Origin of the sequence: Propioniciclava flava (genome assembly GCF_004126535.1) — a bacterium.
GTDB lineage: Bacteria > Actinomycetota > Actinomycetes > Propionibacteriales > Propionibacteriaceae > Propioniciclava > Propioniciclava flava.
Window position 1 is genome coordinate 170,582 of record NZ_PPCV01000004.1, and the last position, 57,671, is coordinate 228,252.

The following is a 57,671-nucleotide window of genomic DNA, read 5'->3' on the forward strand; positions in this document are numbered from 1 at the left end:
CCTGCTGCACCTGACGCAGCGGCGCGTGATCTCGACCAGCTTCGTCCGCATCACCCTGGCGGGGGAGGACCTAGGCCGGTGCAGTGACGTCCTGCTCGACCAGCGCGTGAAACTGCTCCTGGGCAGCCCTGCCAGCCTCACCGACCTGGGGGCCAGCGTCGAAGAGTGGTACCCCGCCTGGCAGAACCTCCCCGATGAGTGTCGCCCTGCGATGCGCACCTACACCCTGGTCGCGGTGCGGCCCGGCCCCGGGGAGGCGGGAGAGGTCGATATCGACGTGGCAGTCCACCCCGTCGAGGGCCTCGCGCCGGGCATGGACTTCGCGCTGCACGCCCCCTTAGGGACACCCGCCGGGCTCGTGGCGGCCGAGGTCGGACGCGACGGCTACCGGGACGTCGGCGTCGCCTGGCACCCCGGCCCCGCGACCGAGGTGCTCCTCGCGGGCGACGAGACCGCGCTGCCCGCCATCGCCAACATCGCCGCCACCTTGGACGCGGGCATCCGCGGCCGGATCGTGCTGGAGGTACCGCACGAGGACGACGTGCGTCCCCTGGTCGCGCCCGAGGGCGTCGCCGTGTCCTGGCGCGTCCGGGAGCGCGGTGAACGAGCCGTCGGGCTCTTTGGAGGCCGCGAGGAGACCAACGTGAGCGACGACGGTGACCTGCTGTGGGACGAGGCCCGCGGCGGGGAGGGCTGGTACGGCTGGATCGCCGGGGAGGCCGGATGGGTGCGCGAACTGCGCGCCGAAGCCAAGACGGCCGGTATCCCACGCGCCCAGATCTCCTTTATGGGTTACTGGAAGCGCGGCGCGGTCGGCGGCTGAGGAGGCCCGAGCGACGAGGAGTCGCAGGGCTACGCCGCAGCCGTCCACCGCGCTGCAGTGCCGGGGCGTCAGTAACCCTTGATCGTCACGGTCGTGCCCTGGGGGACGACCGTGCCCTCACCCGGATCGACGGAGAACACCCGATACCCGCCGTCGCGGTCGATGGGGTCCATCCCATTGACCAGCGGCTGGAATCCCGGGGTGAGGCCGGCCTTGCGGATCTGTGCTTCCGCGTCGTCGCGCTTCATGCCGCGCAGACCGTTGGGCACCGTCACCATGACGGGCCCCTTCGACACGACGAGCGTGAGGGTGTCGCCGCGGTGGAGATCACCCGAGGCGGGATCCTGAGACACGATCGACCCCTTGGGGATCGAGTCGTGGTTGGCTTCGCTCGTCGCCAGGGTGATCTTGTTGGTCTGAGCCCACGCCTGGGCGTCGCTGAGCTTCTTCCCCGTGAAGTCGACCATGTCGACGGGGGCCGGGCCGTCGGACACGACCAAGGCGATCGGGGTGGCCCGCTTGGCCTGCGTGTCGGGCTTCGTGTCCTGGGAGATCACGATGTTCGCACCCACGGTGTCGCTGTGGACCCGCGAGACGTCACCCACGGTCAGGGAGGTTCCCTCGATCTGTGCGGTGGCATCGTCGAGGCTCTTGCCGACCACGTTGGGAACGGCGAAGCGCTCAGGGCCTCGCGACACCCACGCGGTCACCACGGCGTCGCGCAGCATGCGCTGCCCTGCCGCAGGATCGGTGCGGATCACCTGGCCGGAGGGGACGTCTTCGGAGAACTCCCGCTCGAACACGACCGACACCTGGGCATCGTGGGCTGCGCTTTGCGCGTCGGTCTGGGTCATCCGCACCAGCGTGGGGGCACTCGTGTAGCGGCCCTCGAAGAGATACCAGCCCCCCCACGTCAGGCCCGCCACGAGAGCCAAAGCCGCGATCAGCGCCGTGATCCTCGCCCAGCGAGGACGCGGGCCGCGCGGCTGATCCTTGACGGCGGGCAGCGTGGAAGTGTGGGGCGAGTCCGCGGAGTAGGGCGAGGGGCCGTTGCGGTAGAACGGCGCACCATCGGAGGACACGTCGAACACGGGCGAGACCGGCGTCACGGGGGTGAACTGACGCTCGGCGCCCATGCGCGGGATCCCCGAGGTCGTGGCCGGGGACGCCGACCCCTGCGTTTGGCGGACCAGGGCCGTCAACTCGGGATCATCGAGCACCCCCCGGGCCATGGCGTCACGAACGGCCCGCACATGGCTCAGGAGCACGCCCGCATCTGCCGGACGATTCTCGCGCTCCCGGTTAGCGGCGGTCGTGACGAGGGCGTCCAGGTAGGGCGGAATGCCGCCACGGCCATCGCGCCACGTCGTGGAGACCTCCAGCGAGGGCGCGGTGATCTGGTTGTGAACGTGGCTGTAGGCCACCTGGATCGGTGTGTCGCCGGTGTGCGGCTTGCGTCCGGTCAAGAGTTCATACAAGACGATCCCGAGGGAGTACACGTCGGAGCGTGCGTCAGCGCGTCCCTTCGTGACCAGTTCGGGAGCGATGTAGCTCACCGTGCCGATGACCAGGCCGTTGGTCGAGGCCGACGTGTGGGCTGTGACGGCGCGAGCCAGGCCGAAGTCGGCCACCTTCACCTGGCCGCGGTCAGAAATCAGCACGTTCTCGGGCTTGATGTCGCGGTGGATCAGTCCGGCTGCGTGCGCGGCGGCGAGTGCGGCCGCCACGGGTTCGATCAGGTCGAGCGCGCGCCGCGGGTCCATGGGGGCCTCACGGGTGATGAGTTGGCGCAAGGTGAAGCCCTGCACGTACTCCATCACGATGTAGGGCCGCCCGTTGTCGGTGCCCTGATCGAAGACGGCGACGACGTTCGGGTGCGAGAGGTGAGCGGCGGCGCGAGCCTCAGCATCGAAACGGGACGTGAATTCGGCAGTGTCGCTCAAGCCCTCGTTCATGACCTTGATGGCGACCGTCCGCGACAGCCTGATGTCGTGCGCGACGTAGACCGTGGCCATGCCCCCGCGGGCAAGCTTCTTAACGACCTGATACCGGTCGTCAATCACGTGGCCAACAAGGCCACCGCTGCGTTCAGTCGTCAACACATCTCTCCGCGGCATGGTCGGGGAAGAGGGAAGGCATGCCGGGCCTGACCACGAGTGTAGGCAAGCCAGCCGAAGGGTCGGGCGCGACCCGCCGCAAGTGTGGCAGGCTGGCCGCGTGACCGCGCTCCTGGGAATCGCCACCCGCTTGAAGCTGGCTCGCCTGATCCAGATCGTCCCCGCTGGTTCCCCGCGCGTGCGCCCGCTGGCCGCGGCCGGATTCTCCGGTGGCGCCGACATCGTGATGCTGGACGAAACCCGTTCTCCCGCCCGCGCCGAGGCGTCCACGCTCGCGGCCGTGGGAGCCGTCGCCCGGGAGACCCAGGGGCTGACCGGTCACCTCGGCCTCCCTCAGCGATTCGCGGGGAGCTATGCCGACGTCGTGTGCTTACCTCCCGAGGCCGACGACGCCGCACGCGTGCGTTCGGTGGTCGGCCCGTGGGTGCAGATCGGACGGCGCTGCCTGAGTACGGAGGCCATCGACGCGGCGCTCGCCGATCCCGAGATCGGCTTCCTCCTGGTCGGCCCGGGGCGTGACCTGCTGCTGCACGCCAGCGCCGTGGCGCCGCCCAGCGACCCGGCCTCGCGCCCCTGGTTCGCCGTCGGCGGGGTAACGCACACCAGCCTGGATGCCGTCCTGCGCACGGGGGCGCGTCGCGTCGCCGTGGGTGGGGCCATCGTCGAGGCGTCCGACCCGGAGGCGGCTGCCCACGCGTTCAAGGAGCGGCTGCGGCAGGCCTGGCAGGACGACCCGGCCATGGAGGCCGTCACGATGGCGGCGTTCAACCCGGGCGCCGGGCTGACCTTGGCTCCGGAGGCCGACCCGTCGACGACGGAGTTGCGCCCGTGACTTCTGCGTCTCCCGCAGGCCTGGGACGCGCCGCCACGCTCATGGCGTCCGGCTCCATGGTGTCTCGGGTCCTGGGGATCGTCCGCAACGCCATGCTGGGTCTGTGTATCGGCGGCATGGGGGCCGTCTCGGACGCTTTCCAGACCGCCAACACCCTCCCCAACACCATCTTCATGCTGCTGCAGTCAGGCGTCCTGACGGCGGTTCTCATGCCCCAGTTGACCCGCGCGCTGCGCCGTGAAGCGGACGGCAAGGCCATGACGGACGCGCTACTTAGCGCCATCGTCGCGCTGGTCGGGGTGGTCACCGTGCTGGCTGTGCTGTTCGCCGATCCCCTGGTGGCCCTGATGGGATTGCGGGGGACGGCCCACGGCCTCGGCGTCGCCTTCGCCTACTGGTGCCTTCCGCAGATCTTCTTCTACGGGATCTACGCGGTGCTCAGCCAGGTCCTCAACGTGCGCGACCGGTTCGGTTTGGTCATGTGGACCCCGGCGCTCGCCAACGTCGTCCAGATTGCGGGGATGGCAGTCTTTCTGGGCTTGTTCGCCCGAGGTCTGCCACCCGAGGAATGGTCGCCGCTGATGGTGGCGGTGCTCGCGGGTAGCGCCACGCTCGGCATCGTCGCTCAGGCGTTGCCCCTGGTGTTCGCCTTGCCGAAGGCGGGGTACCGCTGGCGTCCGACGTGGCGCCTGCGCGGCTACGGGTTCCGCACCGCAGGCAAGGTCGCCGGCTGGATGGGGATGGCCGTGGTGATCGCCCAGGTGGGCGGCGTCGCGACGCTGGCAGCCATCAACCTCGTGTCGGAACGGGCCCGCGTCGCCGGCGACATCGTGGCGGGGCAGTTCGTCTACACGCAGGCCTTCACGATCTTCATGGTTCCCCACGGGGTCATCACGGTCTCGATCCTGACCGCGTTGCTGCCGCGGATGACCCGGGCGGTGCAAGAGGGGAACGTGGGGGCGCTGCGCGGCGATCTCGAACGAGGGCTCACGGTGCCGCTGGTGGCCATGGTGCCCATCACGGCCGCCCTGGTGGCGCTCGCGCTGCCCGCTAGCCGCATTCTCAATCCTGGCCTTGATCTGGCCTCGGTGGAGGCAATCGCCACCGCGTTCGCGCTGATGAGCGTCGGGCTGGTCGCCTACGCGATGGTGGGGCTGCAGCAGCGCTATTCCACTGCCCGGGAGGACGGTCGTACGTACTTCGTCTTCCAAATCGTGGTGACGGTGATCCAACTCTTGGTGGCGGCGGGGATCCAGTTCTTGCCTCCGGCCTGGGGCGTCACCGTGGTGGCCCTGGGGCAGACGGTGAGCAACGGGGTCGCCGCGCTGGTTTTCCTGGTGGTGGCGCAACGCCAGACCGGGGGGCTTCCGCTGCGTCGTCTCGGTGGGCTGGCGGCCCGTCTTGTGGGGGCGGCGGTGCCAGCCGGGGGCGCGGCCTATGCCCTGGTGCAGGTCGTGGCGGGCTGGCTTGGTTGGGGGGTTTTCGGCGCGCTGGTCGCACTCGCGGTGGGCGCGGCGGCGTTCGTGGCGGTCTTCCTCGGTCTGGCCTGGGTCTTGCGCATCGACCACGTGACCACGATGGTGGGAGCGGGAGCGCGCAGACTGCGCCGATCCTGAATCCCGGGGCGTCATTTCCGGATGGCTCTGTCCAACGTTGAACAGGTCCACTAGCGTTGGTTCCCAACCGCAATGACGAGGAGGCTGGCGCGTGATCGAGCACCAAGGCGAGGGAGTCGACCTGCGGGCGAAGGTGGCAGACGCGATCGCCGCGTCCCTGGCGCGCGAGGACCCGGACTACCCGCTGTTCCACCTCGCGCCGCCGGTCGGGCGACTCAACGACCCCAACGGTCTCGTGCTGCGGGAGGGGCGTTATCACGCCTTTTACCAGTTCTCGCCCTTCCATCCGCAGCGACAGGTCTTTTGGGGTCACGCCAGTTCGGCCGATCTCACCACCTGGCAGCCTCACCCGGTCGCCGTGCTGCCCGATGCGTGGTACGACCGCAACGGCGTCTACTCCGGCAGCGCGCTCCCGTTGGAGGACGCGGTCGAGTTCTACTACACGGGCAACGTCCGCAACGAGCAGGACGAGCGCGAGAGTTATCAATGCCTGGTCAGCAGCCCCGATCTGGTGACGTTCGATAAATCCTCAGCCAACCCGCTGCTCGGCGATGTGCCCGGCTATACCGCGCACATCCGCGACCCCCAGGTCGTCAAAGAATCCGATGGCACCTACCGCATGTGCGTGGGGGCGCAACGCGACGACGAGACCGGCTGCGTGTTGATCTTCCGGTCGAAGGATCGCCGCACCTGGACTCTGGCCGGTGAGCTCACCTTCCCTGACGCCGAGGGGCGCTTCGACGCGTTCGGCTTCATGTGGGAGTGTCCCAGCCTGATCCGTGTCCCCGACGGCGACGGCGTCCGCGTGCACGATGTGCTGATCGTGAGCCCGCAGGGCATCCCGGCTCAACCCGAGGGGTTCGCCAACATCTTCGCCTGCGGGTACGTGGTCGGCCAGTTGGAAGGGACCGCGCTGCGTGTTGCGACGGAGTTCGTAGAACTCGACCGCGGCTTCGAGTTCTACGCCCCGCAGGTCTTCGCGGGCACCCCGCAGGGCGAAGCGCCGTTGATGATGGCGTGGCTGGGGAACGCGTCCGAGGATGAGCAGCCCTCGATGGAACACGGGTGGGTGCATGCCCTCTCGGTCGCGCGAGAACTCGTCGTGGTCGATGGCCGCCTGCGTCAACGCCCTCGGCTGGAGCTGAGTGGCGCCCGCGAGGTGGCTGCGGACGTGCCTGGGCTCCTGGATCGCGCGGAGGTTCCCGTGGCGGGCCTGGCGGGGTCGCGGGCGTTTCGGCTGACGCTCCAGGTGGAGGCGGAGACCGGTGGTTCGTGGCGGGTGCGCCTGGGCGACGCCGAGCGACACGTGGATCTGGAGTTCGCCGACGGCTGTCTCACGGTGGACCGACGCTCCACCCGGTATCCGCATCGCGAGCGCCGGGTGGTGCGCCTTCCCGCGGTGGCCGGCGTGCTGGACGTGGAGGTGGTGCACGACCGTTCCGTAACCGAGATCTTCGTGGCCGACGGCGCGCTCGCGTTCAGCCTGCGTAGCTATCTGGACGGCGCCTCGGGGGTGTCGATGGCGAGCGAAGGGCGGCTGCGCATCGCCTCCGTGCTGGCGCATCGGTTCGACTAGATGTGATGTCCAGGGACGTTGTTGCGTGAATCGCGCATGATCTGCTGACGGGCGAAGGCCTCCCGTTGCGAGAGTGGAGCTGTCTAGAAACCGCTCGCGCATCAACAGGAGGCCTTCATGTCCCACGCTAACGCTGTTCTCACTCCGCGTGCTCGTCTGCGGCTGGCCAAGCTCATTGTCGAGGAGCGTTGGCCGGTCGCTGTCGCGGCGAAGATGTTCATGACGTCGCCTCCCACCGCCCGCAAGTGGGCGGCCCGGTTCCGGGCTGAAGGGCCGGCGGGCATGGTCGATCGGTCCAGCCGCCCGCGCTCGATGCCGACCAAGACACCGCCGGCGGTGGTGAAACGGATCGTAAAAGCTCGATGGCGCCGCCGACTCGGGCCGGTGCAGATCGCCGGCGAGTTGGGCATTCCCGCCTCGACCGTGCACGCCGTGCTGGTGCGCGCACGAATCAACCGACTCAGCCGCATTGATCGGGTCACCGGTGAACCGATCCGCCGCTACGAGCACGACCATCCTGGATCCCTGATCCATGTCGACGTCACGAAGTTCGGCAACATCCCTGACGGCGGAGGGCACAAGTTCCTCAGCCGTCAGCAGAGCAAAGCCAACGCGCAGGCGCAGGCACGCCGGACTGGTGAACGCGGACGCGAATACCGGCCTCGTATCGGTACCGCGTTTTTGCACACCGTCATCGATGACCACTCCCGCGTCGCCTATGCCGAGATCTGTTCGGACGAGAAGGCCGCCACCGCTATCGGCGTGCTCGAACGCGCTGTCGCCTGGTTCGCCGATCGCGGCGTCGCCGTCGAGCGGGTGCTCTCTGACAACGGGTCCGCTTACCGCTCCCATGCCTGGCGGGAGGCATGCGTTGGACTCGGGATCGTGCACAAGCGAACCCGCCCCTACCGGCCGCAGACGAATGGGAAGATCGAGCGTTTCCACCGCACCCTCGCCGATGGCTGGGCCTACGCCCGCTTCTATACCTCAGAGAGCGAACGCCGCAACGCGCTGCCCGGCTGGCTGCACTTCTACAATCATCACAGGCACCACTCCGCGATCGGAGCCCCACCCGTCAACAGACTCAACAACCTGCCTGGACATCACAACTAGAAGACTCATCGGACGATTGCTCTTGCGCGAGCAGGGGTGCATCGCCGACGATATGTTCAACGATTGACATAGAGGTGACGCGCAGCAACGCAGCGGCACGCGCCTCGTTTCCCGAGAGGGCCACAGATGGATCATCCCCAGGTCGCGGCCAGGGTTCTGGCCGCCGTTGGCGGTCCCGACAACATCATCGCGGCAGCACACTGCGCCACCCGACTGCGCCTGGTCCTGGCCGACCAGGAAAGCGTCGATCAGGCCGCGCTCGACAATGACCCCGACGTCAAGGGCACGTTCTTGGCTGGGGGGATGTACCAGATCATCATCGGCCCCGGAGACGTGGATCTGGTCTACCAAGACATGATCGCCAACGGCGGCGTCCGCGAGGTCAGCAAGGACGAGGCCAAGCAGGTGGCCGCGCAGAAGGACAACGTGGTCGTCCGCCTCATCAAGACCATCGCCGACATCTTCGTCCCGGTCCTCCCCGCCTTGATCGCGGGCGGCCTCATGATGGCGATCAACAACGTCCTCACCGCCCAAGGCCTGTTCGGGCCCCAATCGGTCATCGAGATGGTGCCGGCGCTGGCCGACTACGCCTCGCTGATCAACATGATCTCGGCGGCGGCCTTCGCGTTCCTGCCGGTGCTGATCGGGTTCTCCGCCGTCAAGCGCTTCGGCGGCAACGTCTACCTGGGTGCCGCCATGGGTGCGGCGATGGTCAGCCCGAGCCTGGTGAACGCCTACAGCTACGCGGCCATGGTCGAAGCGGGGAAGGCCATCCCGTCGTGGCACCTGTTCGGCCTCACGGTCGAACAAGTCGGCTATCAGGCCCAGGTCATTCCCGTGCTGGCCGTCTCCTGGCTGCTGGCCTTCATCGAGAAGCGGCTCCATAGGATCCTCAAGGGCACCGCGGACTTCCTGCTCACCCCGCTGTTCACCCTTCTGATCACCGGTATTGCCGCGTTCGTCGTCGTGGGCCCCATCACGCGCCTGCTCGCCAACGGCATCACGTTCGGGCTGACCTGGCTCTACGACACGGCAGGCCCCCTCGGCGGCCTCATCTTCGGCGTGCTCTACTAGCCGATCGTCGTCACCGGTCTGCACCAGTCCTTCCCGGCCGTCGAACTGCCGCTGATCGCCGCGGGTGGCTCCTTCATCTTCGCGATCGCCTCGATGGCCAATGTCGCCCAGGGTGCAGCCACCCTCGCGGTCTTCCTGCGCGCCAAGGATCCCAAGCTGAAGGGCATCTCGGGCGCCTCGGCGGCGTCCGCGCTGTTCGGGATCACCGAACCGGCCATCTTCGGCGTCAACCTGCGCCTGCGCTGGCCCTTCTTCCTCGGCATCGCTGCCGCCGGGGTGGGTGGCGCGCTGGTCGCCTTGTTCAACGTGCGTGCGATCTCGTTGGGTGCTGCGGGGCTGGTCGGGTTCGTGTCGATTCGTCCCCAAGACATCCCGATGTTCTGGCTGTCCCAGGGCATTACCTTCGCCCTGGCCTTCGTCTCGGTGTTCGTGTACGCCTCGACCCGCGGTCGTGCATCGCTGGCGGGAGCCGCAGTGGAGGCCTCCGAAGCCGCTCAGGCTGCGGCAGCCGGGCCCGCCGCCGCGCCCGCCTCTCCGGTGGACGTGGCCGACGCCCCCGAGGCGCCGACACCCGCGCCGCTGCCCGAAGGCGCAGCGGAGGACTACTACGTGACCTCGCCGGTGCACGGACGCGCGATTGCGCTCGCCGACGTCGAGGATGCGACCTTCGCTTCGGGGATGCTCGGGCCCGGTGTGGCGCTGATCCCCGACCATGGGCCGGTCGTCTCGCCGGTCGACGGCACCGTGATCGTCGCCTTCCCCACCGGGCACGCCTACGCGCTGCGCTCGGCCAGCGGTGTCGAACTCCTCATCCACATCGGCATGGACACCGTGAAGTTGGGCGGAGAGCACTTCACCCCGCGGGTGAAGAAGGGGCAGCAGGTGCGCCGCGGTGACGTCTTGGCCGACGTCGATTGGGCAGCCGTGGCGGCGGCAGGCTACGACCTGACCACTCCCGTCGTCGTCAGCAACGCCAAGAAACTCGGTGGTGTCGAAGTCGAGGCCCTCGGTGCCGTCTCTGCCGAAGCACCCCTGTTGCGTGCCCATCCCCGGGAGGAAGCGCTGGCCTGAGGGTCACCGCGCGAGGGGCGCACCGCCAGGGCCACAAGCTCAGGCGGTGCGCCCTTCGACGACCGTGACCGGAAGGGCGATCGCGGGTACCGGCGTCGGCTCGGCGCCGGGCTCTTGACCGATCTGCTCGACCAGCAACCTCACGGCGGTGGAGCACATGTCGGCGATTGGCTGTGCGATGGTGGTCAATCCGGGAAGGATGCGGCGCATGGTGGCCGTGCCGTCGAAGCCCACCACGCGCACGTCTCCAGGCACATCGCGCCGGTGACGATGCGCCCACTCCAGGGCCGTCGCCGCGAGAAGATCGTCGGTGCAAAAGACGGCGTCCATCGTCGCTGAGACCGAATCCAGGGCTGCCATGATCGCCGTGGTCCGCTCCGGCTCAGGAAGGTTGAAGTCGACGGCCACCACCAGGGGTTCGATCGCGGCCTCGGCCAGGACCCCCCGATAGCCCCGCTCGCGCAGGTTGCGCTCGTGCGAGCGCGACGTGAGCAGCACCGGACGCCGTGCTCCATGGTCCAGCAGGAGTTGGGTCGCCAACCGGCCACCCTCCTCATTGTCTGCGCGGACGTTCGGAATGTGCGGGGCGAGTTCCCGGTCGATCGTCACCACGGGACGCCGCAGGGTCGCATACTCGGCCAACTGGTCGTTGTGAGCGCCGGAGATGATGCCGTCCACCCGATGCCCCACCAGGGAGCGCAGCAGGTCACGTTCGCGGTCCGCGCGGCCGTAGCTGTTGCACAGCAAGGGGCGCAATCCGTGCTGGGCGAGCGCGTCCTCGATGTGGACCGCGACCTCGCCGAAGAACGGGATCGCGACCGAGGGCACGATCAGCCCGACGGTGCCGGTGCGGTGGCTCAGCAGTGACCGCGCGACCTCGTTGGGCTGATAGCCCACCTCGTCGATGGCGGCCATCACCCGGGCCCGTGTTGCCTCGCTGAGGTAACCGCGGTTGTTGAGGACACGCGACACGGTCGCTACTGAAACGCCGGCCCGAGCGGCGACATCCCCGAGGCGGGGCTCCTTGTTTGCGGCCATCGTCATGCCTAGAAGTTGCGGCGGACGGCGAGGCGGGCCAACGCTTGGAGGCCGTCTCGCCCGAGGTCGGACAGGGGCGCGGTTTGCAGGATCGTCTCGGCCGCATCGAACTCGCGTCGAATCTCGGCCTCCACGGCCTCGCGGGCGCCACTGGCCGAGATGATCTCGCGGGCCCGCTCCACCTGGGTTGTCGTCAGGCCAGGGTCGCCGAACAGGCTCGCGAGTTCGGCGGCCTCCGCCTCACCGGAACGGGTGAAGGCCTCGGCCGCGAGGAGGGTGAGCTTGCCTTCGCGCACGTCCTCGCCCGACTCCTTGCCGGTGAGAGCCTCATCGCCATAGACGCCCAGGATGTCGTCGCGGTACTGGAAGGCCCGGCCCAGCGGTTGCCCCGCAGCGCTGAGCGCCTCCATCAGGTCGGGGGTGCTCCCGGCGATCGCCGCGCCGACCAGCATCGGGCGGCGCACGGAATAGGAGGCCGACTTCCAGGTGACGACGGTGCGGATCATCTCCACCAGGCGCTCGCGCCCGGCAGGCGTCCGACTGATGGCGTAGGGGTCCTGTGACTGGGCCACCACGTCGAGATACTGCCCGGCCGTGACTTCGGTACGGACCGCCTCCACATGCGGGTAGGCGCGCTCCAGGGCCGACGCGGACAGACCGCTGCGCCGGAACATCTCCTCCGACCAGACCAAGAGAAGGTCACCCAGCAGGATCGCCCCGGCCCGCCCAAAGGATGCCGCGTTCCCGCGACGCGCTTCGCGACGATGATCCGCCTCGAACTGGCGATGCGCGGCGGGAACGCCGCGGCGCTCGTCGGAGGCGTCCATCACGTCGTCGTGCATCAAAGCGGAGACGTGCAAGACATCAAGGGCTGCGGCAGCCCTGATCACCGCGTCGGGGAGATCTGCCTTCCCGGTGACCGCGACCCAGGCCCAGGCGGCGAACGCCGGACGCAACCGTTTGCCGCCTGCGGTGAAGACGCGGGCGCGGTCCAGGAGCGGTGCTGTGGCTGGATCCAAGCCGTCCAGAATCGTGCCCTGCTCATCGAGGAAGTCGGTGATCGACGCCCCGATGCGGGCGCGGAACTCGTCGGAGACAGGGTGCTTCGAAGACAGCGTGACCACGTTGCGAGCCTACCCAAGCCGGGATCGAGCGGGTCAACTAGGGTGACCCCATGCCAGCCCAGACCATCGCCGAGCGCCTGGCGGTGGCGGACCGGCCCACCTTCAGCTTCGAGTACTTCCCGCCCGCCGACGACGCGGCAACCCAGCAACTGATCGGGACGGTCGATGCGCTGAGCCCGCTGCGCCCCGACTGGGTCTCGGTGACCTACGGTGCGACGGGGGCCGTGCGCTACAAGACGTTCTCTGCGGTCGGGGCGATCCGCGGTCAGACCGCCGCGCGAACCATGGGTCACCTGACGGTCGCCGGGCAGTCCCGCGATGAGGTCCGCCGGGCCATCGAGTCGTATGCCCGCCTGGGCGTGACCCAGATCCTCGCCCTGCGGGGTGATCCGCCCGGCGGTGGCGCGTTCGAGCGGCACCCAGGCGGGCTGGGTAACGCCACCGAACTCGTGCGTCTCATCGCGTCGATGGGGGAGTTCAGCATCGGCGTCGCTGCCTTCCCCGATGGTCATCCCGACGGAGATCTGGACCTCGATGCGCGCATCCTCCTCGACAAGCAGGAGGCGGGGGCTGAGTTCGCCGTCACGCAGTTGTTCTTCGACGCCGACGCGTACTTCTCGCTCGTGGAGCGCTTTCGTGCGCTCGGTGGCACGATGCCGATCGTGGCGGGCATCATGCCGGTCACCGTTCCCAGCCAGATCGAACGGTTCGCGTCGTTGTCCGGTTCGCGCATGCCCGCCGCTTTCGAGACGGAGTTGCGGGCGGTCGCCGACGACAAGCAGCGGTTCCGGCAGGTCGGGATCGACCTGGTCACCGGCTTGTGCGATCAGGTGCTGCGCGGCGGGGCGCCCGGCTTGCAGTTCTTCACCCTCAACCGCTCTACGGCCACAGCTGAGATCTTGGGACGCCTCCGCGCAATGCCGTAGCCGCCCGACGCTTAACCTCGCGTCCGGCTCACGACCGGGCTGGGTCTCCTGGCGTGGACGACGACGCAGACGCGTGAGGCAACCTTGGGGGCGACCCCGTCACGCGAGGTGAGCGGGGATGCCGGTGCGCCAGCGCCCCGGAGCGCCCACATCTAACGTCACGAGGCGTTGCGTGGGACGCGTGAGCGCCACATACAGCACCCGGATACCACCGGGACTCTCGGCGACGATGACGTCGGGATCGACCACCACGACCCCGTCGTACTCCAAGCCCTTGGCTTCCAAGGGTGAAGGGAACAAGATCCGATCCAGGTTCGCCGGGTTCATCCTCGTCGCCAGGCGCTGCTGCAACGCTGACCGGAGCGCTTCGCGCCGCGAGGGCGGTGCGATGACGCCCACCGTGCCCGCCACTTCGCCGGTCAGGTCGTCAATGGCGTCGGCGAGATCGGCAACCAAGGCGGCCTCGGTGGTGGTGAGCAACTGCGGCTCGTGGCCGGTGGAACGCACCGCGCGCGGGAGATCGACGCTGGGGTAGTGCGGCTTGACGACCCGGGCGGCCAAGTCGAACACTTCGGCGGGGGAGCGATAGTTGACCGACAGTCGGAACTCGCGATGCGGGGCGTTGCCGATCAGGTCGCGGACGGCCCGGCCCACCTCCTCCAGGTCGGGCCAACTCGATTGCGCCAGATCGCCGACCACCGTCCACGACGCCTGCGCTCCGCGGCGGCGCAGCATCCGCCACTGCATCGGCGTCACATCTTGGGCCTCATCGACGAGCACGTGCGCGTAGGTGGCGTGAGTGTCCTCACCCACGTCGGGTTCACCCTTGCGTGACCAGGTGTCCGACGTCGTCACGAACTCGGACACCGCAGCGCCACCCTCGATGAAGATCGGCTGCTCGGCGTCCGGCTCGGGGGGAACCGGGCCCAGCATCGAGACGAGTTCATCCAGCAACGCGGTGTCGGCCACCGTCCACGGCGCGGCCGGGTCGGCGTACGAGGCCGTGAGCACGGTCTGCTGCTCCGGGGTGAGGATGCCCTCGGCGGCACGGGCAACGACCCGCGGGTCGCCGAGGCGGCGCAGCACCTGCGGTGCGGTCAAGGTGGGCCACCAGGCGTCCATGAAGGCGGCGAAGGCCGCTTGATCGGTAATCAGGCCAGGGACCTCCGCCGGATCCACCTCCGTGTCGGCGGGAACCTGTGAGGCCAACGCGGCGACGACCGTCTTCTGGGCGGACTCCCGCGCCAGGTTGACGCGCTGATGCGACAGGATGCCTGCCCGGATCCTCGCCACCTGAGAAGGCCGCAACTGCAGGACCTCACCCTTGACCGTCACCAGGACGCTCGGGCCCTCCCCGGAGATGTCCAGGGGGAGGTTCACCAGGTTACGCAGCACGGTGACCATCTTCAGGCTGCCCTTGACGGTCGCTGTGGCGGCGTCATCGACCACGTCGCTGGACACGTCGGGCACAACGTCAGACACGACCGAACCGATCGAGCGCAGCGTCACGGAGTCCTCGCCGAGGCTGGGCAGGACCCGCTCGATGTAGTGCATGAACACGGGGCCGGGGCCGACCACCAGCACGCCGCCGCGTTCGAAGCGGCGCCGGTTGGAGTACAACAGGTAGGCAGCGCGATGGAGGGCAACCACCGTCTTGCCCGTCCCCGGGCCGCCGCTGATGACGGTGACGCCGTGGTAGTCGGCGCGGATCGCTTCGTCCTGCTCGGCCTGAATGGTGGCGACGATGTCGCGCATGGTCGTTCCCCGGGCGCGGGCCAGGGACGCCATGAGCGCCCCCTCCCCGATAATCGGCAGGTTCTCGGTGTTCCCCGCCGCGTCCAGCAGGTCGTCCTCGATGCCGATGACGCGATCGTTGCGGCAGCGCAGCACGCGCCGCCGGACGACGTCCATGGGCTTTTGGGGGGTTGCCCGGTAGAAGGGCTCGGCGGCGCGGGCCCGCCAGTCGATGACCAACGGCTCGTAGTCGTCGTCGCGGACGCCGATACGGCCGATGTAGCGAATCTCCCGTTCGGTCGGATCGTCAAGATCCAGACGCCCGAAGACCAAGCCTTCGTGCTCGGCGTCCAACTCGGCCAGGCGTCGGGCGGCCTGGAAGGAGAACGCGTCTCGCTCAAACAGAGCCGTCCCAGCCTCCTCGCGCAGCCAACTGTCGCGTTCGGAGCGGTACATGTCGGCGCCGCTGCGGGCAGCGCTGCGGGCAGTGTCGGTGGCCTTGTTCAGGCGGGCGTAGACGGCGTCCACGTGGGCCTGTTCGATGGCCAGTTCGTGGGCGAGATCTTCGGCTTGCGTCAAGGTGGAGTCTTCCTCGTTCGTCAATGCGGCCAGTGGTCGAGTCTACTCCGGCGCACCGACTGCGGCAGTCCCCCCAGCGGGGCCGAGGCCGCATCCCCGGCCTGGCATGCGCCCGGAGGCGCAGCGTCAGCGGCTGAGTGCCTTGTTGGTGGGGCGGATGTCTTCTCCGGTGAGGAAGGCGTGCGCGGCATAGGCGGCGAGTGCCCCCGACAGCAGTTGCGCCCACGGCTCGGGGCCTGCCGCGCTCGATGCCGAGGCCGCAAACACGCCGGGAGCCGCCGGGTCGCTGATCGGCGGGCGTCGACGCAGTTGATCGAAGAACGTGTCCGATGGACGCCAGGGCCGTGGCCGATGCCAGACGATCTGGGGGTCGCGGGTGTCGATCACCGCTCGGGTCGCAGAGGCAGTGGTGGGGGCATCCGCGTCGACGATGACTCCCCGATCGGCCAACCGGTCGGCCACCACGTCGACGAGGATGGACGCGGCGCGAGGGGAGCCGTCGGAGGCGACGAGGCGCCAGCGACCGAAGGTCCGTTCGATGGCGAGGCGAGAGGTCAGCCATGCGGGCTGCGCCCCCGGGTCGAGGCCATGGTCGGTGGCCAGGCGCGTGACCCGCTCCCGCAGATGGGGATGCGGCAGCGTGGCCGCGACATCGGCGAGGGTGCGCCGCGGATGCAATCCGGTGCGCTTCAACGCCTCGTCGGAGGCCGCAGAGGGATCGAGCGGGGATTCGGCGCCCAGGGGGCGCAGGGCCTGCCAGGTGTCGTCGGCGGCGTCCACGAAAGATCGCCACGCGTCCGCGATCGGTTCGCCGTAGGCGTCTTTGTCGGCGTACCAGCGCTCGCCCCGGTCCGTGGGCGGGGTGCGGTCGGCGACGAGTTCGACGCCGTAGAGGCCCAAGGCGCCCGCGGCGGGGCGGCCCGACTTCTTGAACAGGTCCCGCCACGGCGCGGGAAAGTCGAGTGTGGGGGCCAGGGTGCTTCGCAGCGTTGCCGCCCAGTCGGGATCGGTGGTGCTCACCCGGACGCGGTGTCCGACTCTGGCCAGTCGGGCGGCGGCCGCCAACCCAGCCCAGGTGGCCCCGAGGACGACGACGTCACTCACGTCGCCGTCCTCAAGGAGCGCCCCATGCTCCCTGCCGCCGCGACCCGTGAGCCCAGAACGAGGCGTCTGGTGCGGGCAGGGTCCCCCGGGCAGAGCGCACGAGGGGCTAAGGCGGAGGGCACAGCGTGAACTTACCCGATCACCATGAGTGAGTTGGATACCGAGATGAGGGTGGCGATCACCGCCATGACCAGGCCACCCAGATAGGTCGAGCCTGTGCGCAGGTACAGGCGTCGAGACACGAGCACGGCCGTGGGGATGATGACGATCAGCGGGAAGAGCCAGATGCTGAACAACCCCATGAAGCCGGGTGCCGGGTAACCGGTCACCGCCATCGTGATGTATTGGTAGGCCACCAGGATGACCGGACCGGCGACGGCGATCGCCATGGTGAGGGCGGTGTTGGTTGCTTCGCCTCCGGCAAGATGAACCCGGTTGGCGGTGTTCGTCACCACCGCTAGCGGGACGAAGTACACCAGGTACAGCGGAAGGTAGGCGAACAGGTAGCCGAACTTCTCCGGCGTGGTCGCCTTGAAGGCGACCATCCAGAATCGGACGTCACTGGTGAAGAAGTACTGCGCCGTCGCCACGATGAGGTAGGCCACCGCGGCAGTTGCCAGGGCGACCAGCACGGCACGGACCAGTGACCGAGCCGCAGAGCGGCCAACCTGCGGGGCCCGGGTGCTCCCGGGGGCGGGATGGAGCCAGCCCCACGCATTCACGACCAGGAGGAAGATTCCGTTCGCGGCGGCCCACAGTCCGATGATGAATACGGGGCCGATCGCCACTCCCGAGGACCCAACTGCAGGGCCAGGCCCATCACGGTGGTGTTCCCCGCGATCCACAGGTAGCTGAAGGCGGAGAAAGCGACGCCGACGACCTGGAACACCCACCAGAGCACCCGGCGGCGTCCCGTGAGCCTCGTCAGGGGCGCCACCTGAGGTGCGGGGGCGTTGCACCGCATGAGTGTTCCCGCGAGCAGTGTGATGAGGACCCCAAGAGCGACCAAGCCCAGCGCATTGAAGGCCAGCTTCGCCCCCCAAATCTGGTCGCTTCCCGGCAGGTTGCGCGGCGGATGAAGAGAGTCGCCGAAGAAATCGATCAGCGCGGAAACAGCCGCGGGGTTGATCGTGGCCAGGGCATGCTCACCGTCGATCATGGAGATGACGCGGTGCGCCGTCGTGCCGTCGAGGGCCTGTGAGGACACGACGCCACTGGTGGCGACGAACCCGGCGGGCGGCTCCAACCCGAACGAGAGGAAACGGCGAGCTTCGGGACTGCTGAGGAAGTCCCGAGCAGGCTGGGTGGCAGGCTTGCCCTCCAGGTTTCCTTCGTTGAAGAAGAACTCGTCGTAGCGATCGGCGATGATCGCCACATCCCGGTGACCATAGATGGTGGTCCAGGCCCCCGCGTCGTCGGTGGAGAAGGCGTCGTTGGCGACCAGCACGACGCTGGAGATCAGCGGCTGGGGACGTTGGTTGTCGTGCACCACGGCGAGGTTGGCCGAGAGCGCTCCGTTGGAGTGCCCGGAAACTCCAATCCGGGATTTATCCACGAAGGGGAGGGTTGCAGCGTATTCGATGGCATCGTTGATGCCTAAAGCCCACACGTCGGGGAATTCTGCTCGCGTGAGATTCTGGGAATTGCCGTGAGAATACTGATCGATGGATAGCACGACGTACCCCCGGCGCGCCAACTCAACGTAGTTGGCGTCCTGCATCTCCTTGTTGTTCCACGTGCCGTCGGAGAGCACGATGGTCGGCGCCGGAGTTGCTGGCGTGGCCCCGGAAGGCCGCAGGAGGAGGGCACTCATCGTCCTCCCCGACGGTGAGGCGATCGTCAACTCCTGTACCTGCGTGCTCCCTGCGCCCGTTTGAACCAGGCTTGCGCCCAGGCATGAGATGAGCAGCGCCAGTGCGCTGCAGAGGTAGAGCGCAAGGCGTGTGTTTTTCTTCATAAAACCCCCTGGGCGGCATTGTTCCTCCCACATCGTTGCGGGGAGTCATGCGCGATCTGATGGGGTTAGTGTGCCGGGGGAATGGTCATGATTCTGCCCGCTGGACAAGTGTGCATCGGGGCCCCCTGCGCTTGAGACTCTCGTGCGCGTGCCCCAGTGTCAGGTCTGCGTCGGCGTCGCTGCCCGCTTGCGCCAGGCCTGGAAGCGCGCCCATCCCTTCTTGACCTTCCGCAGGGCCACCGCCACCCCGATCGCCCCCAAGATCAGTAGCACGGCGGCGATGATGGCGGCGGCCACCGGCGCCAAGGCCACCAAGGTGGCGATACCGGTGACCGCGACGTCCCCGGCTGAGGAGGCGGCGACGTTGGTGAAGGGTTCAGGGGAGGTGTTGATCGCCAGCCGCAACCCCGCCTTGGTGAGGTGGCTGGCCAGGGCGGTCAGGCCGCCCACCGAGGCGAGCGCAAGGGTCACCAGGTCACCGCTGGACCCGGCGTAGACCGCGCCGATGACCGCGCCCGCGATGGGACGTACCACCGTGGAGACCGTGTCCCATGCCGAGTCGAGGTAGGGGATCTTGTCCGCGACGACCTCGATGAGGCACAGCACCCCCATGGCGATCAGGACGTCCGTGCGCTGGAAGCCCGCAGGAATGTCCGGCACGTTGGCGAACCGCCCCAAGATTCCCAGCACGAGAACCGTGCCCCACGCGTTGATACCGCTCGCCCAACCCGAGGCGAACGCGGCCGGCAGCATCTCCATGGCGCCTCAGCGTAGTGGTCGACTCGGGGCGGTCTTCTTCCACGCCCCGATCGACGCCAACGTCTGAAATCCCAGGGCGTGATTGATGGCGAGCATGGCCTGGTTCTCGGCGGCGTTCCAGGTGAGGACGCGCGGCGAGGCGGGGGCGAGGGCGCGCCACTGCTGGAGGGCGGCGAGTTTGACGAGCGTTCCCAGGCGGTGCCCGCGATGCTGTCTGGCTACCAAGGTGTCTCCCTGGATGGTCGCGGCGCTCGGATCCGGACCCAGGAAGAGTTCGGTGAACGCGACGAGTTCGCCGGTGCCCTCGTGCTGAGCGCAGGTCACCAAGAGCGTGGTGCCTGCGGCCTCATGGCGATCGTCGGCGCGGGTGACGCGGTCGGCGTCCCAGGCCTGCTCGTCGATCTCCAGATCGCCCACGGGGGCATCGGTGCTCATCGTCGCCTTGAGGCCCGCGTAGCCCTCGACGAACGCGGTCGGGGTGCGCCCGACCCAACTGACCACGCGGTATCCGGACGCTGTGGCTAGTGTCGGGGGCAGCAGGGCCTCGCGCTCAGCGTGGCCCCGGGTCAGATCCACACCGCTTTTGAGTTCGACCTGCTCCAGCGTGTAGCCGTGGGCTTGAAGGAAGCGGGCGGCGTGGTCCGCCGGGATGCTGCCCACGCTCGTGGGTGGGGTGAGGCGTTGCCCGGCCGCCTCGGGGTGCTCCGCCCAGATTTGCAGCACCGATCGTCCTCGCGCCTGGGCGGCATCCTCAAGGACGGCGAGCGCTGCCGTCCCCAGGCCCTGGCCCCAGACCTCGCGTAACACGTTGACCTCCAGATACGCCGAGCGGGACCCCTCCTCGCGGGGAAGGATCGCGTTGGCGCGACCGACGACGCGCCCGTCGAGTTCGAGCAGCCACGCGAGACGCTCATCGTCCGCGTCGGCGCCGTAGTTGGCCAGCAGTTCGTCGGGGGACGCGTCCTCGTCATGGTTGCCCGCGATCTCGGCGTAGATGGCGTTACGCATCGCGGCGAAGGCAAGGAAGTCGGCGGCGTCGGATCCCGTGAGGGTGCCGGGCACGGTGATGCGGCGCACGCACAGACCGGGCGGCTGCGTGGTCATCGGTTCTCCTGGGGTCGTGGTCGGCAGGTCAGCCGACCGACGTTACGGGGCCCGCCTCGTGGGTGTCAATCTGCTGCGGAGGGGGGTGTGCGTGGGGCTGCGGGCCGGGTCAGGGGCGGGTGCAGGAGGGTGGCGGGCCCTCGTCGAAACACCTGCGCCGGACGTCCGCCATCGCGGGTGGTCGTGTCGCCGGTGGGGGTCAGGAAGCCGTCGACGCCGGTGACCTTGCGGTGGAAGTTGCGCGGATCTACCGGCGTTCCCCACACGGCCTCATAGACCCGGCGCAGTTCCGCGATGGTGAACTCGGGCGGGCAGAACGCCGTGGCCAGCGGGCTGTATTCGAGTTTGGCGCGGGCGCGCTCGACTCCGTCGCGCAGAATCCGGGCGTGATCGAAGGCCAGCGGCGGCGCGCCTTCTAACAGGGTGTCGGTGGGGAGCCATCGGGAGTCGGAGGCATCCGTCCCGGCTACCGGGAGCGGCAGGTCGGGGGCCAATGCCAGGTAGGCGACGGTGACGACGCGCATGCGCGGGTCGCGCCCGGGATCGCCGTAGCTGGCCAATTGCTCCAGATGGGCCTCGGGGAGCCGGAGTCCCGTCTCCTCGGCGAGTTCGCGGCGGGCAGCCTCGGTGAGTCCCTCCTCGGGGTGGACGAAGCCGCCGGGCAGCGCGGGGACGCCGATGAACGGCTCCACGCCTCGGTCGACGACGAGCGTGTGAAGGTGGCCGTCGCGCAAGGTGAGGACGACCAGGTCGACGGTGACGGCGAACGGGGGAAACTCCGAGCTCATGGCCACCAGCCTAGCGTGCAGTCGTCAGGTTGACGATAAGAGACGAGAGTAGTTATCGTCTTTCTGACGACAACTACTGAAAGAGCACGTCATGGCCGACATCAGCCGCTACCCATTCGTTCGCCACCTGCGCGGCAACCCCATCGCCTACGTGTCGCAGTTGCGCGACGGGGCCGTCGTCCGCGAAGGCGTTGGCCTCGCGTTCTGGTTCCGTCCCCTGAAGGCAGTCCTCAGCGAAGTCCCCGTGGATGACCGCGAACTGCCGCTGCTGTTCCACGCTCGCACCGCCGACTTCCAAGACCTCGCCGTACAGGCCGCCATCACCTACCGGATCGTCGATCCGGCCACCGCAGCCCGTCGCATCGACTTCTCCCTCGACCCCGAGAGTGGTCAATGGCACGGCTCCCCGCTGGACCAGGTCGCCGGGCTGCTCGCCGACACCGCCCAACAGCACGGGCTTGCCACCTTGGCCAGCCTCGACCTGACCACCGCGCTCGCCCGGGGCGTCGCCCCCGTCCGGGACGCGCTCGCCGACGGGCTGACCAGCGATGAGCGCCTCACCGAGACCGGCGTCGGGATCGTCGGGGTCCGCGTCATGGCGCTGCGTCCCGAACCCGACGTCGAAAAGGCACTCCAGACGCCGACCCGCGAACGCGTCCAGCAAGACGCCGACCGGGCCACCTACGAGCGGCGCGCGCTGGCCGTCGAGCGCGAACGGGCCATCGGGGAGAACGAACTGCAAACCCAGATCGAACTCGCCACCCGCGAGGAGGCGCTGGTCACCCAGCGCGGCCTCAATGATCGGCGCAAAGCTGAGGAGATGGCGGCCGCATCCCAGATCGCAGCCCAAGCCGAGGCGACGCGCTCCCGGACGCTCGCTGAGGCGTCCGCCGACGCCACCCGCGCCACCGGGATGGCCGAAGCCGAGGCTCAGCGGGCCAAGCTGGAAGCCTACGCAGGCACCCCCGAGGGTGTGCTGCTCGCGCTGGCCGTCCAGGAGCTTGCGGCCAACCTGCCCCGCATCGAGAACCTGGTGCTCACCCCCGACCTGATCGCCCCCGTGCTCACCCGGCTCGGCCTCGGTAAGGACGCGGCATGAGCGGGCTGCCACCTCGGGTGGTGATCGTCCACCGCCGCACCGAGTTCACCGAACTGCTGGCCCGGCACGGGACGCGAGGCCAGGCCGCCTTCTTCCTCGCCTCCCGGGGCCGGGATCTGGCCGAGGTGGAGGCGCGACACGATCGGGTGGAGGCGGCGCTGGCGCAGGTCAGCGCCGCGCTCGCGGCCGACTGGCGGGTGGGACGCGTCGAGCGCGCCGACCTGGACCGGTTCCTGTTCGCCCCCGAGGACCGGATCATCGTCGTCGGCCAGGATGGGCTGGTCGCCAACGTGGCCAAATACCTCTCCGGGCAGCCGGTCATCGGCGTCAACGCCGACCCGGACGCCAATCCGGGCGTCCTGGTACCGCATCGCCCCGGCGACGTCGCCCGGCTGCTCGCCGGGAAGGCGTCCGTGGCCCCGCTGGCCATGGTCGAGGCGGTCGCCGACGACGGACAGTCGCTGCTGGCGCTCAACGAGATCTACCTGGGCCACCCCAGCCACCAAACCGCCCGGTGGACGCTGCACGTCGACGGTGCCACGGAGCGGCAGGCGTCCTCGGGGCTGATCGTCGGCACCGGGACCGGCGCCACCGGCTGGTGTGCCTCGGTGGCTCGCTCGCGGTCGGGTGCTCCCGCGCTACCCGCGCCGACGGCGTCCGAGTTGGCCTGGTTCGTCCGCGAGGCGTGGCCCTCGCCCGTCACGGGGACTGACTGCGTCCAGGGGTTGCTGGGTCCCGGCGACCGGCTCGACGTGGCCGTGGAGACCGACGGTCTGGTCGCGTTCGGCGACGGCATGGAAGCCGACCGCCTCACCCTCGCCTGGGGGCAGCGCGTCAGTATCGGCATCGCCGATCAGCGGCTCTGCCTGGTCGTCTAGGCGGCGTCGGATGGGGCGATGTGCCCTCGCGGGGGTGTCTTGACGGGTTGTCGGAGGCCCCGCTTATAGTGAATCTCCCATCGAACAAGTGTTCGAATGGTTGAGGTTCGGGGGTGGTCATGCGGCGCTATGACGAGCCGATCGCGGTGCGGTCGAGCGAGGGTGACGGGGCGAGTGACCCCGTCGAGTTCCTGTGGCGGCGTCGGCTGTGGCGGGTGCTTGACGTGGAGACACGCTGGCGCGAGACGTCTGATTGGTGGTCCAAGCCGGGGGAGGATCTGCTGGCCGAATCGGAGGTCTGGCGGGTGATCGCGGCACCCGGGCGGGCGGTGGCTCCCGGGGTCTACGAGTTGGCCCATCCGCTCGGCGGCGAGGACTGGTTCCTGCGCGCGGTGGTCGACTGATGGCCGTCCAGGTGCACGACGCCCGCACGATCGCCGCGGGTGCTGCCGAAGATGTGGACGCGACCCTCACCCAGGCCGAGGCGGCCCTCATGCCTGCGCAACGGTTCGTGATCGCCCACACCGCGGCACTCCAGGTCGCGGCCTGGGTGCTGGTGCAGCGCCGTGCCCGCGTGGTCGGCCGACCTCACGTGTGGGGCGTCCTGGCCCGCGTCGCACCCGAGTTGGCCGAATGGGCGCAGTTCTTCGACGCGCTTCACCTCAAGCGCCGCGCTGTCGAGGCAGGGGCGATCGGGTTGGTCACCAGCCGTGAGGCCGATGATCTGATCCGCGAGGTGCGCTCCTTCGCTCAGGCGGCCGGGGTCAAGGTGGGGGCGCATGGCTGAGCCGTTCACGCACCTGCGGGTCGCCTCCGGGTACTCACTGCAGTACGGGGCCAGCCACCCCAGCGTGCTGGTCGGCGCCGCTGCCGGATACGACATGGACACCCTGGCGCTCACCGACCGCGACGGCCTCTACGGGGCGGTCCGGTTCGCCAAGGCCTGCCTGGCCTCGGGGATCGCCCCCGTAGTCGGCGTCGATCTCGCGGTCGACGCCGACGAACGCCCTGGGCGGCGCCGCGTCGGGCAGCCGCGGCAGCGTGCAGTGGTGCTGGCCTCCTCGCGGGCAGGCTGGGGGGCGCTGTGTCGCCTGGTCACCGCTGCCCACGCGGGTGGGGAGCGCGGTGCCCCCGTCGCGACGCGCGAGCTGATCGGCGCCCACGCCACCGACACCGTCGTGATGCTCGGCCCCGACTCGGATCTGGGCGAGGCGATCGCCGCCCGCGACGAGGTCCGCGCCGCGCGAGTGGTGGCGTCCTGGCGTGACCGCGTCGGTGCGGATCAACTCGTCGTCGGCGTCACCGACCACCGGCTTCCCGGCTCGGGGCCCGGTTCGGCGAGGCTGGCTGGGCGCATGCTCGCCTTCGCCGACGCGCACCATCTGCCCGGCGTCCTCACCAACGCGGTCCGCATGGCCCGCAAAACGGACGCGCCGATCGCCGACGTGCTCGATGCCGCCCGCAGACTGGTGCCGCTGGATGCCCGCAACGTCGACCGCCGTAACGCCGAGGGCTACCTCACCTCCGGGGCCGAGATGGCGGAGCGCGCCGCAGAGGTGGCCCGGCTCGCGGGGCGACGCGACGCGGTCCGGCTGCTCGGCGACACTCGCGCCCTGGCAGTGCGGTGCCGCCTCGACCCGCACGCCGACATCGGTCTGGGCGAGATCCACCTGCCCGAGTTCGCTGTGCTCGGCGGCGTCGGGGACGCGTTCGCCGATCTGCGTGCACGCTGCGAGGCCGGGCTGAATGCCCGCTACGGCACGCCGACCCGTGAGGCGTCCGACCGGATGGCCGACGAACTGGCCGTCATCGCCCAGATGGGGTTCGCGTCCTACTTCCTCACCGTCGCCCACGTGGTCGAACGGGTGAAAGCCCTGGGCATCCGCGTCGCCGCCCGCGGCTCGGGGGCTGGCAGCCTGGTCAACTACTGCCTGGGCATCTCCGGGGTCGACCCGATCCGCTATGACCTCATCATGGAGCGGTTCCTCTCCCCGCTGCGTCGTGCCCTGCCCGACATCGACATCGACGTGGAATCAGCCCGCCGCCTCGAGGTCTACGACCAGGTGTTCGCCGATTTCGGGCACGAGCGGGTCGCCGCCGTCGCCATGCTCGACACCTACCGCGTCCGGCACGCCATTCGCGACGTCGGGGCCGCGATGAGCCTGCCTCCCGGCGACGTCGACGCCATCGCCAAGGCCTTCCCCCACATCCGTGCCCGCGACGTGCGGCATGCGTTGCGCGAACTGCCCGAACTGCGCCGGGCCAACCTGAACGACGCCCAACTGCAGGTGCTGTTCACCCTCGTGGAGGGCCTCGACGGGCTGCCCCGCCACGTCTCCTTGCACCCGTGCGGCGTCATCCTCTCCGACGCCACCTTGGGAGAGCGGACGCCGACCGAGCGCTCCCTGGGCGGCTACCCGATGAGCCAGTTCGACAAAGACGACGTGGAGGATCTGGGGCTGCTCAAACTCGACATCCTCGGCATCCGCATGCAGTCCTCCATGGCGCACGCGCTGAACGAGATCGAACGGGTCGGCGGCGGGCGCGTCGACATCGACACCCTCGACCCCTACGACGACGCCGACATCTACGCCATGATCTCTCGCGCCGAGACCCTCGGCTGCTTCCAGATCGAATCCCCCGGTCAGCGGGAACTCGTCGGCAAGTTCAGCCCCGATGAGTTCAACGACCTCATCATCGACATCAGCCTGTTCCGGCCTGGTCCGGTCAAATCCGACATGGTGGTGCCGTTCCTCCGCGCCCGCAACGGCTGGGCGGAGGCCTCCTACCCTCACCCCGACCTGATCCCCGCCCTGGCCGAAACCCGCGGCGTCATCGTGTTCCACGAGCAGGTCATCAAAGTGATCGCCGTCATGACCGGCTGCTCCCTGGCCTACGGCGATGAGGCCCGCCGGGCGCTCGGCTCGCCAGCGGGCCAAAAGGAGGTCAAACGGTGGTTCTTCCCTGCAGCGCGAGGGCTCGGCTACCCCGAACCCCTCATCGTCCACGTGTGGGGGATCCTGGTGTCGTTTGCCTCCTTCGGGTTCTGCAAGGCCCACGCCGCCGCGTTCGCGCTACCCACCTACCAGTCGGCCTGGCTGAAATACCATCACCCGGCCGCCTTCCTGGCTGGGCTGCTCACCCACGATCCCGGCATGTACCCCAAGCGGCTGATCCTGGCTGAGGCCCGGCGCCTCGGGGTCCCCGTGCTGGGCCTCGACGTCAACACCAGCCGGGCTGACTACCGGATCGAGCCCGTGACCACCCCCGACGGCGAGGCGCACGGGATCCGGCTCGCGTTCACCGACGTGAAGAACATCTCCGCCGCCCAGATCGAACGCATCGAAGCCGCGCAGCCTTATGCAGGTCTGGTGGATTTCTGGCATCGCGCCCAACCCGGCGTCGATGTCGCCGAACATCTCGTTTTGGCGGGCGGCTTCGATGCTCTCTATGGCATCGGGGCGCCGCGCCCGATCAGTGCGCACGGGCGCGTGACTCGCCGCGACCTGCTGCTCACGGTCGCTGATCTGGCCCGCGCCGACCGGGTTCAGGCCCGGCAGCACGCGCGTGCCCGCGGCCTGGTGGGCGACGGTGCTCCCGGGCGCCAAGCCGTTCAACTCGCCCTCGACCTGGGGAGCGTCCTCGGCGAGGGCGAGGCCGCCCCGGGAACCGACATCGTCGTCTCCGGGCTACCGGAAATGAGCGAGCAAGAACGCATGGCCGCCGAACTGTCTGTGCTGGGGTTGGACGCCACCCAGCACGTTATGGAAGCGCATCGCCCCTTCCTGCGGGCGCTCGGCGCCACCGACGCCGCCGACCAACTCACCGCGCGCAGCGGTTCGCGGCTGCTCGTGGGCGGGGTGAAGGTCGCGACGCAGACCCCTCCGGTGAAGTCCGGGCGGCGCGTCATCTTCCTCACCCTCGACGACGGCACCGGGCCGGTCGACCTCACTTTCTTCGAGGACGCGCAAGGCGCCTCGGCGGCAACGGTGTTCAACGCCTGGTTGCTGATCGGGGTGGGGGAGGTGCGGCGCACCGGGGCCCGCGGAGTATCGCTGCGCGCCCTGGGGGCCTGGGATCTGCTGCATCTTGAGGCGCTGTGGTCCTCCACGCTTGAGGCCACCGGTGACGAGCGCGCGGCCGTGGCGGCCGTCCACGCTGTCATCGACGCCGACCTGTCCGCGCAAGCAGAGCAGGCCCGCGAGCGGCAGCGCGCACGGTGGGCCGACTGGAACGCCAAGTCCGAGGATCGGCCCGAAGACGAGCACTACCCCGGCACGAGCACGGCGCACGCCGACACCGAACACGCGGCTGCGGCCGGCGGCATGGGGCAACGCCGGGTTCTCGTCCACCCCAGCGGGTTTGTGCAATCGCCGTACACCGACATCGCCCCGGCAGGGGAATCGCCGCGGGCCATCCCACAGCGCTACGCCGACCCGGGGCGCAAGCTGTGGCACTCCAGCCCAGGCTCGTCGGGGCGGTGACGCGTGACGGTCATCTGCCACGTCGACATGGACGCCTTCTATGTCGCCGTCGAACTACGCCGCCGCCCCGATCTGCGCGGCAAACCCGTGTGGGTTGGGGGCGCGATAAGGGGCGTCGTGCTGTCGGCCTCCTATGAGGCGCGGGCTTACGGCGTCGAAGGCGGCATGTCCTCGACGCGGGCGCGTCGCCTGTGCCCCGACGCCATCGCGATCACTCCCGACTACGACGCCTACGAGGCGGCCTCGCAAGGTGTGTTCGCGATCTTCTCCACGATCACCCCCTCGGTGGAGCGGGTGTCCCTCGATGAGGGCTTCCTCGACATCACCGGGACGCGGCGGCTCCTGGGCGAACCTGAGCAGGTCGGCGAACTGATCCGGGCGTTGGTCGCCGACGAGCAGGGCATTCCCTGCTCGGTGGGGATCGCCCCCTCCAAGCTGATCGCGAAGATGGCCTCCAACCAGGCCAAACCCGACGGGCTGGTGCGGGTACAGCCTGGGGAGGTGATCCCCTTCTTGCATCCGCTGGCCGTGGAGAAGGTGTGGGGCATCGGGCCCGCCACCACCGCAGCGCTGAACAAGCTGGGCCTCTACACCGTTGGCGATGTGGCCCACACCCCCCAATCGACGCTGCAGCGGGCTTTCGGGGCCCGGGCTGGAGCCGAACTGTGGGAGTTCGCCTGGGGCATTGATGGGCGTCGCGTGGTGGCCACCGAGGCGTCCGAGCGGAGCGTGGGCAGTCAAGAGACCTTCGCCAAGGACACCGACGACCTGGAAGCGGTCGCCACCGAACTGCTACGGATCAGCGCCAGGGTCGCGTCCCGGATGCGGCAGGCCAAGGTGGTTGGGCGCACCGTGACGCTCAGCCTGCGGTTTGCCGACTTCCGGACGGTACAGAAGTCGGTGACCTTGGCTTACCCCACCGACGTCACCTCAGAGGTCCATACGGCCGCGTTGCGGTTGTTGAGCGCGTTTCGTTTGGAGCGGCCGCGATTGCGCCGGGTGGGGATCCGCGTGGAGCAGTTGGTCGACGCCGATCAGGTCGCCACCCAGCCCGCGCTGGACGAGCCCGAGCGGGGGTGGCGTGAAGCGGAACGAGCGGCGGACGCCGCGATCGCACGTTTCGGCCCTGACGCGGTTTCCCGGGCACGGCTGACGCGACGAAGAGCGGTCGGATGAGCGTCGAGGATCCGCCTGGCCGCGGTTCCGTTTGTGTGGCGAGCCGCCTAGACTGAGGGGACATTCGCATGAGCGCACCGATGAAGGGAGGCGCGATGGCACTGTCAGAGCATGAGCAACGGTTGCTCGAACAGTTGGAGGCCGCCCTCGCAGCCGATGACCCCAAGCTCGCCAATACCTTGCGGGGAAGCCGTTCTCGGTCCCTGCATCGTCGCCAGGCAGCGCTGGCGGGCCTCGGCTTTGTTGTGGGGCTGGTGGCACTGGTGGCTGGCATGCAGTTCACCTGGGTGATCAGCGTTCTCGGTTTCGTCGCGATGCTGGCCTCGACGGTCGTGGCTATCAGCGCCTGGCGTCACGTCGATAGTGGCGTGCAGCCTCCGAGGGGCGCGCCGCACCGCACCCCGACAGAACGGGACTCGCGACAGCGACCCGACGATCGCTTCTGATCCCTCGTCTTTCATGAACGCCCGGCGTGATGCCGGGCATTCGCCATATCCACCGCCGATCCCCCTGGTGGGTGCGCTCCGCAGGCGAGGGCATCCGCTGCCCTCGGCGGGGCGGGCGGCGTCCTCTGCGGACCGCGGCGTCCCCGGACAGGTGTTGTGGCTAGGCGGCGCGGCGCGGGGTGGAGGAGTGCCGCTTGTGTGCGGCCGCAGTCAACGCGACGACGATCGTTTCGACCTCGTCACGCCAAGCGCCGGGCAGGTCGTAGTCCTCGGAGCGATCAAACAGGGCGCGCTCCGTGGCGGCGGCCAGAGTGCGCAGCGAGGCTTCGGCTGCGGCGTCACCACCCAACCGGTCGAGGAGGTGCTCTGCCGCGAACCGTGGGGAGCCGTCGGGCCAGGGCAGTTTCAGGTCGGTGACCGAGTCGCGTACCTCGTCCCAGGCCGCCACGGTGTCTGCCCTGGGGTCGCCCGTGCCTGACAGTCGGCGTGCTCGACGGCGCGAGCGCGCCCACGATGGCCACAGATACACCAGGGCCGCACCACCGGCCACGACGACGAGACCCACAAGAATCCAGGGCAGGACGTCCCCGGCCCCTGCGGCGTCGGACGCGGAGGTGGCCGGGTCCGGCTCCTCCGAGGCGCTGCCTACCGGCTCCGGTTCGGGAGAGGCCGTCTCAGCCGTCGGCTGCGCTGTCACGGTGGGCGTGGCCGAGGCAGGGCTGGGTGCCTGGGTCGCCGCAGAGCCCCCGCGCGAGGGGGTGGGTTCAAACGCCACCCAGCCCAGTCCGTCCAGCCACAGTTCGGGCCAGGTGTGCATATCGCGCGCGGTGACCTTCCAACTGCCATCGGACGGGGTGCCGGGAACGAAGCCGACGGCCATGCGTGCGGGAATGCCGAGGGTGCGCGCCATCAGCGTCATGGAGCCCGCGAACTGCTCGCAGTAGCCGCGATGGGAGCGAAAGAGGAAGTCCTCGATGGTGTCGATGCCGTCGCCGACCCCTGTGTCGTTGGCGGTGGAATAGGTGAAGCGGTCGGAGCGCAGGTAGGCCTCCAATGCCTGCGCCTTCGCCCCCGCTGTCGTCTGGTCGCGGGTGATGTCGCGGGCCAACGCGGCGACGTTGGCGGGAAGCCCTGCGGTCGCCGTCGTCACCTCGCGGCGTGGCGCGTCGTCCGCTGACGCTCGGGCGATGGCTTCGCGGCTCGCATCAACCGTGAGGCTGGTGACGTCATAGGTGAGGTTCTCGGTTGCTGCGGTGCGGTTGACCCGGTCCAGCGCCATCACGTCGAGAGTGTCGAGGGCGAACCCCCAGTCTCCCGGTGCGCTGATGTCCGTCGGGGCATAGGGGACGGGAAGCCATTCGCTGCGGAAGGCACCCACCTGCACTGACGTCGTGGTGCTCTTTCCTGGCGGAGCGCCGGGGACGGCGGGGAACCTCCCGGTGCCGACCCGCACATCGGAGAGGCCGAACCCAGTGCGGGAGAACGCGGTCAGCGTCGCCAGCTTGAGGTATTCGCCTTGTCCCGAGGAGGTGCGGTACGTCAGCACCACGTCGTCGGTGCCCTGGACGAGGTTGCGCTTCAGGTCCAGGCTGGGGTCGTTCATCTGGAGCGGGTCTTGGCTGCGCGGCGGCTCCAGGGGAGGGATCACGCGCGAAAGCCCATCGGTGATGCCAAGGCTGGTCGCCCCGATCACCAGTGTGGCCACGAACGCGATGCTCTTGGTCGCACCCGGACTGCGGGGAGCAGCGGACCCAGCCCACAGCAGGGCGACGCACGCCACCGCCAACAGGCAGAACTCGCTCCACAGCATGGGGGTCACCACGATCACCGACGGGGCAACGTACAGGCTGACCAACGGCAGGATCCCCAGAGCAGGCTGGCGGGAGGGGAGGGTCAGCAGCGACGCTGCGACGGCGAGCGCGATGACGGCTCCGAGGATGATGACCGTCGCGCCGGGGTGGGCGCCGACCGGCGCGGTTCCCGCCTGCAGGTAGGACACACCTTCGAGGGCGACCTGGGGCATCTGAGTCACGGCCGTGAAGCCCGCCAGCGCGGCAACGCTCACGCACAGCGCGGCAACACCCGCGCCCAGCAGCATGAGGAACATGAGGAAGCCTCCCCGCCGTGCCGTCATCGCCCCGATGACCAAAACGACGGTGCCCCCGAGGGCGGACGCCACCAGGGTGGGAGTGTCGGTGGTGAGGTGTGTCCAGGGCCACAGCAGCAGCCACCAGGACGCGATGAGGGTGAGCGTCACACGCCAGGGGTAGCTCATCGGGCACCTCCCGCGTCGCCCCAGGCAGCCGCCAACGCCTCCGGGGTGCCGGGCAGGCGGCTCACCTGCCAGCCGTGGTCGGAAAGGATGTCCGCCCCGGCGTCCCACGCACCCGGAGTCTCCCCGGAGTTCTGGAGCGCGATGACGACCCGGTTCTCGCGGGAACCCGCCCCGGACACGAGCGCTTCGGCGACGCTGCGGTCCAGGTCGCCCAGCAGCGCGACCACGAGGTTTTCTCCACTCGCCTGGGCGAGGGAGGCGGACGCCTCCAGCAAGTCGGGTGCCGCCGTAAGGTCGGCGTCCACGAGCAGGTCGAGCCAGCGGTCGACGGCGTCGGGAGTGTCCGCGGAGATGGTGGTGTGGACGCCGTCGGCGTCGACGAGCGTGACGGAGAACCCGTCGCTCAGCATGCGCGCGCCTAGCGAGGCCGCCGCCGAGACGAGCGCTTCGAAGGTGGGGCTGAGGCCGCCGACCAGGGGGTGAGGGGCGCGACGGGAGTCCAGGAGAACCCAGGCCGTGGGATCCCAGGCGGCTTCCTCACGTCGGACCATGAGAGAGCCGGTCCGCGCCGTCGAGGGCCAATGGATGCGTCGGACGTCGTCGCGGGGCTGGTACTCCCGCACCATCACGTCATCGGGGCCTGACAGCGCAGTTTGGGGAATCGGCGTCTCCCCGGTGATGCCGTAGGAGTGCGCGCGGCGTCCGGGGAGCCAGGCGTGCAGGGGATGAACGACGACCGGTGTCACGCATCCGCCCCGGACGGTGTGTACCCACAAGCCCAGGAAGTCGGCGAACCGGTAGGCGAAGCCGGACAACTCGAACCGGCCCCGGCGTTGTGGGTGGAGGACATATTCGGCGCTCGTGGTGGCCCCCGCTTCGGTGGTGTCCAACCGGAAGGGCACGCCGCGGCCCAGGGCCGGATCCGGGACATCTTCGGCGAACACGGCGGTGAGGGGGCCCGAGCGCACGGTGGTGACGTTCACGCGGACGCTCAACGGCTGCCCGGCTTGACCCGTGGGCGGGTCCAGCGTGCGTTCGAGGGTGAATCGCGGCGGTCGGATCACCACCGAGATGAGAGCGACGAGGGGGAGGACAAGCAAGAACACCGACGGCCAGAGCAGATCCTGATTGCCCAGCCCGATGGCGACCAGGAGCAGGACCACGCCGATGGCCCAGACGATGACGGTCCGACCGGTGGGCCGGGGAAGGGACCTCATCGGCGGTCTAGGTGCGACGCGGGGCAGGGACGGTGGCGCACAGGTCGTTGACGATGTCGACCGTGCTGGCCTGGGTCGTCTGCGCTCGGTGACTCAGCAGCAGGCGGTGGGCGATGACGGGTGCGGCGAGGGCGCTGGCGTCCTCGGGGATGACATACCCGCGGCCGGCGATGGCCGCTCGCGCCTTGGCGGCGCGCAGAAGGTGCAGGCTGGCGCGGGGGGAGGCGCCCAGCCGGAGCTGGTCGCTGGTGCGGGTCGCCGCGACGATCCCCACGACGTAGTCCTTGAGCGCAGGGTGCACGTACACCCGGCCGACGGCGCGACGCGCCGACAGGATCGCGGCCGCGTCGGTGACGGGGCGGACGGCGTCGAGCGGGTTGGCTGCCGCGTGATGCTCCAGCATGTCCACCTCGGCCGAGCGGCTGGGGTACCCCATGGAGATCGACGCCATGAAGCGATCCCGCTGAGCTTCGGGCAGGGGATAGGTGCCTTGCATCTCGATGGGGTTCTGGGTGGCGAAGACCATGAACGGCTCAGGCAGCGCGTGCGTGGCCCCGTCGACGGAGACCTGGTGCTCCTCCATCGCTTCGAGCAGGGCGGACTGCGTCTTGGGTGAGGCGCGGTTGATCTCATCGCCGATGACGATGTTGGCGAACACGCCGCCGGGCTTGAACTCGAAGGCGCGGCTTTGCGGGTTGAACACCGACACGCCGGTGATGTCGCTGGGCAGAAGGTCGGCGGTGAACTGGATGCGACGCACCGAGCAGTCCAATGAGCGGGCCATCGTCCGGGCGAGCATCGTCTTTCCGACTCCGGGGACGTCCTCGATGAGGAGGTGTCCTCCGGCGAGCAGAACGACCAGGGCCATGTCGACTGCGTGCGGTTTTCCCTCGATCACTCCGCTGATAGCGGCGCGCAGGTCGTGCGCGAGCGTTGCGACCTCGGTGACGTCGGCGGATGTGGTGTTCGACACACGCGGAACCCTACCGGCCCCGGGAAAGGCTGCGGGATGCCCAGGCGGGCGGACGCGAGGCGAAGCGTGTGCCTGGACCCTGCGCGACGCCGATTCCCGCTTGTCACCCATGGGGGAACGTCCCCGCCCAACTGCGGGAGCGCGGCACGCGGAGAGGGGAGGAGTCGTTGATCGAAGTGGTGGATTGTGGGGTAATGTGGAGCGCAATGGAGGACATGGGTGGCCGAAGGGAGGGTGCATGTTTCTCGGCACGCACTTCCCCAAGGTGGACGACAAGGGCCGGTTCTTCCTGCCTGCGAAGTTTCGTGACGAACTCGGCGAAGGCCTGATCATCGCCAAGGGGCAGGAACGCTGCTTGACCCTGTACACCCCCCAGGAGTTTCAGCGGCAGGCGCAGGCAGCCATGAACGGCCCCTCAACCTTGAGGGGCATTCGTGACTTTCAGCGCATGTTCGCGGCCGGCGCCTCGGAAGAGACGCCGGACAAGCAGGGACGCGTGACCATCCCGCCGGTTCTGAGGAACTACGCGGGGCTGGACAAGGAGATCGCCGTCATCGGCGCCTTCAACCGTGTCGAGGTCTGGGACCTCGCCGCGTGGGAGGCGTACTCGGCCGAACAGGACGAGGCGTATGCCGGCATGGATGAGGAGATCTTCCCCGGTGGGGAGACCCACTGATGAGACACCGCCCGCGCGGTGAGGCTTCGGCCCGACCGATGCCCTGACGCCACTTCCCCGGCGCCAGGTCATCGGTACGGACCGGAACCCGACTGCACGGACCGCAACGAAGGAGGAGGGATCATGGGGCAGCCATCCACCACCGGGCACGTGCCCGTCATGGCTGAACGCACCATCGCTCTCCTGGCACCAGCCCTCGAGCAGGGCGGGACGTACGTCGATTGCACCCTCGGTCTTGGGGGGCATGCCGAAGCGGTGCTGCGGACGTGTCCGCGAGCCCGCCTGGTGGGCATCGACAGGGATCGTGACGCGCTGGCGATCGCGCGCGAGCGGCTCGCGCCGTTCGGGGATCGCGTGGCGCTGTACGAGGCTGTCTACGACGAACTTCCCGACGTCCTGGCTGAGGACAAGACACCGCAGGTGCAGGCGATCTTGGCCGATCTTGGCCTGTCCAGCATGCAGATCGACCGCCGCGAGCGAGGGTTCTCCTATTCGGCGGATGCACCGCTGGACATGCGGATGTCGCCTCAGGCTGGCATCACTGCCGCGCAGGTGCTCAACACCTACAGCACCGCCGACCTGACACGGATCCTGCGTGCCTACGGCGAGGAACGCTTCGCCGATCGCATCGCCCGCCGCATCGTGGCTGAGCGCGAGGCGGCACCCTATGAGACGTCGGCCCGCCTGGTCACCACGATCGATGAGGCGATCCCGGCGGCTGCCCGGCACGCCGGAGGGCACCCCGCCAAGCGCACGTTCCAGGCGCTGCGCATCGAAGTCAATGGTGAACTCACGGCTCTGGAGGGGTTGCTTCCGGCCGCCTTGGACGCGCTCGCGCCCGGGGGCCGGTTCGCGGTGCTCGCCTACCACTCGCTGGAGGACCGCCTGGTCAAGCGTTCTTTCGCTGCGGCCACCACCGACACCGCTCCACGCGGCCTGCCGGTGGTTCCCCCCGAGCATCGGGCACGGTTCATGGCGCTCACGCGGGGTGCGGAGCGCCCCAGTGACGCGGAAGCGCAGATCAACCCGCGGGCGGCGTCAGCCCGGTTGCGGGCCGTTGAGCGACGTGAGGTGCAGGCATGACGGCATGGAACGCGATCAAGCAGGCTCCCCGGAAGCTAGGGGAGGCTGCGGCGCAGGCGCGCCCCACCCTGGTCGGGATCACCAGCCCACCGCGACGCATGTCGTCGCTGATGTTCGGGGTGGTGATGGTCGGCATCCTCGTGGCGGGGCTCGTCGGCGTCCTCGTGCTGAGCACCGCGTTGCAGACCCGCGAGTTCGAGTTGCGCGCCAAGCAGCGCACCGCCAGCGAGTTGGCCTATCAGGTGTCTGACTTGGAGTCGAAGGTGTACCGGGCCAACGCGCCGCGTGAGCTGGGGCGACGGGCGACGGCGTTGGGCATGGTCCCCAACGCGCACCCGGTGTTCATCGACCTCGGCTCCGGCTCGATCCAGGGGACGCCGATGCCCGCCTCCGGCAACGAGATCCCCAGCCTGAGGGTGACCGCGCCCGCCCCGAGCGCACACGCCTCCGCCTCGGCAGCTCCCGATCCGGCCGCAGCCGGGGCCGTGGACACAGCCGCCCCGCAAGCCAATGCCCCGCTGCCCAGCGCTCAACCCAGCGCACCAGCAGACGCTGGTGCTCAGCCATCCCCTGAGAACCAGGCGCGCGGATGAGCAGCGCGCGGCGTCCACCCCACTCCGGCCGCAACACGTCGTCGGCGGCGTCCTCGCGCGGCGGGAGTCGCCGTCCCGCCTCCTCCTCGGGGAGTTCGCGCTCCGCCCAGTCGCCGGGTCAGCGCCCCCGACCGCGGAAGCGGAGGGCCGGGATGGTGTCCCCGACGCGTCGGCTTCGCGTCCTGATCGTGCTGGTGGCGATCATCTTCTCCTTCGTCGGTGCGCGTGCCGTCCAGATTCAGGTGTTCAACGGCAAGGCCGTTGCCGCACAGGCAGCGACCGACATGACGGTGGCGCGCTCGGTTCCTGCCGTCCGCGGGACGATCACCGCTCGTGACGGCTCCGTGCTCGCGTTGACCGAGTCCACGGTCAACGTCGTGGCCGACCCCAAGCGCATTTCGACGAACGGTAAAGAGCTGACCACCATGACGCAGGCAGACCGTGACAAGGCTGCCTCCGCGCCGGCGGCCATGGCGGACATCATCGCTCCGGCCCTCGGGTTGGACCGGGCCGAGGTCGAGGCCAAGCTGCGCAAGACCGACAGCCAATACCAGTTGCTCGCCAAGCAGGTGGCGGCGAGCACCTGGTCATCGCTGAACACCGCCTTGACCGAAGCCGGCTTCATCGGGATCACGCGGGAATCGAATCCGAGTCGCGTCTACCCCTACGGTTCTGTGGCCAGCAATGTCGTCGGGTTCATGAGCGACGGCAAGGGCGCCGCTGGCCTGGAGCGCTCCCTCGACAGCACACTGACCGGCACCCCCGGCCGCGAGATCTTCGAAACCTCGCCCATGGGCAAGATCCCGTTGGGTAACCAGGTCCTCACCCCCGCGGTCGACGGCACCGACGTGCAGCTCACCCTCGACCCCGACCTGCAGTGGATGGTCGAGCAACGGCTCGCTGATCGCGTCAAGGAGGTCAGCGGCAACTGGGGCGTCGCCATCGTGATGGATGTCGAGACCGGCCAGTTGCTGAGCCTGGCGAACTACCCGTCCTTCGACGCCAACAACCCTGGGGACGCGAAGGCGGAGGACACGGGCAACCGCGGCGTCAACGCCGTCTACGAACCCGGCTCGGTCCAGAAGGTCCTCACGTTGGCCTCCCTGCTCGACGCGGGACTGACCACGCCGGACACCACCTACAAGATCGACGGCACCATCGATGTCGGCGAGCACACCGTCAAGGACTCCTTCACGCACGGGCCCATCGACATCACGACCCGCGGCATCTTGGTGCGCTCCTCCAACGTTGGCGCCATCACGGCAGCGCGAGCCATGCCCGCGGCCAAGCTGCGCGACTATATGGTCAAGTTCGGGCTTGGTACCAAGACTGATCTGGGGTTGCCCGGCGAGGTCAGCGGGTCGGTTCCGCCCCCGGACATGGCCCAGTATCAGGCCGATTCGATGGCTTTTGGCTACGGCGTATCCGTCAGCGCGGTTCAGATGGCCGCTGCGGTCGCTGCCGTGGCCAACGGCGGGGTCTACACCGAACCCTCTCTCATCAAGGCGACCGGCACCGAAGGCGCCATGAACCCTGCCGAGGCCCCCGCGTCCCATCGCGTCGTCTCGGAGGAGGCCGCGCACGAGGTCGTCAAGATGATGGAGCAGCGAACCATCTACAACGACGCGCAGATCGGGATCCCCGGATACACCTCGGGAGCCAAGACCGGGTCGGCACGCCTGGCCTCCACCTCGGGCGGATACTCCGGACAGGTCGCCTCCATCGTTGGGGTGGCTCCGGTGGATGATCCTCAGATCCTGGTGTACGTCCTCGTCGCTCGGCCGGACACCGAAGGCGCAGGTCTGGGCATGGCCGGTCCCGTCTACAAGGACATCATGAGCCTGGCCCTTCCCCGCTATGGTGTGACGCCGAGCGCTTCGATCGACAAGACTCAACTGCCCCTGGTCAAGGAGGAGGAACCGCGTCGATGACCGAGGATCTTCGTCCCTGTGCACCGGCCGGGCTGCCCCTGGCGTCCCTGATTCCCGGTGCCCCGGGAATCGTGACAGGGGTATCGCTGGACTCGCGCCGGATCCGGCCCGGGGATCTGTACGTGGGGCTTCCGGGAGCCGTCACGCACGGGGCCCGGTTCGCCGAGGCCGCCGCAGCGGCGGGGGCGGTCGCCATCCTGACCGACGAGGCGGGGCGTCCCGATGCCACGAGCGCCGGGATCCCCGTGGTGGTCGTGGCAGATCCCCGGGTGACGATGGCCCAGATCGCTGCCGACCTATATGGGCGTCCTGCGGAGCGCACGCGCTTGTACGGCGTGACCGGCACGAACGGAAAAACGTCCACGGTCTTCCTGCTGGACGCGGCGCTGACCGCGTTGGGGCATCGGGTGGCCACCATCGGGACGATCGGGTTCCGCGTGGGCGGTGAGCCCCTGGCCACGTCCCGCTCCACTATCACCACACCCGAATCACCGGACTTGCAGGCTCTCTTGGGTGTCATGGTCGAACGAGGTGCGGACGCGGTCGCGATGGAGGTGAGCAGCCATGCGCTGGCGCTCCATCGGGTCGACGGCATGGTGTTCGACGTGGCGGCCTTCACGATGCTGGGTCACGACCACCTGGAGTTTCATCACACGATCGAGGCCTACTTCGAGGCGAAGGCGCGTCTGTTTACGGGCGGACGCTGCCGGGTCGCGGTGATCAACACCGCCGACCATTGGGGACGCATCCTGGCCGACCGGGTGAAGGGCGAGGGGATCTCGACCTTGATCACCACGTTGGGCCCGGACGCCGATTATCGCGTCGTCCATGCGGAGCCTCTCGCCACGGGCGGTTTCCGCGTGCTGATGGCACACCCTGGTGGCGAACTGGAGTTCACCACGTCGATGCTGGGCGATTTCAATGTGGCGAATGCTGTCACGGCCCTCGCCATGGTGGGGGCTGATGGTGGCGACGTCGCGGTGGCCGCCTCTGGTGTGGCGTTGGCGCACGTTCCCGGACGCATGCAGCGCGTCGATCTGGGCCCTGATGCGCCTCATGTGGTGGTGGATTTCGCGCACACGCCGCAGGCGGTCCATAGCGCGCTGACGGCCCTGCCTACGACGGGACGTCACATCGCGGTCCTGGGTGCGGGGGGCGACCGGGATCGGTCCAAGCGGCGTCCCATGGGGCGCGAGGCGGCGCTGGCCTCCGACCTGGTGGTGGTCACCGACGACAACCCACGCAGCGAAGATCCTGCCGCGATCCGCGCCGAGGTCATGGCCGGGGCGCAAGAAGTCGCGGGGGCTGAGGTGATCGACGGGGGCGATCGTCGCTCGGCGCTCGCTGAAGCCCTTCGTCGTGGACGCCCCGGGGACTGGATCGCCGTCCTGGGCAAGGGCCACGAGTCCGGGCAAGAGATCGCTGGCGTCATCACCCCCTTCGACGATGTCGCGGTCGTCCGCGACTTGAAAGGCAACTGACCATGGATCCGGTGACGCTCGCACACGTCGCTCACGTCACGGGTGGGCGCCTCGTGCGCGCCACGAACGCCGACGAGTTGGTGGGGCCCGATGTCGTGACCGACTCCCGCGTGGTCACCCCTGGGGGACTGTTCGTGGCCATCGCGGGGGAACGCACCGACGGGCATGACCATCTGGAACAGGCGCGCGATCGGGGGGCTCGTGCCGCGTTGGTGACCCGCGAGGTGGCGGTGGATCTGCCCCAGATCGTGGTCGCCGACACCGTCGCGGCCCTGGCGGAGGTGGCACGCGACGTGGTGACCCGGGCGGAGGTGACGGGGTTGAGGGTCGTCGGTATTACCGGTTCGTCCGGGAAGACCTCGACCAAGGATCTCGTCGCGAAGGTGCTGGGTGATGCGGGCGCCACGATCGCCCCGCCCGGCTCGTTCAACAACGAGATCGGCGCCCCGTTGACGGCCTGCCGGGTCACCTCTGAGACCCGGTTCCTGGTGAGTGAGATGGGGGCCCGCGGACGCGGCCACATCACCGCGCTCGCCCGGATTTCTCGCCCCACCATCGGGGCCGTGTTGAACGTCGGGCACGCCCATGTGGGGGAGTTCGGCTCGGTTGAGGCGATTGCCGAGGCCAAGGGTGAACTTGTGGAGGCGCTGCCCCCGCAGGGTTGGGCCGTGCTCAATGCCGATGATCCGCTCGTGTCCGCGATGGCTTCGCGCACGACCGCGCGTCGCGCGGTGTTCTCCGCGGAAGGGGATCCCGGTGCGGAGGCAGGGGCGTTGCGGGTGTGGGCGCAGGAGGTGCGCCCGGACGCGCTCCAGCGGCATCGCTTCGAACTGAATGCTGCGGGACTGGTCGTTGGCCGCGCCGAGGTGCAGTTGCGCGTCCTGGGCCGCCATCAGGTGTTGAATGCTCTGGCGGCAGCGGCGATTGCGCTCGCCGCGGGCGTGGGCCTAGGCGAGATCGCCGCATCGCTTTCGGCGGCGACGGCGGCGTCGCGGTGGCGAATGGAACTCATCACGCGTCCCGATGGGGTGCGGATCCTCAACGACGCCTACAACGCCAACCCGGACTCGATGCGTGCGGCCCTCCATACGCTCGCGGGGATGCGCGACGGTTTGGGACGCTTGATTGCGGCTCTGGGGGACATGCTGGAGTTGGGCTCCAGCGCTGATGCTGAGCATCGCGCGCTCGGTGCGCTCGCCGCAGAACTGGGGATCCACGTGCTGGCGGTGGGTGATGAGGGCCCTCTCATCGCCGCGGGCGCCACGGATGCCGGGGGGACGGGCGAGTATCTTGCTGACGTGAATGCGCTCACCAACCGCTTGCGCGCGCTGGTTCGACCCGGTGACATCGTTGTGGTCAAGGCCTCTCGTGGGCTGGCTTTGGAACGTGTCGCTGAGGCCCTCGCCGCCGCGACTGACGAAGGGGACCCCGCGTGAGGATGATTCTGTTCGCTGGGGCGCTTGGCCTCGTCGGGACCCTGATCGGGACCAGACTCGCGATCCACGTGCTCGTCCTCAAGGGCTATGGGCAGTATGTCCGTGACGACGGCCCCAAGGAGCACCTGAAGAAGGCAGGCACTCCGACGATGGGCGGGATCGCCATCATCGCCTCGGTGGTCCTCGCCTACACGCTGGCACACCTCATCACCTGGACGCCGCCCACCGCATCGGGGGTGCTGCTCCTGGGCTTGTTCACTGGTCTTGGGTTCGTCGGATTCCTGGATGACTGGATCAAGATCTCTCGCGCCCGCAGCCTCGGGCTCAACAGCCGGGCCAAACTGGCGCTGCAGACGCTCGTCGCGGCCCTGTTCGCGATCGGCTGCTTCGCCTTCCCCAACAGTCGAGGCATCACCCCGGCTAGCCAGTACGTCTCCTTCCTGCGCGACATTCAGTGGTTCCATCTGCCGTTGGCGCTGGCCGTGCTGTGGATCATCTTCATCATCGCGGCGCTCTCGAACGGGGTGAACCTCTCCGATGGCCTGGACGGTTTGGCCACGGGCCTGACCACGATGGTCTTTGCCGCGTATGCCGTGGTGAATCTGTGGCAAAGCTCGCAAAGCTGCGCGTCCCTGTCGACGGCTGGCCCGCAGTGCTATGAGGTGCGCGATCCCATCGACTTGGCCGCGATTTCCCTGGCGTTGGCGGCGTCCTGCTTCGGTTTCCTGTGGTGGAACGCGTCCCCGGCAAAGATCTTCATGGGGGACTCGGGATCCCTGGCCCTGGGCGGTGCGGTCGCGGGATTGGCGATCTTGACCCGTACCGAACTGCTCGTTGTCGTCTTGGGCGGCATGTTCGTGCTGATCACCTTGTCGGTGGTCGCTCAGGTCGGCTACTTCAAGCTCAGCGGTGGTAAACGCCTGTTCAAGATGGCGCCACTGCATCACCACTTCGAGATGAAGGGGTGGGCCGAACAGACGGTGGTCGTCCGGTTCTGGATCATCTGTGGCATCTTCATCGCCACCGGCATGGGTCTGTTCTACGCGGAATGGGTGGTGGCCGGATGAAGGACTGGATCGCCGAGGCGGATCGGCTCTCCCCATGGCCGGAGGCGACCGTCGTCGTGGCTGGCTTCGGCGCGTCGGGGTTCGCGGCCGCCGATGGGCTGCTGTCCCTCAACGCCGGGACGATCATCGTCCTCGACGACGCGGAAACTCCGGCCAAATCGGAAAAGGCCGCCTTGCTGGGACACCTCGGGGTCGACGTCCGCCTGGGGGCCGGGGCGAGCGCTGAACTCCCCGAGGGGGTTGATCTTGTCGTGACGTCGCCTGGGTGGGCGCCCACCGCCCCGCTGCTCGTTCAGGCGGCGGCCAGGGGTATTCCCATCTGGGGTGAGGTCGAACTGGCGTGGCGGATGATGCAGCCCGACCGGGTCATCCCGTGGCTCGGGATCACGGGCACCAACGGCAAGACGACCACCACGCTGATGCTGGCGTCCATGCTGAGTGCCGACGGGCTTCGTACGGATGCCGTGGGCAACGTGGGGCGTCCGATCATCGAAGCGCTCTTGGATGAGATCGACTACGACGTGCTGGCCGTTGAGTTATCGAGCTTTCAGCTTCATTGGACGCAGTCGCTGCAACTCCATTCTGCGGCGGTGCTGAACCTGCACCCGGACCACCTGGAGTGGTACGGCGCCGAAGCGGACCCGATGGCGGCCTACGCGGCCGACAAAGCAAAGATCTACGAGCGTGTCACGCACGCGTGCGTCTACAACGTGGCAGAACCGGCCACCCAGACCATGGTGGAGGAAGCCGAGGTCACCGACGGTGCCCGCGCCATCGGGTTCCGGCTCGACATCCCAGCGCCGTCCATGCTGGGTGTGGTGGACGACCTCCTGGTCGACCGAGCCTTCGTCGAGCAGCGACGCGACTCGGCGATGCCGCTGGCGTCCGTGTCCGACGTGCACCCGCCGGCCCCGCACAACATCGAGAACGCGTTGGCTGCGGCCGCGCTGGCCCGCAGCTTTGGCGTCAAGCCGCAGTCGGTCGCCGAGGGGCTGCGAGCCTTGCCCGCCGGTGACCACCGCATCCAGACGGTCGCCGAGGTGGGTGGGGTGGCCTATGTGGACGATTCGAAGGCGACCAACCCGCACGCAGCCGCCTCCTCGATGCGCGCGTTCGATTCCATCGTGTGGATCGCGGGTGGCCAGGCCAAGGGGACCACGTTCGACACCTTGGTGACGAGATACGCCGAGAAGCTGCGCGGGGTCGTGCTGCTAGGGGTCGATCGACAGGTTATTGCTGACGCGCTGGCCCGACACGCGCCCCAGGTGCCCGTCGTGGTGCTGGACGGCAGCGACACTGGTGTGATGGTATCCGCGGTGGCCGCGGCTGCCGAGATGGCCCAGCCGGGGGACACCGTGCTGCTGGCACCCGGCTGTGCCAGCCGCGACATCTGGAGCGGATACGACGCTCGGGGTGAGGCCTTCGCGTCCGCCGCGAGGCAACTCGGACAGTGACAAGTGTGAGGAGGGGGCGGCCGTGGCGATTCTGACCCCGAGCAGCACCGAGTCGTCCGCCCGGGAGGCGACGTCGGCCAACCGGTCGTCCAAGGGCGGCCTGCGAGCCTCGGCCGCGCATTGGTTGGCTCACCCGCTCGCGGACACTTTCCTCGTCGTGGTTCCTACCCTCATCCTTATGGGGCTCGGCATGCTCATGGTGTGGTCGGCGTCCACTCCCTACGCGCAACGCCAGTTCAAGGATCCGTACTTCTTCGTCAAGCGTCACGCTGTCTTTCTCACGATCTCTTTGGGGCTCGGCGTGCTCTTCTCCCGCCTCCGCATCAGCGTCTACCGGAAACTCGCGTGGCTCGCCTTGTTCCTCGCGGTGGTGCTGGTGATGCTCACCTTCACGCCGCTCGGCTATGGCGTGGGCGGGAACCGTAACTGGCTGAACCTGGGGGGCAGTTCCTCGATGTGGCGCCTCCAGCCCGCCGAGTTCGCGAAGCTAGCCCTCGTCGTGTGGGGCGCAGCGGTCCTCGCCACGAAACGGGATTTGCTTCATGAGGTCAAACATGTCCTTGTGCCGTTCGTGCTTTTCGCGTGCGGCCTCATCGGGCTCGTCGTCCTGCAGAAGGACCTCGGTACGGCCATCATCTTGGCCACCTTGATGCTGGGAATGCTGTGGTGCGTCGGCGCGCAGTTCCGCGTCATCGGGTCGCTGATCGCGCTCTTCAGCGCGGGCACAGCGGCGATGGTGATTTTCGAGCCATCTCGCATGGCGCGCATTCTCGGCTTCCTGGACCCGACGGCGGACCCCACGGGGATCAACCACCAGCCGATCCGGGCGATCTATGGGCTGGCCACGGGCGGGTGGCTCGGTGTCGGGCTGGGCTCGAGTCGACAGAAGTGGGGAGCTCTCTCCGAGGCGCATACCGACTTCGTGCTCGCCATCATTGGGGAAGAGCTCGGCCTGCTCGGGACGCTGTGCGTCTTTGCCCTTTTCATCACGCTGGCCTGGGGTGGCTTCCGGATCGCGATGCGCAGTTCGACCTTTTTCGGGCGGCTGGTCGCTGCGGGCGTGACCTTGTGGCTGACGATGCAGGCGCTGATCAATATCCTCGTGGTCCTGCAATGGGCACCGGTGCTGGGTGTGCCGTTGCCCTTCGTCTCCTATGGCGGCTCAGCGACGCTTGCCAATGTGTTGGCCATCGCAGCGTTGGTGGCCTGTGCGCGAGACGAACCCGAAGCACTCGCCTGGTCGCAGCAGCGCGCTCGCTCCGCAACGCCGCGACGCCACTTCTCGACGGTCCTGCCGGGCCGTCGCCGACCCTGAACCAGGAGCCCCATGGTTTCGATCGTCCTCGCCGGCGGAGGTACTGCCGGCCACACCTCACCGCTGATCGCCACGGCGGAACGTCTGCGCGAGCAGGAGCCAGGCGTCTCCCTCGTTGCGGTCGGGACGCCGAAGGGGATCGAGTCTCGCGTCATCCCCGCGGCCGGCCTGGATCTGCGGATGATCCCCCCGGTCCCACTGCCTCGCTCGCTCACCCCGGCGCTCGCCCGTGTGCCCGCCAAGCTGTGGGACGCCGTGCGTCAGGCCGGGGCGATCCTCGATGAGGTGGACGCCGACGCGGTCGTTGGTTTCGGTGGCTATGTCTCGTTGCCGGTCTACCTGGCTGCCAAGAAGCGTGGCGTCCCCGTGGTCCTTCACGAGCAAAATGCTGTCCCGGGGCTCGCGAACAAGATCGCGGCGACCTTCGCGAAGGTCGTCGCGGTCACCTTCCCTGGCACTCCGCTGCGTGGCGCGCGTTTCGTCGGCATGCCGCTCCGCTCGGCCATCTCCGACCTGGATGTGACCACCGACCGCCCTCCGGCCTTGGCCGCGCTGGGTCTGTCGGGTGAGCGTCCGGTGTTGCTGGTCTCGGGGGGCTCGCAGGGAGCCGTGGCGATCAACGACGCGACGTTCGCCGCGCGGGACGACCTGTTGGCTGCTGGTGTGGACATCCTGCACGTGCTAGGCCCGAAGAACATGACGCCCGACCTCGTCGAGGTGACGGACCCAGCGACGGGAGCGCTGTATCGCCCGGTCGCGTACGTGGACGCCATGGAGCAGGCTTATGCGGCGGCCGACGTCATGGTGGGTCGCTCCGGTGCGGGCACCGTCATGGAGACCGCGACCGTGGGCCTGCCGGTGGTGTTCGTGCCCCTCCCGCACGGCAATGGGGAACAGGCGCGCAACGTCAGCTTCCTCGTGGAGGGTGGCGCGGGCATCCTCGTGCCCAACGCTGAGTTAGATGGGCCGCGGCTGCTCGCCGAGGTCCTTCCCCTCATCCAGAATCCGGAGCGGCTGGCTGCCGTGCGCGAGCGTCTCGCCGGGCTGGTCCCCGCCGACGCGGCCGCAGACCTGGCCGCCATGGTGTTGCGCGTCGCGCCAGGAGAGTGACCACTGATGGCCTTGATCAGTCCCGTTGAGCTGGAACCGTTGGATCGGCTGGGGCCGGTCCACTTCATCGCCGTGGGCGGCGCTGGCATGAGCGGCATCGCCGAGGCGTATGCGTCCGCGGGCATCCCCGTGTCGGGCAGTGACCGCGACGATTCCGACACGCTGGCCGAGTTGGCCACCGCCGGGGTGCGCACGTTCGTGGGGCATGACGCCGCCCAACTGGGTGCTGCGCAGACGGTCGTGGTGTCTTCGGCGATCACGCCCGACAACCCGGAACTGGCCGCTGCTCGCAACCATGGTCTGCGCGTGTGGCACCGGTCGGCCGCGTTGGGCGCCCTCATGCTGGGCCGGGTCGGTATCGCCATCTCCGGGACGCATGGCAAGACGACCACGACCGGCATGGTGGCCACCCTGCTGACCGAACTCGGCCAGGATCCGGGGTATGTCATCGGTTCCCCGCTGGCGGCGACGGGACGACGTGCGGCGCTGGGGCATGGCCCGTTTGTTGTCGAGGCGGATGAGTCGGACGGTTCGTTCTTGCAGTATCCGGCTCAGATTGTCGTGGTGACCAACATCGAAGCGGACCACCTCGACAATTGGGGCACGGCCGCAGCGTACGAAGAAGGGTTCGTCACGTTGGGATCCGCCCCGGACGTCTCGACCGTGATCATGAACGCCGACGAGCCGCGCTCGCGTGAGGTGGCCGCGCAGCTACGTGAGCGGGGCAAAACCGTCATCATGGTGGGGGAGGGCGCCGACGCGGACATCCGCATCAGCGATGTGCAACTGGGCCCGGGCCTCACGGCGGCGACGCTGAGCGCAGACGGGGACACCGGCCCCTTGACCCTCATGGTGCCTGGCCGATTCAATCTGACCAACGCGGCGGCGGCGTACGCGGTCGGTCGAGCGCTGGACTTGCCCGGTCCCCAGGTGCGTGAGGCGTTGGGCCGATTCGCAGGAACGTATCGCCGCTTCGAGTTTCGCGGGGAGGCGGACGGGGTGCGCGTCTTTGACGATTACGCCCATCACCCCACCGAGGTCGCAGCGATCCTCACGGCCGCCCGGGAGTCCGTCCCCGCAGGAGGAAGGCTCGTCGCCTGCTTCCAGCCTCACTTGTTCAGCCGGACGCGCGATTTCGAGGAGGCCTTTGCCGACGCACTGACCTTGGCTGACGAAGTCGTGATCGTGGGGATCTACCCGGCGCGCGAGGCGGCCGCGGACTTCCCCGGGGTCACCGCATCCCATCTGGGCGCCCGTGCGGCCGCTCATGGGGTCCGCGCCGTGGTGGTCGAGGATCTTGCGCAGGTTCCTGCAACGCTGGCCGCGCTGGTGCGGTCGGGGGATCTGGTGCTGACGATCGGGGCGGGGGCCGTCACGGTGGTGGGCCCGGCGCTCGTGGGGCTCCTGAAGGAGCGCGGGTGAGCGAACCCCTCGTCGACGTCACGGGAGCGCGAAAGCGCCGGGGGCGGGCTAAGCGGCGCCGCTGGCTGCAGCGCGCCGGGATTGCTGTGCTCGTGGCGGCGCTGCTGGGCGCGATCGCGTGGGTGGTGTGGGGGTCGCCGTGGCTGCTCGCGCGGGACGTCGAGGTGTCCGGGGTCGCCTTGCTCACCTCGGATGAGGTGGTGGAAGCGGCTCAGGTTCCGCTGGAGACCCCCCTGGCTGCGATCGATACCGCCGGCATCGAGGGACGGGTTGTCGCGGCGCTGCCGGCGGCCGCGTCCGTCAAGGTGACGCGGGCGTGGCCAGGGACGGTCTCCATTGCCGTCACTGAACGCTCAGCGGTGGTGATCATTCCCCTGGGGCGGGAGTTCTTGTGGGTCTCGGCAGACGGGGTCATTTTCCATCGAAGCTCCGAGGCGCCAGGGGGGGTGCTGCTCGCGACCGCAGGCGTCTCTGATGTCCACGTCATCGGTGACATGGCGACGGTGGCCGCGGCCTTGCCGGACCAGGTCCGTGCGCAGGCAGCGACGATGAATGCCTCCTCGCAAGACTCGATCGTCGTCACGCTGAAGGACGGACGCAAGATCACCTGGGGCAGCGCTGAGGCGAGCGACCTCAAGGCCAAGGTGGTGGTGCCGCTCTTGGGGGTGAAGGCTCGCGAGTACGATGTCTCGGCGCCGACCCACCCGACGACACGCTGAACGCCACCCGAACTCTCAACCCAAGGTTGAGAGGCGCGCCGACGCAGCCCCGTGCACGGGCGTTGCGTGGTGGCCTCGGATAACCTGATTCGCAGTCCTCGCGAGACCGTTGTCTTCTGCACCGGTGAACGCGGAGTGCGTGGGCGATCGAAGTTTCGACGACAGGATTGGGTACCGAACGTGGCGAGTGCATCCCAGAATTACCTGGCGGTCATCAAGGTCGTCGGTGTTGGCGGCGGTGGCGTTAATGCCGTCAACCGAATGATCGAGGCCGGCCTGCGCGGCGTCGAATTCATCGCGGTGAACACCGACGCCCAAGCACTGTTGATGAGTGACGCCGACGTCAAGCTCGACATCGGTCGTGACCTCACCCGCGGTCTCGGCGCTGGCGCCGATCCCGACAAGGGGCGACAGGCTGCCGAGGACCACGCCGAAGAGATCGAAGAGGTGCTCAAGGGAGCCGACATGGTCTTCGTGACCGCAGGTGAAGGCGGCGGCACCGGCACGGGTGGGGCCCCTGTCGTAGCTCGCATCGCGCGCTCGCTGGGAGCCTTGACGATCGGCGTGGTCACGCGCCCCTTCTCGTTCGAAGGCAAGCGGCGTTCCAGCCAGGCTGAGAACGGCATCACGGCGCTGCGTGAGGAAGTTGACACCCTCATCGTCATCCCGAACGACAAGCTGCTGGAGATGGCCGATCACCACGTCGCCATCCTTGAGGCTTTCAAGCAGGCCGACCAAGTCCTGCTGCAAGGTGTGTCGGGCATCACCGATCTGATCACGACGCCGGGCCTGATCAACCTCGACTTCGCCGACGTCAAGGCTGTCATGAGCAACGCGGGGTCGGCCCTCATGGGTATCGGCTCGGCTCGTGGCGAGGACCGGGCGCGGGCGGCTGCGGAGATGGCGGTCTCCAGTCCCTTGCTGGAGGCCTCGATCGACGGGGCCCACGGCATCTTGCTCTCGATCTCGGGTGGCTCGGATCTGGGCCTGTTCGAGGTGTCCGCTGCGGCGAACCTCATCGAGGAGGCCGCGCACGAGGACGCGAACATCATCTTCGGCACCGTCATCGACGATGCTCTGGGTGACGAGGTGCGCGTCACCGTCATCGCCGCAGGCTTCGACGGTGGAGCGCCGCCGCGGCGGCAGCCCGGTGTCACGCGGCAGCCTGACATCACCAAGCCTCGCCTTGGTGCGCCGTCTGCCCCGACCACGCAGGCAGGCGCGGTTCCGGCCGCCCCTTCGGCCGGTCGTCCGGCTCCCGAGGCGACGCGCCCGGCACCGCAGCAGCCGACGTCACGTCCCTCTCCCGACGACGACGAACTCGACGTCCCCGACTTCCTGAAGTAGCCATGTTTTGCTTCCGGCGTGACCCGGATGCCCGTCTGGGCGTGGGGGTGGCCTTCACCACCGCCACGGTGGATGTGGGCGACGGCCGCGACCGTGAAGGCCGCGACGCCGACCTGGCGCGGGTGTCCGCCGAAATCGGCGTTCCGGTGGCGATCGTGTCCCAGGTCCATGGGGCAGACGTCTATGTGGTGGAGTCGCTCGGGGATGCCCCCGTGCAGGATCTGACCCACCAGCAGGCCGACGCACTCGTGGCGACCCAGCCAGGTGTGGCCGTGGGCGTGCGGGTCGCTGACTGTGTGCCGATCTGCTTGGCGACGGAAGATGGGGCTGCCGTTGCGGCCGTGCACGCTGGGCGGCGTGGGCTGCTGGTGGGCGTCATTGGTGCCACGGTTGCCCGGTTGACTGAGGTCACCGATGCGCCGGTCCACGCGTGGGTGGGCCCGCACATCTGCGCTCAGTGTTATGAACTCCCCGAAGACCTCGCCGCCGAGACGAGCGGGCTCCTGGGGATTGCGCCGTCGCACACCCGGTGGGGGACGCCCTCGCTGGATCTGGGCGGGGCTGCACAACGCCAGTTGGACGCTGCGGGCGTGACGAGCGAATTCGTCGGAGGCTGCACTCATGAGGAAGCCTCGTTGCACTCGTATCGCCGTGATGGTGCCGCCGCCGGACGCCTGTTGGGGGCGGTCTGGATGGGGCGGCCATGATCGGCGCGGCTGCGGCGTGGCACGCGGGGGCGCGAGGCGTCCGCGCTAGTGTGATGGGGACTTGGAACGGAGGAACCTCGTGGCTGATGGTTTGAAGAAGGCTGCCGTGTGGCTCGGTCTGATGTCGGACACGCCGTATCCCGAGGATGTGCGCGACGACGAGATGACCGAGACGGTCCCTGCGCGGGAGCGCGAGCGTGACGCGGAAAGCAGTGTGGCCGTGGAGCGGTACGCCGAGGCGCCGGAGGCGAGCATTACACCGTTGGAGGGGCGTCGCCCGGTCGGGGTTCCTCGCACCGCGGACCTCACGCGGATCGTGACGGTTCACCCCCGCACGTACAACGAAGCCCGCACCATTGGAGAGCATTTTCGCGATGGCATTCCCGTCATCATGAATCTCTCCGATATGGAGGACTCGGACGCGAAGCGTCTGGTCGATTTCGCCGCAGGATTGATCTTCGGATTGCGTGGCGCGATCGAGCGGGTGACCAGCAAGGTCTTTCTTCTGTCTCCGTCAGGCGTTGTCGTGACGGCCGAGGACAAGGAAAGGATCGCGGGGGGCTTCTTCAACCAGAGTTGAGGTCTCCGGGTCGAGTGGGGTCAGCCGCTTGGCCGAGGAAATATAGCTACAGTACCCTGTGACTAGGGGCGCCTGACCGCGACCCTAACAATTGTCCATCACGTGAGGTGAACGATGACCCTGACCATCGAGCAGGTGCGCGACACGCGTTTCCACTTGGCCCGCCGGAACGGCTACGACCCGGCTGACGTCGACACCTTCGTCGACAAGGTTGAAACCACGCTCGTCGCGCTCGGCGAGGAGATCGCCACCCTGCAGCAGCAGGTCTCGACGCTCTCAGCGTCCGGCGGTGGTTCCGACGGCGGTGAGTGGCGCCAGCAGGTCGAGGCTAAGGACGCCGAGATCGAGCGGCTGCGCCAAGAGCTGAATGCGGCGCGTTCGGGCCAGTCCAGTGATGCTGCGGCCCTGCAGCGTCAGCTGGATGAGGCGCGTGAGCAGTTGCAGGCACGCGACGGCGACCTGGCCGCTCAGCTGCGCGCGAAGGACGACGAACTCGCCCAGCAGGCCGCTGCGATCCAGAGCAAGGACGAGGAGATCGCCCGTCGCCAGGAAGAGATCGCCAACCTGCACAACTCGCTGGCTGGCGGCGGCGACAAGGCTGCTCATCTTGAGAGTGAGCTGACGGGCCGCGATCAGCAGATCGCTCAGCTGCGGGTGCAGGTACAGGATTTGCGCGGCGAGGTCTCCTCGCGCGAAGCCGAACTGCTCACGCTGCGCGGTCAGCTCAAGCAGGCTCAGCCGGCAGCGTCCGGTGCGGGCGCTTCGGCGGCCGGGTTCGTGGCGGGTGCGGGCCTTCAACAGATCGTCGTCCGTGCCGCGAGCGACGCCTCGCCCGCGGTCACGCGCCTGGTGCAGATGGCCACCGAGCAGGCCGAGGCTCTGGTCGGTGAGGCCAAGACCGAAGCCGATCGGACCACGACCGAGGCCCGGGATCTGGCGCAGAAGCTGACGTCGGATGCTCGGAGCACGGCGGATGCCCTCACCTCTGATGCCCATAACACGGCGGAGCGGGTGACGTCGGAGGCCCAAGCTGCCGCGGAGAAGGCGACGATGGAGGCGCGTGATCTGGCGCGCAACATCGAGGAGCGTGCCCGGGCTGCCGCCGAGAAGGTGACTGTGGAGGCCGCAGAGCGTGCCGCGCAGGTCGACAAGGACGCCACGGCTCGACGGAACGCGCTGGTCTCCACGCTGGAGGCTGAGCGCGACGAGCTCACGACGCGCGTCGACCACCTGCGGGCGTACGAGCAGCAGTTCCGCAGTTCCTTCACCTCGCATCTGGAGAAGCAGATTGTCGCGCTGCGCGAGAACCGGTTTGCTCCTGAGCAGACCCCGGATCTGCTCCGGGACGGCATTCGGGGAACGTCGGCCACGCCGCGGCTGGATGCTCTGCTGAATGACGAGCGCTGATTCTGTGTGATGGGCGTGGGCCCCGGATTCCGGTCCGGGGCCCACGCCCATCCCGAGTCCTGCGTGAATCCCGCGAGGGAGGGGTAAAGGGTGGTACTGTCTGCCCTCAGCGTTAGCCATCGGACCACATTCAGGGGGAGATAGATGCCCAAGCCGGCCAAGGGGAACGACATCCTCGTTCCGGTCCTGGACGGGGAGGATCCCTGGACTCAGGACGAACTCGACGAGGTCAAAGACGACCTTCTCTTCGACGTTCAGCGCATGGAGCGCGCCATCCGCACGGCGGAGAAGGGGCTGGAGAAGCTCTTCGACGAAGGCACCGAGGGTGCCGGTCGTGATCCGGCCGACGTCGGCTCGACGAACTTTGAGCGCGATCAGGAGATGTCGCTGGTGCAGAACGCCCGCGACATGCTTGATCAGGCGCAGAACGCCCTGCGCCGCCTCGACGCGGGCCAGTACGGCTGGTGCGAGGTCTGTGGGCAGCCGATCGGGAAGGATCGTCTGATCGCGTTCCCCCGGGCCACCTTGTGCATGGCCTGCAAGCAGCGGGAGGAACGGCGATAGCCGCCACCGGAACACGCAGGCTGCTCTCGCCCCGCGGGGCGTGGCTGGTCGCGCTCGGGGTCGGTCTGCTGGGCTTCCTCATCGACCTAGCTACCAAAACCTTGGCGTTGGCATTCCTGGATCCCCAGCGGCCCATCGAACTGTTGGGTGGGTTGTTGACCCTCAGGTTGATCTTCAATCCCGGTGCAGCCTTCAGCATGGGGGAAGGAGTGACGCCCCTGTTCACCGGGATCTCGGTGGTTGCCTTGGTGTTTGTGCTGTGGCGTCTCGTGCCGCGGGTCCGGCATCTGGGGTGGACGGTGGCGCTGGGGCTGGTGATCGCGGGCATCTTGGGCAACCTCACCGATCGACTGTTTCGTCCGCCGGGGTTCCTGCACGGCCACGTCGTCGACTTTCTGCAGTTGCCCAACTTCGCCATCTTCAACGTGGCGGACATGTGCATCACCTTCGCCGCCGTCACCATCGTGTGGCTGGTGGTGATCACTCAGGTCGACCTGGCGGGGGTATCGACCAGGTCGGCGGACAAGGCGACAACGTGAGTGTCCATCTGGTTCCCGACGGTCTGGCTGGCGAACGGGTTGATGCGGCCGCCTCGCGGATGACCGGGGTGAGCCGCTCGCGCCTGGCGGACCTCATCGACGCGGGCGCAGTGCGCGTGAATGGCGAGACCGTGACCAAGTCGACGCGTGTGTCCGCTGGCGACATGCTGGAAGTTGAACTCTCTGAACCCAAAGTGGCGCGCGTTTCCCCCCGCCTGGTCGAAGGGATGCGCATCGTGCACGATGACGCAGACATCGTCGTGGTGGACAAGCCCGCTGGGGTTGCCGCTCATCCATCGCTCGGCTGGGACGGCCCCGATGTCGTGTCGCACCTGGCCGCGGCTGGCTTTGGGATCTCCACGTCGGGGGCGGCGGAGCGGCAGGGCATCGTGCAGCGGCTGGACGTGGGCACCTCCGGCTTGATGGTCGTCGCCAAGAGCGAACCTGCCTACACGGCGTTGAAGCGAGCCTTCCGGGAGCGGACCGTCTCCAAGATTTATCACGCTCTCGTCCAGGGGCATCCTGATCCCTTCACCGGCACCATCGATGCCCCGATCGGTCGGCATCCGGGGCACGACTGGAAGATGGCGATCGTGGACGGGGGGCGTCACAGCGTCACCCACTACGAGACCCTCGAAGCGTTCCGTTCGGCAACACTGCTAGAGATCCATTTGGAGACCGGGCGCACGCACCAGATTCGCGTCCACATGGCGGCGCTCAAACACCCATGCCTAGGTGATCCTTTGTACGGGGCGGATCCGGTCCTCGCGGCGTCGCTGGGGCTGCAGCGGCAGTGGCTCCACGCGGTGGAACTCGGCTTCGAGCATCCCGGATCGGGGGAGTGGGTCACGTTTACCTCGCCCTATCCGCCGGATCTGCACCACGCGCTGGAGTGTGTGGAGCAGGCCTGAGCGCTGCGGTGCACGGCACGTCGCCGGGCCGAACTGGTCGTGATGACCAAATCAGTTTCCGATGGGGCGGACGGGGCGTGCTGCGGTAAACTTGCTGGTGTGGCGAACCTGAAAAATGATGGACTTCCCAACCGACGCGCAAAGACGGTCTGCACGCTAGGCCCCTCGACTGACGCTCCTGGCATGGTACGCGAACTCATCGATGCCGGGATGAACGTCGCCCGGTTGAACATGAGTCACGGCGACCATGAGACTCACCTGTCCCGACTGAATGCCGTGCGCGAGGCTGCCGAGGCAGCCGGACGCCCGATCGGCATCTTCGCCGACCTGCAGGGGCCCAAGATCCGCTTGGAGACCTTTGTCAATGGCGAAGAGATGCTCACGGCCGGTGACCGCTTCACGATCACGACCGATGAGGGCGTCGAAGGCACCAAAGAGCGTGCCGGAACGACGCTGCACACGCTGACCCATGACGTGAAGCCGGGCGACCAGATCCTGATCAACGATGGGGCGATCGAGCTCAAGGCCCTTGAGGTGACCGAGAACGACGTGATCACCGAGGTCATCGTCGGCGGACGCGTCAGCGACCACAAGGGCATCAACCTGCCTGGTGTTGCGGTCAGCGTCCCGGCACTCACCGAGAAGGACGCCGCCGACCTGCGCTGGGCGCTGGAGAACAACGTCGACATGGTGGCGCTCTCCTTCGTGCGCTCGGCCAGCGACATCGATGACGTTCACGCGATCATGGACGAGTTCGGACGCCGTCTCCCCGTCATTGCGAAGATCGAGAAGCCGCAGGCCGTGGCTGCCCTGGACGACATCGTCATCGCCTTCGACGCGATCATGGTGGCCCGGGGCGACCTGGGCGTCGAACTGCCGCTGGAAGACGTTCCCGGCGTCCAGAAGCGCATCGTGACTGCCGCCCGGCAGGCTGCCAAGCCCGTCATCGTGGCTACCCAGATGCTCGAATCCATGATCAGCGCCCCGCGGCCCACGCGCGCGGAGGCGTCCGACGTCGCTAACGCGATTCTCGATGGTGCGGATGCGGTCATGCTGTCGGGTGAGACCGCCGTCGGCCAGTGGCCGATCCAGACGGTCGACACCATGGGGCGCATCATCCGCAAGACCGAGTCGCTGGGTCTTGATCAGATCTTCAGCATCGACTGGGATCCGCACACGACCTCGGGCATCATCGCCAAGGCTGCGGTGGAGGTCGCCGAGCGCATCGGGGCGAAGTATCTGGTCGCCTTCACCAAGACGGGCGACACGGCTCTGCGTCTGGCGCGGCTCCGTTCCTCGATCCAGGTCTGCTCGTTCAGCCCGTACATGGAGACAGCCCAGAAGATGACCCTCGCGTGGGGCATCAAGTCCTTCACGACGCCGGAGTTCTACTCGATGGACGCCATGGTGGACGCGGTGCAGAACCGCCTCAAGGGCTCGGGAATGGTGGAGTCCGGAGATCGGATCGTCATCGTTGCCGGTAACCCGAAGCACACGGCTGGCAAGACCAACTCGTTGCGGGTGGCCGAGATCGCGTGATCTCGGCAGTACCGGGAAGGGGATTCGAACCCCTACGGGCTTGCGCCCAGACGGGTTTGAGCCGTCCGCGTATACCATTCCGCCACCCCGGCGGGTGCGACGTACATAGTGCCACACTTATGGCGTGCGCGTCGCATCGGCCACGCGTCATGGACTGTCTGCAAACCCTTGCAGGCAGAAAACCAAGGAAGGTGATCTCGTGAGTGACACGCCCCCCAAGCAACCTCGGGTGGTCGTTGCCGAAGACGAAGCGCTCATCCGGCTTGATCTGGTGGAGCTTTTGACCGGTGAGGGCTACGAGGTCGTCGGCGAGGCCGGAAACGGCGAGGAGGCACTCAAGCTCGTCCGCGAGTTGGAACCCGACCTGGTCGTAATGGACGTGAAGATGCCGGTCATGGACGGCATCACGGCGGCAACGGCGATTGCCGAGGACCGCATCGCTCCCGTCGTCATGTTGACGGCCTTCAGCCAGCGTGAGCTGGTGGATCGCGCTCGGGAGGCCGGGGCCATGGCGTATGTGGTCAAGCCGTTCGACGCCTCCGACGTGGTTCCGGCCATCGAGTTGGCCATGGCACGGTTCGCCGAGATCCGTGCTCTGGACGATGAGGTCGCCGACCTGGAGGAACGACTCGCCTCCCGCAAGGCTGTTGACCAGGCCAAGGGCATGCTTCAGGAAGGCCTGGGTCTTTCCGAGGCCGAAGCGTTCCGTTGGATCCAGAAGACGGCCATGGACCTGCGCAAGTCGATGCGCGAGGTCGCCGAGGGCGTCATCGATCACAATTCGGCAGGCAAGCCCAAGGGGAAGGCCAAGGCTAAGGCCGCGGCTGACCTCGACGACTAGTGCCTCGGTGAGGCGTCGGCACCCGTCTGCGGACGGGGCCGCGCCCGCCGAAGGGCGCAGGTGACGCGGGCCGTGCACACGCGTTGCCCGGCGTCGTCGGTGAGGATCACCTCCCACGTGCCGAGGGTGCCCCCAATCCGCAGGGCGCGCGCCTCCCCGGTGACCCACCCCGATTGCACAGGAGCATGGTGGGTGGCATTCAGATCCACGCCGAAGGCGGCACCGCCCTCCCCAACGGCGACATACGCCGCGAGTGAGGCCAAGCTCTCGGCCAGCACGCATGATGCGCCTCCGTGCCACAAGCCAAAGGGTTGTGTGTTGCCCGCGACGGGCATGCGCCCGCGGGTCAGGTCCGCGCTGAGTTCCAGCAGTTCCAGCCCCATCTTGGCGTCGAGGCCCCCGGCGCTCAGCTTCGGCCATTGCGTCGTATCCATGCCCCCATCCTGACAGGCAGAGCTGACCCTGACGCGCCCAGAGGTTGTCGGCCCCAGCGGATAGGCTTCCCCTTGTGACCCAGACCACTCCTTCCGCCCCGCGCCTGCTCTTGATCGATGGTCATTCGGTCGCCTACCGGGCTTTCTTCGCCTTGCCGGTAGAGAACTTCTCCACCAGCACAGGGCAGCACACCAACGCCGTCTACGGGTTCACCTCCATGCTCATCAACGTTTTGCGTGACGAGCAGCCGACGCACGTCGCGGTCGCGTTCGACCTGAGCCGCCACACGTTCCGTTCGGAGCGCTACAGCGATTACAAGGCCAACCGCGCCGCCTCGCCTGAAGAGTTCAAGGGTCAGGTCGCGCTGATCCGCGAGGTCTTGGATGCGTTGCGCATCCCCCACCTGGACAAGGAGGGGTTTGAGGCTGACGACATCATCGCCACCTTGTCGCGGGAGGCGGGCGAGCAGGGCTTCGACACGATGATTGTCACCGGCGATCGTGACGCCATGCAGTTGGTGGACGCGCACACCACCGTGCTGTATCCCCGCAAGGGCGTCTCTGATCTTTTGAGGTTGGATCCCGCCTTGGTGGAGGAGCGTTACTTGGTCCCCCCAAAGCGGTACCCCGAA

49 protein-coding genes, 1 tRNA gene and 1 pseudogene (2 of these 51 running past the window's edge) are annotated in these 57,671 nt (G+C 68.4%); 36 read left to right on the forward strand and 15 right to left on the reverse strand.

Annotation, left to right across the window (positions count from 1 at the left end):
* A protein-coding gene (locus C1706_RS07290) for a siderophore-interacting protein (protein WP_129458571.1) crosses the window boundary here: on the forward strand, nucleotides 1-823 show its 3' portion. 20 nt of this gene lie to the left of the window's left edge; only the last 823 of its 843 coding nucleotides appear in the window; the start codon falls outside the window, past its left edge; the stop codon is at nucleotides 821-823.
* A 68-nt stretch (nucleotides 824-891) separates the two neighbouring features.
* Here the strand turns inward: C1706_RS07290 and pknB are convergent, their stop codons facing one another.
* The gene (gene pknB / locus C1706_RS07295; protein ID WP_241653476.1) at nucleotides 892-2,886 is read right to left on the reverse strand and encodes a Stk1 family PASTA domain-containing Ser/Thr kinase; all 1,995 of its coding nucleotides are present in this window, start codon (nucleotides 2,884-2,886) and stop codon (nucleotides 892-894) included.
* Nucleotides 2,887-3,040: 154 nt separating this feature from the next.
* On the opposite strand from pknB, the gene C1706_RS07300 reads away from it, so the two are divergent.
* From C1706_RS07300 to C1706_RS14835, 5 genes and pseudogenes are all read left to right on the forward strand, one after another.
* The gene (locus tag C1706_RS07300; RefSeq protein ID WP_129458573.1) at nucleotides 3,041-3,772 is read left to right on the forward strand and encodes a beta/alpha barrel domain-containing protein; all 732 of its coding nucleotides are present in this window, start codon (nucleotides 3,041-3,043) and stop codon (nucleotides 3,770-3,772) included.
* On the forward strand, nucleotides 3,769-5,388 hold the full coding sequence (gene murJ, locus C1706_RS07305; protein ID WP_129458574.1) for a murein biosynthesis integral membrane protein MurJ: 1,620 nt from the start codon (nucleotides 3,769-3,771) through the stop codon (nucleotides 5,386-5,388). The genes C1706_RS07300 and murJ overlap by 4 nt, the downstream gene beginning before the upstream one ends.
* A 91-nt stretch (nucleotides 5,389-5,479) precedes the next feature.
* A complete protein-coding gene (locus C1706_RS07310) occupies nucleotides 5,480-6,964 on the forward strand; it encodes a glycoside hydrolase family 32 protein (RefSeq protein ID WP_206661025.1) in 1,485 nt (494 codons plus the stop codon).
* Between the two features lie 117 nt (nucleotides 6,965-7,081).
* Complete coding sequence (locus C1706_RS07315; protein WP_129458575.1) at nucleotides 7,082-8,077, forward strand: IS481 family transposase; 996 nt, start codon at nucleotides 7,082-7,084, stop codon at nucleotides 8,075-8,077.
* Nucleotides 8,078-8,203: 126 nt separating this feature from the next.
* A pseudogene (locus C1706_RS14835) lies at nucleotides 8,204-10,222 on the forward strand (sucrose-specific PTS transporter subunit IIBC).
* Nucleotides 10,223-10,261: 39 nt separating this feature from the next.
* On the opposite strand, the gene C1706_RS07325 reads toward C1706_RS14835, so the two are convergent.
* Nucleotides 10,262-11,266 (reverse strand): LacI family DNA-binding transcriptional regulator, encoded by a 1,005-nt coding sequence (locus tag C1706_RS07325; protein ID WP_206661028.1) that lies wholly within the window; start codon nucleotides 11,264-11,266, stop codon nucleotides 10,262-10,264.
* Nucleotides 11,267-11,268: 2 nt separating this feature from the next.
* Nucleotides 11,269-12,384: a polyprenyl synthetase family protein gene (locus tag C1706_RS07330; RefSeq protein ID WP_129458576.1), complete on the reverse strand. Its 1,116-nt coding sequence runs from the start codon at nucleotides 12,382-12,384 to the stop codon at nucleotides 11,269-11,271.
* Between the two features lie 50 nt (nucleotides 12,385-12,434).
* Between C1706_RS07330 and C1706_RS07335 the strand changes: the two genes are divergently transcribed.
* Nucleotides 12,435-13,310, forward strand: coding sequence for a methylenetetrahydrofolate reductase (locus C1706_RS07335; protein ID WP_129458577.1), 876 nt, complete (start codon nucleotides 12,435-12,437; stop codon nucleotides 13,308-13,310).
* A 99-nt stretch (nucleotides 13,311-13,409) separates the two neighbouring features.
* On the opposite strand, the gene C1706_RS07340 is transcribed toward C1706_RS07335, so the two are convergent.
* From C1706_RS07340 to C1706_RS07370, 7 genes are all read right to left on the reverse strand, one after another.
* Nucleotides 13,410-15,647 (reverse strand): HelD family protein, encoded by a 2,238-nt coding sequence (locus C1706_RS07340; RefSeq protein WP_241653477.1) that lies wholly within the window; start codon nucleotides 15,645-15,647, stop codon nucleotides 13,410-13,412.
* Between the two features lie 102 nt (nucleotides 15,648-15,749).
* Nucleotides 15,750-16,727 (reverse strand): hypothetical protein, encoded by a 978-nt coding sequence (locus C1706_RS07345; protein ID WP_129458578.1) that lies wholly within the window; start codon nucleotides 16,725-16,727, stop codon nucleotides 15,750-15,752.
* Nucleotides 16,728-16,858: 131 nt separating this feature from the next.
* Nucleotides 16,859-17,449 (reverse strand): hypothetical protein, encoded by a 591-nt coding sequence (locus C1706_RS07350; RefSeq protein ID WP_164987474.1) that lies wholly within the window; start codon nucleotides 17,447-17,449, stop codon nucleotides 16,859-16,861.
* Nucleotides 17,446-18,540 carry an alpha/beta hydrolase family protein gene (locus C1706_RS07355; protein ID WP_129458580.1) on the reverse strand — a complete coding sequence of 365 codons (1,095 nt, stop codon included), beginning with the start codon at nucleotides 18,538-18,540 and terminating at the stop codon, nucleotides 17,446-17,448. Before C1706_RS07355 ends, C1706_RS07350 begins: the two co-directional genes overlap by 4 nt.
* Before the next feature lie 303 nt (nucleotides 18,541-18,843).
* Nucleotides 18,844-19,443 (reverse strand): DUF4126 domain-containing protein, encoded by a 600-nt coding sequence (locus C1706_RS07360; protein WP_129458581.1) that lies wholly within the window; start codon nucleotides 19,441-19,443, stop codon nucleotides 18,844-18,846.
* A 6-nt stretch (nucleotides 19,444-19,449) separates the two neighbouring features.
* Nucleotides 19,450-20,547: a GNAT family N-acetyltransferase gene (locus tag C1706_RS07365; protein ID WP_129458582.1), complete on the reverse strand. Its 1,098-nt coding sequence runs from the start codon at nucleotides 20,545-20,547 to the stop codon at nucleotides 19,450-19,452.
* A 65-nt stretch (nucleotides 20,548-20,612) separates the two neighbouring features.
* The gene (locus C1706_RS07370) at nucleotides 20,613-21,335 is read right to left on the reverse strand and encodes an NUDIX domain-containing protein (protein ID WP_129458583.1); all 723 of its coding nucleotides are present in this window, start codon (nucleotides 21,333-21,335) and stop codon (nucleotides 20,613-20,615) included.
* A 91-nt stretch (nucleotides 21,336-21,426) separates the two neighbouring features.
* Between C1706_RS07370 and C1706_RS07375 the strand changes: the two genes are divergently transcribed.
* The 7 genes from C1706_RS07375 to C1706_RS07405 all read left to right on the forward strand — a co-directional run bounded on the left by C1706_RS07375 (nucleotide 21,427) and on the right by C1706_RS07405 (nucleotide 29,418).
* Complete coding sequence (locus tag C1706_RS07375) at nucleotides 21,427-22,434, forward strand: SPFH domain-containing protein (RefSeq protein ID WP_129458584.1); 1,008 nt, start codon at nucleotides 21,427-21,429, stop codon at nucleotides 22,432-22,434.
* Nucleotides 22,431-23,312 carry an NAD(+)/NADH kinase gene (locus C1706_RS07380; RefSeq protein ID WP_129458585.1) on the forward strand — a complete coding sequence of 294 codons (882 nt, stop codon included), beginning with the start codon at nucleotides 22,431-22,433 and terminating at the stop codon, nucleotides 23,310-23,312. The genes C1706_RS07375 and C1706_RS07380 overlap by 4 nt, the downstream gene beginning before the upstream one ends.
* A gap of 119 nt (nucleotides 23,313-23,431) precedes the next feature.
* Nucleotides 23,432-23,716 (forward strand): DUF6504 family protein, encoded by a 285-nt coding sequence (locus C1706_RS07385; RefSeq protein ID WP_129458586.1) that lies wholly within the window; start codon nucleotides 23,432-23,434, stop codon nucleotides 23,714-23,716.
* A complete protein-coding gene (locus tag C1706_RS07390; RefSeq protein WP_129458587.1) occupies nucleotides 23,716-24,099 on the forward strand; it encodes an SAV_6107 family HEPN domain-containing protein in 384 nt (127 codons plus the stop codon). The genes C1706_RS07385 and C1706_RS07390 overlap by 1 nt, the downstream gene beginning before the upstream one ends.
* On the forward strand, nucleotides 24,092-27,796 hold the full coding sequence (locus tag C1706_RS07395; protein WP_129458588.1) for a DNA polymerase III subunit alpha: 3,705 nt from the start codon (nucleotides 24,092-24,094) through the stop codon (nucleotides 27,794-27,796). The genes C1706_RS07390 and C1706_RS07395 overlap by 8 nt, the downstream gene beginning before the upstream one ends.
* Before the next feature lie 3 nt (nucleotides 27,797-27,799).
* Complete coding sequence (gene dinB, locus C1706_RS07400; RefSeq protein ID WP_241653478.1) at nucleotides 27,800-28,972, forward strand: DNA polymerase IV; 1,173 nt, start codon at nucleotides 27,800-27,802, stop codon at nucleotides 28,970-28,972.
* A gap of 95 nt (nucleotides 28,973-29,067) precedes the next feature.
* Nucleotides 29,068-29,418 (forward strand): SCO2097 family morphological protein, encoded by a 351-nt coding sequence (locus C1706_RS07405; RefSeq protein ID WP_164987475.1) that lies wholly within the window; start codon nucleotides 29,068-29,070, stop codon nucleotides 29,416-29,418.
* A 160-nt stretch (nucleotides 29,419-29,578) separates the two neighbouring features.
* Here the strand turns inward: C1706_RS07405 and C1706_RS07410 are convergent, their stop codons facing one another.
* Genes C1706_RS07410 through C1706_RS07420 form a run of 3 tightly spaced genes read right to left on the reverse strand, consistent with a single transcriptional unit; the run spans nucleotide 29,579 to nucleotide 33,883 of the window.
* Entirely contained in the window at nucleotides 29,579-31,693 is a 2,115-nt protein-coding gene (locus tag C1706_RS07410; protein ID WP_129458590.1) for a transglutaminaseTgpA domain-containing protein, read from the reverse strand.
* A complete protein-coding gene (locus tag C1706_RS07415) occupies nucleotides 31,690-32,910 on the reverse strand; it encodes a DUF58 domain-containing protein (protein ID WP_129458591.1) in 1,221 nt (406 codons plus the stop codon). The genes C1706_RS07410 and C1706_RS07415 overlap by 4 nt, the downstream gene beginning before the upstream one ends.
* Before the next feature lie 7 nt (nucleotides 32,911-32,917).
* Nucleotides 32,918-33,883, reverse strand: coding sequence for an AAA family ATPase (locus C1706_RS07420; RefSeq protein WP_241653479.1), 966 nt, complete (start codon nucleotides 33,881-33,883; stop codon nucleotides 32,918-32,920).
* A gap of 238 nt (nucleotides 33,884-34,121) precedes the next feature.
* Between C1706_RS07420 and mraZ the strand changes: the two genes are divergently transcribed.
* The 20 genes from mraZ to pyk all read left to right on the forward strand — a co-directional run bounded on the left by mraZ (nucleotide 34,122) and on the right by pyk (nucleotide 55,764).
* Nucleotides 34,122-34,559: a division/cell wall cluster transcriptional repressor MraZ gene (gene mraZ, locus C1706_RS07425; RefSeq protein WP_129458593.1), complete on the forward strand. Its 438-nt coding sequence runs from the start codon at nucleotides 34,122-34,124 to the stop codon at nucleotides 34,557-34,559.
* A 123-nt stretch (nucleotides 34,560-34,682) separates the two neighbouring features.
* Entirely contained in the window at nucleotides 34,683-35,642 is a 960-nt protein-coding gene (rsmH, locus tag C1706_RS07430; protein ID WP_129458594.1) for a 16S rRNA (cytosine(1402)-N(4))-methyltransferase RsmH, read from the forward strand.
* A complete protein-coding gene (ftsL, locus tag C1706_RS07435) occupies nucleotides 35,639-36,235 on the forward strand; it encodes a cell division protein FtsL (protein WP_129458595.1) in 597 nt (198 codons plus the stop codon). The genes rsmH and ftsL overlap by 4 nt, the downstream gene beginning before the upstream one ends.
* Before the next feature lie 152 nt (nucleotides 36,236-36,387).
* The gene (locus tag C1706_RS07440; protein WP_164987476.1) at nucleotides 36,388-38,166 is read left to right on the forward strand and encodes a peptidoglycan D,D-transpeptidase FtsI family protein; all 1,779 of its coding nucleotides are present in this window, start codon (nucleotides 36,388-36,390) and stop codon (nucleotides 38,164-38,166) included.
* Nucleotides 38,163-39,647 (forward strand): UDP-N-acetylmuramoyl-L-alanyl-D-glutamate--2,6-diaminopimelate ligase, encoded by a 1,485-nt coding sequence (locus C1706_RS07445; protein ID WP_129458597.1) that lies wholly within the window; start codon nucleotides 38,163-38,165, stop codon nucleotides 39,645-39,647. The genes C1706_RS07440 and C1706_RS07445 overlap by 4 nt, the downstream gene beginning before the upstream one ends.
* A gap of 2 nt (nucleotides 39,648-39,649) precedes the next feature.
* Nucleotides 39,650-41,083, forward strand: a complete 1,434-nt coding sequence (locus C1706_RS07450; protein WP_129458598.1) for a UDP-N-acetylmuramoyl-tripeptide--D-alanyl-D-alanine ligase — start codon at nucleotides 39,650-39,652, stop codon at nucleotides 41,081-41,083.
* Entirely contained in the window at nucleotides 41,080-42,150 is a 1,071-nt protein-coding gene (gene mraY / locus C1706_RS07455; protein WP_129458599.1) for a phospho-N-acetylmuramoyl-pentapeptide-transferase, read from the forward strand. Before C1706_RS07450 ends, mraY begins: the two co-directional genes overlap by 4 nt.
* Complete coding sequence (gene murD, locus C1706_RS07460) at nucleotides 42,132-43,604, forward strand: UDP-N-acetylmuramoyl-L-alanine--D-glutamate ligase (protein WP_431830693.1); 1,473 nt, start codon at nucleotides 42,132-42,134, stop codon at nucleotides 43,602-43,604. The genes mraY and murD overlap by 19 nt, the downstream gene beginning before the upstream one ends.
* Nucleotides 43,605-43,626: 22 nt before the next feature.
* Nucleotides 43,627-44,919 carry a putative lipid II flippase FtsW gene (gene ftsW, locus C1706_RS07465; RefSeq protein WP_206661029.1) on the forward strand — a complete coding sequence of 431 codons (1,293 nt, stop codon included), beginning with the start codon at nucleotides 43,627-43,629 and terminating at the stop codon, nucleotides 44,917-44,919.
* A 12-nt stretch (nucleotides 44,920-44,931) separates the two neighbouring features.
* Nucleotides 44,932-46,029: an undecaprenyldiphospho-muramoylpentapeptide beta-N-acetylglucosaminyltransferase gene (murG, locus tag C1706_RS07470; RefSeq protein WP_129458601.1), complete on the forward strand. Its 1,098-nt coding sequence runs from the start codon at nucleotides 44,932-44,934 to the stop codon at nucleotides 46,027-46,029.
* A 6-nt stretch (nucleotides 46,030-46,035) separates the two neighbouring features.
* A complete protein-coding gene (gene murC / locus C1706_RS07475; RefSeq protein WP_129458602.1) occupies nucleotides 46,036-47,451 on the forward strand; it encodes a UDP-N-acetylmuramate--L-alanine ligase in 1,416 nt (471 codons plus the stop codon).
* Nucleotides 47,448-48,170 carry a cell division protein FtsQ/DivIB gene (locus C1706_RS07480; RefSeq protein WP_129458603.1) on the forward strand — a complete coding sequence of 241 codons (723 nt, stop codon included), beginning with the start codon at nucleotides 47,448-47,450 and terminating at the stop codon, nucleotides 48,168-48,170. Before murC ends, C1706_RS07480 begins: the two co-directional genes overlap by 4 nt.
* Before the next feature lie 180 nt (nucleotides 48,171-48,350).
* Complete coding sequence (ftsZ, locus tag C1706_RS07485) at nucleotides 48,351-49,517, forward strand: cell division protein FtsZ (protein ID WP_129458604.1); 1,167 nt, start codon at nucleotides 48,351-48,353, stop codon at nucleotides 49,515-49,517.
* 2 nt (nucleotides 49,518-49,519) lie between these two features.
* Entirely contained in the window at nucleotides 49,520-50,224 is a 705-nt protein-coding gene (locus C1706_RS07490) for a purine nucleoside phosphorylase YfiH/LACC1 family protein (protein WP_129458605.1), read from the forward strand.
* A 79-nt stretch (nucleotides 50,225-50,303) separates the two neighbouring features.
* Entirely contained in the window at nucleotides 50,304-50,804 is a 501-nt protein-coding gene (locus C1706_RS07495; protein WP_129458606.1) for a cell division protein SepF, read from the forward strand.
* Between the two features lie 114 nt (nucleotides 50,805-50,918).
* Entirely contained in the window at nucleotides 50,919-52,211 is a 1,293-nt protein-coding gene (locus C1706_RS07500) for a DivIVA domain-containing protein (protein ID WP_129458607.1), read from the forward strand.
* Nucleotides 52,212-52,355: 144 nt separating this feature from the next.
* Entirely contained in the window at nucleotides 52,356-52,775 is a 420-nt protein-coding gene (locus C1706_RS07505; protein ID WP_129458608.1) for a TraR/DksA family transcriptional regulator, read from the forward strand.
* Nucleotides 52,772-53,314 carry a signal peptidase II gene (locus tag C1706_RS07510; protein WP_206661044.1) on the forward strand — a complete coding sequence of 181 codons (543 nt, stop codon included), beginning with the start codon at nucleotides 52,772-52,774 and terminating at the stop codon, nucleotides 53,312-53,314. Before C1706_RS07505 ends, C1706_RS07510 begins: the two co-directional genes overlap by 4 nt.
* Nucleotides 53,311-54,225, forward strand: coding sequence for an RluA family pseudouridine synthase (locus tag C1706_RS07515; protein ID WP_129458609.1), 915 nt, complete (start codon nucleotides 53,311-53,313; stop codon nucleotides 54,223-54,225). Before C1706_RS07510 ends, C1706_RS07515 begins: the two co-directional genes overlap by 4 nt.
* 99 nt (nucleotides 54,226-54,324) lie before the next feature.
* On the forward strand, nucleotides 54,325-55,764 hold the full coding sequence (gene pyk / locus C1706_RS07520) for a pyruvate kinase (RefSeq protein WP_284690557.1): 1,440 nt from the start codon (nucleotides 54,325-54,327) through the stop codon (nucleotides 55,762-55,764).
* Between the two features lie 9 nt (nucleotides 55,765-55,773).
* Here pyk and C1706_RS07525 read toward each other — a convergent pair.
* A tRNA-Leu gene (locus C1706_RS07525) sits at nucleotides 55,774-55,856 on the reverse strand.
* Between the two features lie 107 nt (nucleotides 55,857-55,963).
* Here C1706_RS07525 and C1706_RS07530 point away from each other — a divergent pair.
* Entirely contained in the window at nucleotides 55,964-56,605 is a 642-nt protein-coding gene (locus tag C1706_RS07530) for an ANTAR domain-containing response regulator (protein WP_241653482.1), read from the forward strand.
* On the opposite strand, the gene C1706_RS07535 is transcribed toward C1706_RS07530, so the two are convergent.
* Nucleotides 56,602-57,039, reverse strand: a complete 438-nt coding sequence (locus C1706_RS07535) for a PaaI family thioesterase (RefSeq protein WP_129458611.1) — start codon at nucleotides 57,037-57,039, stop codon at nucleotides 56,602-56,604. The two genes, C1706_RS07530 and C1706_RS07535, sit on opposite strands and share 4 nt — an antisense overlap.
* Before the next feature lie 74 nt (nucleotides 57,040-57,113).
* Between C1706_RS07535 and polA the strand changes: the two genes are divergently transcribed.
* Nucleotides 57,114-57,671 carry the start of a DNA polymerase I gene (gene polA, locus C1706_RS07540; protein ID WP_129458612.1) on the forward strand. It continues 2,130 nt past the right edge of the window, so the window shows 558 of its 2,688 coding nt (coding positions 1-558); it begins with the start codon at nucleotides 57,114-57,116; its stop codon lies beyond the right edge, outside the window.

Coding starts and splice junctions, on each gene's coding strand:
- C1706_RS07440 (WP_164987476.1), top strand. CDS start 36,388: ATGGTGTCCCCGACGCGTCGGCTTCGCGTCCTGATCGTGCTGGTGGCG.
- C1706_RS07380 (WP_129458585.1), top strand. CDS start 22,431: ATGAGCGGGCTGCCACCTCGGGTGGTGATCGTCCACCGCCGCACCGAG.
- C1706_RS07490 (WP_129458605.1), top strand. CDS start 49,520: ATGTTTTGCTTCCGGCGTGACCCGGATGCCCGTCTGGGCGTGGGGGTG.
- C1706_RS07395 (WP_129458588.1), top strand. CDS start 24,092: ATGGCTGAGCCGTTCACGCACCTGCGGGTCGCCTCCGGGTACTCACTG.
- C1706_RS07535 (WP_129458611.1), bottom strand. CDS start 57,039: ATGGATACGACGCAATGGCCGAAGCTGAGCGCCGGGGGCCTCGACGCC.
- C1706_RS07375 (WP_129458584.1), top strand. CDS start 21,427: ATGGCCGACATCAGCCGCTACCCATTCGTTCGCCACCTGCGCGGCAAC.
- murD (WP_431830693.1), top strand. CDS start 42,132: ATGGGTGGTGGCCGGATGAAGGACTGGATCGCCGAGGCGGATCGGCTC.
- C1706_RS07450 (WP_129458598.1), top strand. CDS start 39,650: ATGGATCCGGTGACGCTCGCACACGTCGCTCACGTCACGGGTGGGCGC.
- C1706_RS07415 (WP_129458591.1), bottom strand. CDS start 32,910: ATGAGGTCCCTTCCCCGGCCCACCGGTCGGACCGTCATCGTCTGGGCC.
- C1706_RS07335 (WP_129458577.1), top strand. CDS start 12,435: ATGCCAGCCCAGACCATCGCCGAGCGCCTGGCGGTGGCGGACCGGCCC.
- murG (WP_129458601.1), top strand. CDS start 44,932: ATGGTTTCGATCGTCCTCGCCGGCGGAGGTACTGCCGGCCACACCTCA.
- ftsL (WP_129458595.1), top strand. CDS start 35,639: ATGACGGCATGGAACGCGATCAAGCAGGCTCCCCGGAAGCTAGGGGAG.
- C1706_RS07315 (WP_129458575.1), top strand. CDS start 7,082: ATGTCCCACGCTAACGCTGTTCTCACTCCGCGTGCTCGTCTGCGGCTG.
- C1706_RS07390 (WP_129458587.1), top strand. CDS start 23,716: ATGGCCGTCCAGGTGCACGACGCCCGCACGATCGCCGCGGGTGCTGCC.
- C1706_RS07385 (WP_129458586.1), top strand. CDS start 23,432: ATGCGGCGCTATGACGAGCCGATCGCGGTGCGGTCGAGCGAGGGTGAC.
- C1706_RS07405 (WP_164987475.1), top strand. CDS start 29,068: ATGGCACTGTCAGAGCATGAGCAACGGTTGCTCGAACAGTTGGAGGCC.
- murC (WP_129458602.1), top strand. CDS start 46,036: ATGGCCTTGATCAGTCCCGTTGAGCTGGAACCGTTGGATCGGCTGGGG.
- mraZ (WP_129458593.1), top strand. CDS start 34,122: ATGTTTCTCGGCACGCACTTCCCCAAGGTGGACGACAAGGGCCGGTTC.
- C1706_RS07500 (WP_129458607.1), top strand. CDS start 50,919: ATGACCCTGACCATCGAGCAGGTGCGCGACACGCGTTTCCACTTGGCC.
- C1706_RS07370 (WP_129458583.1), bottom strand. CDS start 21,335: ATGAGCTCGGAGTTTCCCCCGTTCGCCGTCACCGTCGACCTGGTCGTC.
- C1706_RS07360 (WP_129458581.1), bottom strand. CDS start 19,443: ATGGAGATGCTGCCGGCCGCGTTCGCCTCGGGTTGGGCGAGCGGTATC.
- rsmH (WP_129458594.1), top strand. CDS start 34,683: ATGGGGCAGCCATCCACCACCGGGCACGTGCCCGTCATGGCTGAACGC.
- C1706_RS07505 (WP_129458608.1), top strand. CDS start 52,356: ATGCCCAAGCCGGCCAAGGGGAACGACATCCTCGTTCCGGTCCTGGAC.
- C1706_RS07355 (WP_129458580.1), bottom strand. CDS start 18,540: ATGAGTGCCCTCCTCCTGCGGCCTTCCGGGGCCACGCCAGCAACTCCG.
- C1706_RS07365 (WP_129458582.1), bottom strand. CDS start 20,547: ATGACCACGCAGCCGCCCGGTCTGTGCGTGCGCCGCATCACCGTGCCC.
- C1706_RS07410 (WP_129458590.1), bottom strand. CDS start 31,693: ATGAGCTACCCCTGGCGTGTGACGCTCACCCTCATCGCGTCCTGGTGG.
- C1706_RS07445 (WP_129458597.1), top strand. CDS start 38,163: ATGACCGAGGATCTTCGTCCCTGTGCACCGGCCGGGCTGCCCCTGGCG.
- C1706_RS07325 (WP_206661028.1), bottom strand. CDS start 11,266: ATGACGATGGCCGCAAACAAGGAGCCCCGCCTCGGGGATGTCGCCGCT.